60 protein-coding genes, 3 pseudogenes and 1 riboswitch (1 of these 64 running past the window's edge) are annotated in these 54,248 nt (G+C 73.3%); of the genes and pseudogenes, 22 read left to right on the forward strand and 41 right to left on the reverse strand.

The features are described from left to right. A pseudogene (locus AB0F68_RS22135) lies at positions 1–94 on the forward strand (phytochelatin synthase); the annotation flags it as partial. A gap of 65 nt (positions 95–159) precedes the next feature. On the opposite strand, the gene dusB reads toward AB0F68_RS22135, so the two are convergent. The 4 genes from dusB to AB0F68_RS22155 form a co-directional block, all read right to left on the reverse strand. Further along, entirely contained in the window at positions 160–1,332 is a 1,173-nt protein-coding gene (gene dusB / locus AB0F68_RS22140) for a tRNA dihydrouridine synthase DusB (protein WP_357341446.1), read from the reverse strand. A 51-nt stretch (positions 1,333–1,383) separates the two neighbouring features. After that, positions 1,384–2,763, reverse strand: coding sequence for a glycine--tRNA ligase (locus tag AB0F68_RS22145; protein ID WP_357341447.1), 1,380 nt, complete (start codon positions 2,761–2,763; stop codon positions 1,384–1,386). A 115-nt stretch (positions 2,764–2,878) separates the two neighbouring features. Then, entirely contained in the window at positions 2,879–3,373 is a 495-nt protein-coding gene (locus AB0F68_RS22150; RefSeq protein WP_357341546.1) for a hypothetical protein, read from the reverse strand. Between the two features lie 142 nt (positions 3,374–3,515). Further along, complete coding sequence (locus AB0F68_RS22155) at positions 3,516–3,857, reverse strand: antibiotic biosynthesis monooxygenase family protein (protein ID WP_357341448.1); 342 nt, start codon at positions 3,855–3,857, stop codon at positions 3,516–3,518. Between the two features lie 27 nt (positions 3,858–3,884). Between AB0F68_RS22155 and AB0F68_RS22160 the strand changes: the two genes are divergently transcribed. The 8 genes from AB0F68_RS22160 to AB0F68_RS22195 all read left to right on the forward strand — a co-directional run bounded on the left by AB0F68_RS22160 (position 3,885) and on the right by AB0F68_RS22195 (position 8,351). Beyond that, complete coding sequence (locus AB0F68_RS22160) at positions 3,885–4,142, forward strand: DUF6703 family protein (RefSeq protein ID WP_357341449.1); 258 nt, start codon at positions 3,885–3,887, stop codon at positions 4,140–4,142. 71 nt (positions 4,143–4,213) lie between these two features. Further along, entirely contained in the window at positions 4,214–5,155 is a 942-nt protein-coding gene (locus AB0F68_RS22165) for a metal ABC transporter substrate-binding protein (RefSeq protein WP_357341450.1), read from the forward strand. Then, on the forward strand, positions 5,152–5,913 hold the full coding sequence (locus AB0F68_RS22170) for a metal ABC transporter ATP-binding protein (RefSeq protein WP_357341451.1): 762 nt from the start codon (positions 5,152–5,154) through the stop codon (positions 5,911–5,913). Before AB0F68_RS22165 ends, AB0F68_RS22170 begins: the two co-directional genes overlap by 4 nt. Then, positions 5,913–6,785 carry a metal ABC transporter permease gene (locus AB0F68_RS22175; RefSeq protein ID WP_357341452.1) on the forward strand — a complete coding sequence of 291 codons (873 nt, stop codon included), beginning with the start codon at positions 5,913–5,915 and terminating at the stop codon, positions 6,783–6,785. Before AB0F68_RS22170 ends, AB0F68_RS22175 begins: the two co-directional genes overlap by 1 nt. Before the next feature lie 43 nt (positions 6,786–6,828). Next, entirely contained in the window at positions 6,829–7,131 is a 303-nt protein-coding gene (locus AB0F68_RS22180) for a metalloregulator ArsR/SmtB family transcription factor (RefSeq protein ID WP_357341453.1), read from the forward strand. After that, on the forward strand, positions 7,128–7,520 hold the full coding sequence (locus AB0F68_RS22185; RefSeq protein WP_357341454.1) for a Fur family transcriptional regulator: 393 nt from the start codon (positions 7,128–7,130) through the stop codon (positions 7,518–7,520). The genes AB0F68_RS22180 and AB0F68_RS22185 overlap by 4 nt, the downstream gene beginning before the upstream one ends. A gap of 48 nt (positions 7,521–7,568) precedes the next feature. Beyond that, positions 7,569–8,174: a hypothetical protein gene (locus AB0F68_RS22190; protein WP_357341455.1), complete on the forward strand. Its 606-nt coding sequence runs from the start codon at positions 7,569–7,571 to the stop codon at positions 8,172–8,174. Between the two features lie 9 nt (positions 8,175–8,183). Continuing rightward, positions 8,184–8,351: a hypothetical protein gene (locus AB0F68_RS22195; protein WP_357341456.1), complete on the forward strand. Its 168-nt coding sequence runs from the start codon at positions 8,184–8,186 to the stop codon at positions 8,349–8,351. 39 nt (positions 8,352–8,390) lie between these two features. On the opposite strand, the gene AB0F68_RS22200 is transcribed toward AB0F68_RS22195, so the two are convergent. The 5 genes from AB0F68_RS22200 to AB0F68_RS22220 all read right to left on the reverse strand — a co-directional run bounded on the left by AB0F68_RS22200 (position 8,391) and on the right by AB0F68_RS22220 (position 13,593). Next, the gene (locus tag AB0F68_RS22200) at positions 8,391–10,313 is read right to left on the reverse strand and encodes an acyl-CoA dehydrogenase family protein (protein WP_357341547.1); all 1,923 of its coding nucleotides are present in this window, start codon (positions 10,311–10,313) and stop codon (positions 8,391–8,393) included. A 253-nt stretch (positions 10,314–10,566) separates the two neighbouring features. Then, positions 10,567–11,070 carry a DUF6328 family protein gene (locus tag AB0F68_RS22205; protein ID WP_357341457.1) on the reverse strand — a complete coding sequence of 168 codons (504 nt, stop codon included), beginning with the start codon at positions 11,068–11,070 and terminating at the stop codon, positions 10,567–10,569. A gap of 149 nt (positions 11,071–11,219) precedes the next feature. After that, on the reverse strand, positions 11,220–11,969 hold the full coding sequence (locus AB0F68_RS22210) for an SIS domain-containing protein (protein WP_357341458.1): 750 nt from the start codon (positions 11,967–11,969) through the stop codon (positions 11,220–11,222). Continuing rightward, positions 11,966–12,772, reverse strand: coding sequence for an AAC(3) family N-acetyltransferase (locus AB0F68_RS22215; protein ID WP_357341459.1), 807 nt, complete (start codon positions 12,770–12,772; stop codon positions 11,966–11,968). The genes AB0F68_RS22210 and AB0F68_RS22215 overlap by 4 nt, the downstream gene beginning before the upstream one ends. Further along, a complete protein-coding gene (locus AB0F68_RS22220) occupies positions 12,769–13,593 on the reverse strand; it encodes an alpha/beta hydrolase (protein ID WP_357341460.1) in 825 nt (274 codons plus the stop codon). The genes AB0F68_RS22215 and AB0F68_RS22220 overlap by 4 nt, the downstream gene beginning before the upstream one ends. A gap of 77 nt (positions 13,594–13,670) precedes the next feature. Next, positions 13,671–13,777: riboswitch (TPP riboswitch) on the forward strand. Between the two features lie 74 nt (positions 13,778–13,851). Here AB0F68_RS22220 and AB0F68_RS22225 point away from each other — a divergent pair. From AB0F68_RS22225 to AB0F68_RS22235, 3 genes are all read left to right on the forward strand, one after another. Continuing rightward, entirely contained in the window at positions 13,852–14,430 is a 579-nt protein-coding gene (locus tag AB0F68_RS22225; RefSeq protein WP_357341461.1) for an ECF transporter S component, read from the forward strand. A 129-nt stretch (positions 14,431–14,559) separates the two neighbouring features. Further along, positions 14,560–15,993, forward strand: a complete 1,434-nt coding sequence (locus AB0F68_RS22230) for an ABC transporter ATP-binding protein (protein WP_357341462.1) — start codon at positions 14,560–14,562, stop codon at positions 15,991–15,993. Continuing rightward, positions 15,990–16,790, forward strand: coding sequence for an energy-coupling factor transporter transmembrane component T (locus AB0F68_RS22235; protein WP_357341463.1), 801 nt, complete (start codon positions 15,990–15,992; stop codon positions 16,788–16,790). Before AB0F68_RS22230 ends, AB0F68_RS22235 begins: the two co-directional genes overlap by 4 nt. Before the next feature lie 12 nt (positions 16,791–16,802). On the opposite strand, the gene AB0F68_RS22240 is transcribed toward AB0F68_RS22235, so the two are convergent. Both AB0F68_RS22240 and AB0F68_RS22245 read right to left on the reverse strand, forming a co-directional pair. Then, the gene (locus tag AB0F68_RS22240; RefSeq protein ID WP_357341464.1) at positions 16,803–17,453 is read right to left on the reverse strand and encodes a response regulator transcription factor; all 651 of its coding nucleotides are present in this window, start codon (positions 17,451–17,453) and stop codon (positions 16,803–16,805) included. Next, a complete protein-coding gene (locus tag AB0F68_RS22245) occupies positions 17,450–18,649 on the reverse strand; it encodes a sensor histidine kinase (protein WP_357341465.1) in 1,200 nt (399 codons plus the stop codon). Before AB0F68_RS22245 ends, AB0F68_RS22240 begins: the two co-directional genes overlap by 4 nt. 155 nt (positions 18,650–18,804) lie before the next feature. On the opposite strand from AB0F68_RS22245, the gene AB0F68_RS22250 reads away from it, so the two are divergent. Continuing rightward, positions 18,805–19,500: a hypothetical protein gene (locus AB0F68_RS22250; protein ID WP_357341466.1), complete on the forward strand. Its 696-nt coding sequence runs from the start codon at positions 18,805–18,807 to the stop codon at positions 19,498–19,500. A 76-nt stretch (positions 19,501–19,576) separates the two neighbouring features. Here the strand turns inward: AB0F68_RS22250 and AB0F68_RS22255 are convergent, their stop codons facing one another. Next, positions 19,577–19,825 (reverse strand): hypothetical protein, encoded by a 249-nt coding sequence (locus AB0F68_RS22255; RefSeq protein WP_357341467.1) that lies wholly within the window; start codon positions 19,823–19,825, stop codon positions 19,577–19,579. 240 nt (positions 19,826–20,065) lie between these two features. On the opposite strand from AB0F68_RS22255, the gene AB0F68_RS22260 reads away from it, so the two are divergent. Further along, positions 20,066–20,362 carry an MTH1187 family thiamine-binding protein gene (locus AB0F68_RS22260; RefSeq protein ID WP_357341468.1) on the forward strand — a complete coding sequence of 99 codons (297 nt, stop codon included), beginning with the start codon at positions 20,066–20,068 and terminating at the stop codon, positions 20,360–20,362. Positions 20,363–20,468: 106 nt separating this feature from the next. Next, positions 20,469–21,911 carry an NADP-dependent phosphogluconate dehydrogenase gene (gene gndA / locus AB0F68_RS22265; RefSeq protein ID WP_357341469.1) on the forward strand — a complete coding sequence of 481 codons (1,443 nt, stop codon included), beginning with the start codon at positions 20,469–20,471 and terminating at the stop codon, positions 21,909–21,911. A 6-nt stretch (positions 21,912–21,917) separates the two neighbouring features. Here the strand turns inward: gndA and AB0F68_RS22270 are convergent, their stop codons facing one another. From AB0F68_RS22270 to recO, 5 genes are all read right to left on the reverse strand, one after another. After that, on the reverse strand, positions 21,918–22,685 hold the full coding sequence (locus AB0F68_RS22270; protein ID WP_357341470.1) for a pirin family protein: 768 nt from the start codon (positions 22,683–22,685) through the stop codon (positions 21,918–21,920). Then, positions 22,682–22,903, reverse strand: a complete 222-nt coding sequence (locus AB0F68_RS22275; RefSeq protein ID WP_357341471.1) for a thioredoxin reductase — start codon at positions 22,901–22,903, stop codon at positions 22,682–22,684. The genes AB0F68_RS22270 and AB0F68_RS22275 overlap by 4 nt, the downstream gene beginning before the upstream one ends. 139 nt (positions 22,904–23,042) lie before the next feature. Then, positions 23,043–23,228 (reverse strand): hypothetical protein, encoded by a 186-nt coding sequence (locus AB0F68_RS22280; protein WP_254337650.1) that lies wholly within the window; start codon positions 23,226–23,228, stop codon positions 23,043–23,045. 70 nt (positions 23,229–23,298) lie between these two features. Further along, positions 23,299–24,099, reverse strand: coding sequence for an isoprenyl transferase (locus AB0F68_RS22285; RefSeq protein WP_357341548.1), 801 nt, complete (start codon positions 24,097–24,099; stop codon positions 23,299–23,301). An 8-nt stretch (positions 24,100–24,107) separates the two neighbouring features. Continuing rightward, a complete protein-coding gene (recO, locus tag AB0F68_RS22290) occupies positions 24,108–24,983 on the reverse strand; it encodes a DNA repair protein RecO (protein WP_357341472.1) in 876 nt (291 codons plus the stop codon). Between the two features lie 102 nt (positions 24,984–25,085). On the opposite strand from recO, the gene AB0F68_RS22295 reads away from it, so the two are divergent. Beyond that, positions 25,086–25,865 (forward strand): DUF4097 family beta strand repeat-containing protein, encoded by a 780-nt coding sequence (locus tag AB0F68_RS22295; RefSeq protein ID WP_357341473.1) that lies wholly within the window; start codon positions 25,086–25,088, stop codon positions 25,863–25,865. 6 nt (positions 25,866–25,871) lie between these two features. Here AB0F68_RS22295 and AB0F68_RS22300 read toward each other — a convergent pair whose 3' ends face one another. From AB0F68_RS22300 to AB0F68_RS22335, 8 genes are all read right to left on the reverse strand, one after another. Beyond that, positions 25,872–27,011: an acyltransferase gene (locus tag AB0F68_RS22300; RefSeq protein WP_357341474.1), complete on the reverse strand. Its 1,140-nt coding sequence runs from the start codon at positions 27,009–27,011 to the stop codon at positions 25,872–25,874. 191 nt (positions 27,012–27,202) lie between these two features. Next, complete coding sequence (gene era, locus AB0F68_RS22305) at positions 27,203–28,099, reverse strand: GTPase Era (RefSeq protein WP_357341475.1); 897 nt, start codon at positions 28,097–28,099, stop codon at positions 27,203–27,205. Beyond that, on the reverse strand, positions 28,096–28,482 hold the full coding sequence (locus AB0F68_RS22310) for a cytidine deaminase (RefSeq protein ID WP_357341476.1): 387 nt from the start codon (positions 28,480–28,482) through the stop codon (positions 28,096–28,098). The genes era and AB0F68_RS22310 overlap by 4 nt, the downstream gene beginning before the upstream one ends. Continuing rightward, positions 28,475–29,884, reverse strand: coding sequence for a hemolysin family protein (locus AB0F68_RS22315; protein ID WP_357341549.1), 1,410 nt, complete (start codon positions 29,882–29,884; stop codon positions 28,475–28,477). Before AB0F68_RS22315 ends, AB0F68_RS22310 begins: the two co-directional genes overlap by 8 nt. Further along, positions 29,860–30,333, reverse strand: a complete 474-nt coding sequence (gene ybeY, locus AB0F68_RS22320; RefSeq protein ID WP_148431472.1) for an rRNA maturation RNase YbeY — start codon at positions 30,331–30,333, stop codon at positions 29,860–29,862. The genes AB0F68_RS22315 and ybeY overlap by 25 nt, the downstream gene beginning before the upstream one ends. Positions 30,334–30,351: 18 nt before the next feature. Continuing rightward, a complete protein-coding gene (locus AB0F68_RS22325; protein ID WP_357341477.1) occupies positions 30,352–31,410 on the reverse strand; it encodes a PhoH family protein in 1,059 nt (352 codons plus the stop codon). Positions 31,411–31,574: 164 nt separating this feature from the next. Then, positions 31,575–32,951 carry a serine hydrolase domain-containing protein gene (locus tag AB0F68_RS22330; RefSeq protein WP_357341478.1) on the reverse strand — a complete coding sequence of 459 codons (1,377 nt, stop codon included), beginning with the start codon at positions 32,949–32,951 and terminating at the stop codon, positions 31,575–31,577. A 21-nt stretch (positions 32,952–32,972) separates the two neighbouring features. Then, positions 32,973–33,323, reverse strand: coding sequence for a histidine triad nucleotide-binding protein (locus AB0F68_RS22335; RefSeq protein WP_357341479.1), 351 nt, complete (start codon positions 33,321–33,323; stop codon positions 32,973–32,975). A gap of 47 nt (positions 33,324–33,370) precedes the next feature. Between AB0F68_RS22335 and AB0F68_RS22340 the strand changes: the two genes are divergently transcribed. Next, positions 33,371–34,132: an SDR family oxidoreductase gene (locus tag AB0F68_RS22340; RefSeq protein WP_357341480.1), complete on the forward strand. Its 762-nt coding sequence runs from the start codon at positions 33,371–33,373 to the stop codon at positions 34,130–34,132. 162 nt (positions 34,133–34,294) lie between these two features. Here the strand turns inward: AB0F68_RS22340 and AB0F68_RS22345 are convergent, their stop codons facing one another. The 3 genes from AB0F68_RS22345 to hrcA form a co-directional block, all read right to left on the reverse strand. Continuing rightward, complete coding sequence (locus tag AB0F68_RS22345; RefSeq protein ID WP_357341481.1) at positions 34,295–35,029, reverse strand: 16S rRNA (uracil(1498)-N(3))-methyltransferase; 735 nt, start codon at positions 35,027–35,029, stop codon at positions 34,295–34,297. A gap of 1 nt (position 35,030) precedes the next feature. Beyond that, on the reverse strand, positions 35,031–36,176 hold the full coding sequence (dnaJ, locus tag AB0F68_RS22350) for a molecular chaperone DnaJ (protein WP_357341550.1): 1,146 nt from the start codon (positions 36,174–36,176) through the stop codon (positions 35,031–35,033). Positions 36,177–36,250: 74 nt separating this feature from the next. Next, on the reverse strand, positions 36,251–37,273 hold the full coding sequence (gene hrcA / locus AB0F68_RS22355; RefSeq protein ID WP_357341482.1) for a heat-inducible transcriptional repressor HrcA: 1,023 nt from the start codon (positions 37,271–37,273) through the stop codon (positions 36,251–36,253). A 231-nt stretch (positions 37,274–37,504) separates the two neighbouring features. Here hrcA and AB0F68_RS22360 point away from each other — a divergent pair, with 231 nt between their 5' ends. Continuing rightward, on the forward strand, positions 37,505–38,086 hold the full coding sequence (locus AB0F68_RS22360) for a DUF4870 domain-containing protein (protein WP_357341483.1): 582 nt from the start codon (positions 37,505–37,507) through the stop codon (positions 38,084–38,086). 44 nt (positions 38,087–38,130) lie between these two features. On the opposite strand, the gene hemW is transcribed toward AB0F68_RS22360, so the two are convergent. Next, positions 38,131–39,354 (reverse strand): radical SAM family heme chaperone HemW, encoded by a 1,224-nt coding sequence (gene hemW, locus AB0F68_RS22365; RefSeq protein WP_357341484.1) that lies wholly within the window; start codon positions 39,352–39,354, stop codon positions 38,131–38,133. 19 nt (positions 39,355–39,373) lie between these two features. Between hemW and AB0F68_RS22370 the strand changes: the two genes are divergently transcribed. Continuing rightward, the gene (locus AB0F68_RS22370) at positions 39,374–40,159 is read left to right on the forward strand and encodes an enoyl-CoA hydratase-related protein (protein WP_357341485.1); all 786 of its coding nucleotides are present in this window, start codon (positions 39,374–39,376) and stop codon (positions 40,157–40,159) included. 119 nt (positions 40,160–40,278) lie between these two features. Continuing rightward, entirely contained in the window at positions 40,279–41,139 is an 861-nt protein-coding gene (locus AB0F68_RS22375) for a hypothetical protein (RefSeq protein ID WP_357341486.1), read from the forward strand. A 29-nt stretch (positions 41,140–41,168) separates the two neighbouring features. Here AB0F68_RS22375 and AB0F68_RS22380 read toward each other — a convergent pair whose 3' ends face one another. From AB0F68_RS22380 to AB0F68_RS22415, 8 genes are all read right to left on the reverse strand, one after another. Beyond that, the gene (locus tag AB0F68_RS22380) at positions 41,169–41,813 is read right to left on the reverse strand and encodes an MOSC domain-containing protein (RefSeq protein ID WP_357341487.1); all 645 of its coding nucleotides are present in this window, start codon (positions 41,811–41,813) and stop codon (positions 41,169–41,171) included. Positions 41,814–41,870: 57 nt separating this feature from the next. Then, positions 41,871–42,701: a carbohydrate ABC transporter permease gene (locus AB0F68_RS22385; RefSeq protein WP_357341488.1), complete on the reverse strand. Its 831-nt coding sequence runs from the start codon at positions 42,699–42,701 to the stop codon at positions 41,871–41,873. Further along, positions 42,698–43,684, reverse strand: a complete 987-nt coding sequence (locus tag AB0F68_RS22390) for a sugar ABC transporter permease (protein WP_357341489.1) — start codon at positions 43,682–43,684, stop codon at positions 42,698–42,700. Before AB0F68_RS22390 ends, AB0F68_RS22385 begins: the two co-directional genes overlap by 4 nt. Further along, positions 43,681–44,973, reverse strand: coding sequence for a sugar ABC transporter substrate-binding protein (locus AB0F68_RS22395; RefSeq protein WP_357341490.1), 1,293 nt, complete (start codon positions 44,971–44,973; stop codon positions 43,681–43,683). The genes AB0F68_RS22390 and AB0F68_RS22395 overlap by 4 nt, the downstream gene beginning before the upstream one ends. Positions 44,974–45,196: 223 nt before the next feature. After that, complete coding sequence (locus tag AB0F68_RS22400; protein WP_357341491.1) at positions 45,197–45,481, reverse strand: GlsB/YeaQ/YmgE family stress response membrane protein; 285 nt, start codon at positions 45,479–45,481, stop codon at positions 45,197–45,199. A gap of 274 nt (positions 45,482–45,755) precedes the next feature. Next, entirely contained in the window at positions 45,756–46,043 is a 288-nt protein-coding gene (locus AB0F68_RS22405) for a GlsB/YeaQ/YmgE family stress response membrane protein (protein WP_357341551.1), read from the reverse strand. A 230-nt stretch (positions 46,044–46,273) separates the two neighbouring features. Continuing rightward, positions 46,274–48,151, reverse strand: coding sequence for a translation elongation factor 4 (gene lepA / locus AB0F68_RS22410; RefSeq protein WP_357341492.1), 1,878 nt, complete (start codon positions 48,149–48,151; stop codon positions 46,274–46,276). Between the two features lie 109 nt (positions 48,152–48,260). Further along, positions 48,261–48,797: a DUF4240 domain-containing protein gene (locus AB0F68_RS22415; protein WP_357341493.1), complete on the reverse strand. Its 537-nt coding sequence runs from the start codon at positions 48,795–48,797 to the stop codon at positions 48,261–48,263. Positions 48,798–48,869: 72 nt separating this feature from the next. On the opposite strand from AB0F68_RS22415, the gene AB0F68_RS22420 reads away from it, so the two are divergent. Together AB0F68_RS22420 and rpsT are read left to right on the forward strand one after the other, a co-directional pair. Then, positions 48,870–49,850: a phosphotransferase gene (locus AB0F68_RS22420; RefSeq protein WP_357341494.1), complete on the forward strand. Its 981-nt coding sequence runs from the start codon at positions 48,870–48,872 to the stop codon at positions 49,848–49,850. Between the two features lie 138 nt (positions 49,851–49,988). Continuing rightward, the gene (gene rpsT, locus AB0F68_RS22425; protein WP_357341495.1) at positions 49,989–50,255 is read left to right on the forward strand and encodes a 30S ribosomal protein S20; all 267 of its coding nucleotides are present in this window, start codon (positions 49,989–49,991) and stop codon (positions 50,253–50,255) included. Between the two features lie 135 nt (positions 50,256–50,390). Here rpsT and AB0F68_RS22430 read toward each other — a convergent pair whose 3' ends face one another. From AB0F68_RS22430 to AB0F68_RS22445, 4 genes and pseudogenes are all read right to left on the reverse strand, one after another. Then, a complete protein-coding gene (locus AB0F68_RS22430; protein WP_357341496.1) occupies positions 50,391–50,849 on the reverse strand; it encodes a hypothetical protein in 459 nt (152 codons plus the stop codon). After that, complete coding sequence (gene holA / locus AB0F68_RS22435) at positions 50,846–51,826, reverse strand: DNA polymerase III subunit delta (protein WP_357341497.1); 981 nt, start codon at positions 51,824–51,826, stop codon at positions 50,846–50,848. Before holA ends, AB0F68_RS22430 begins: the two co-directional genes overlap by 4 nt. A gap of 147 nt (positions 51,827–51,973) precedes the next feature. Next, a pseudogene (locus AB0F68_RS22440) lies at positions 51,974–52,716 on the reverse strand (MBL fold metallo-hydrolase); the annotation flags it as partial. 1,324 nt (positions 52,717–54,040) lie between these two features. Beyond that, positions 54,041–54,248: pseudogene (locus AB0F68_RS22445) on the reverse strand (ComEC/Rec2 family competence protein) (its annotated part continues 646 nt past the right edge of the window); the annotation flags it as partial.

Raw genomic sequence — 54,248 nt, forward strand, 5'->3', positions numbered from 1 at the left:
CGCCGACTCCGCCGACCCGAACATGGCCTCCTACCGGATGAGCGTGGACAACCTCGCCGACTGGATCGCCACCCGCGGCTACAGCACCTCCTGACGAACCGACCGGCAGCACCATGCAGAAGGGCCCGACCCCATGAGGGGTCGGGCCCTTTTCGCGCGTCAGCCGCCGGAGTCGTCCAGCTCGGCGCCGTCCGGTGGGGTGTCGTCGTCCCGGCTGGCCAGCCAGCCGTCGGGCAGGAAGACCTTGCCCAGGGAGTTGGTCCGGCCGCGCGGCTGGCCCAGGGTCTCCACCGGGAACGGCACGGCCGGGTCGAGCTTGCCGAGCAGGTCGTCGAGCTGGGCCAGGCTGTCGATCATCGCGAGCGAGCGGCGCAGTTCGCTGCCGATCGGGAAGCCCTTGAGGTACCAGGCGACGTGCTTGCGGAAGTCGGTGCAGCCGTCGCGCTCGCCCCGGGCCGGGTTGCGGGCGCCGGCCACGAACTGGTCGACCAGCAGCTCTGCGTGCCGCCGCATGGTCGCCGCCACCTCGCCGAGGTTGGGCAGCCGCCGCTCGTCACGGCCGTTGAAGGCGGCCTCCAGGTCGGCGAAGAGCCACGGTCGGCCCAGGCAGCCCCGGCCGACCACCACGCCGTCGACGCCGGTGTGGGCGACCATCCGCAGCGCGTCGTCGGCCTCCCAGATGTCGCCGTTGCCGAGCACCGGCACGTCGAGCGCCTGCTTGAGGGTGGCGATGGCGTCCCAGTCGGCGGTGCCCGAATAGCGCTGCGCGGCCGTACGCCCGTGCAGGGCGACCGCGGCGACGCCGGCGTCCTGGGCGGCGAGACCGGCCTCGACGTACGTCAGGTGGTCGTCGTCGATGCCCTTGCGCATCTTGACGGTGACCGGCACCCCGGCGGGGGACGCGGCGTCCACCGCGGCCCGGACCAGCCGGGCGAAGAGCCGGCGCCGCCACGGCAGGGCCGACCCGCCGCCGCGCCGGGTGACCTTGGGGACCGGGCAGCCGAAGTTGAGGTCGATGTGGTCGGCGAGGTTCTTCTCGACCACGATCCGCACGGCGGCGGCGGTGATCTCCGGGTCGGTGCCGTAGAGCTGGAGGCTGCGCGGCTGCTCGTCCGCGCCAAAGGCGATCATGCGCAGCGTCTTCGGGTTCCGCTCGACCAGCGCCCGGGTGGTGATCATCTCGCAGACGTAGATGCCGCCGCCCTGCTCGCGGCAGAGCCGGCGGAAGCCGACGTTGGTGATCCCGGCCATCGGCGCGAGCACCACCGGCGGCCACACCTCGTGCGGGCCGAGGGTCAGCGGGCGCAGCGCGGGCAGGGTCGGGGCGGTCACCGGACAAGTGTACGGGGCCCCGACCGACCGGTCGGGGCCCCGTGACCAGCGTCAGCAGCCGGGCAGGCGCTCGATCAGGTAGCGCTCCACCTGGTCCAGCGAGATGCGCTCCTGGGTCATGGTGTCCCGGTTCCGCACGGTCACCGCGTTGTCGTCGAGGGTGTCGAAGTCGACGGTGACGCAGAACGGGGTGCCGATCTCGTCCTGCCGCCGGTAGCGGCGGCCGATGGCCTGCGAGTCGTCGAACTCGACCACCCAGCGCTTACGCAGGTCGGCGGCGAGCTGCTTGGCCTTGGGCGAGAGCGCCTCGTTGCGGGACAGCGGGAGCACCGCCACCTTGACCGGGGCCAGCCGCGGGTCGAAGCGCATGACGGTGCGCTTGTCCACGCCGCCCTTGGTGTTCGGGGCCTCGTCCTCGTCGTACGCCTCGAGCAGGAAGGCCAGCACCGCGCGGGTGAGGCCGGCGGCCGGCTCGATCACGTACGGCATCCAGCGCTCGCCCTTGGTCTGGTCGAAGTACGACAGGTCGACGCCGGAGTGCTTGCTGTGCGTGGACAGGTCGAAGTCGGTCCGGTTGGCGATGCCCTCCAGCTCGGCGAACTCGGTGCCGCCGAACTGGAACCGGTACTCGATGTCGACGGTGCGCTTCGAGTAGTGGGAGAGCTTCTCCTTGGGGTGCTCGTAGAAGCGCAGGTTGTCCTCGGAGAGGCCCAGGTCGAGGTACCAGTTCCAGCGCTCGGAGAGCCAGTACTCGTGCCACTTCTCGTCGGTGCCCGGCTCGACGAAGAACTCCATCTCCATCTGCTCGAACTCGCGGGTGCGGAAGATGAAGTTGCCCGGGGTGATCTCATTGCGGAACGACTTGCCGGTCTGCGCGATGCCGAACGGCGGCTTCTTGCGGGCGACCGTCTCCACGTTCTTGTAGTTGACGAAGATGCCCTGGGCGGTCTCCGGCCGCAGGTAGTGCAGGCCCTCGTCGCTCTCCACCGGGCCCAGGTAGGTCTTCATCAGGCCGTTGAACATCTTCGGCTCGGTGAAGGTGCCCTTGTTGCCGCAGTTCGGGCAGTTCAGCTCCTGCAGGGAGGTCAGCGGCTTGCCGTGCTTCTCGGCGTACGCCTCCTCCAAGTGGTCGGCGCGGAACCGCTTGTGGCAGAACTGGCACTCGGTGAGCGGGTCGACGAACTCGGCGATGTGGCCGCTGGCCTCCCAGACCTTGCGGGCCAGGATGACCGCGGAGTCCAGGCCGACGACGTCGTCGCGCTGCTGGACCATGGTCTTCCACCACTGCCGGCGGACGTTCTCCTTGAGCTCGACGCCGAGCGGACCGTAGTCCCAGGCCGACCGGGTGCCCCCGTAGATCTCGCTGGAGGGGAAGACGAAGCCTCGGCGCTTGGCGAGGCTGACGACGGCGTCGATACGGTCGGCTGGCATGTTTTTCCTCCTACGCCGGCTGGCGGTCGGCGGGGGCGATGTGAGTGGAACCGGACGGTTCGGGACAACGGTACGACCACCGCGGTCCCGAGCCCAGTAGAATACCGGGGCCCGGTCAGCTCACCCCGCACACCTCCATGCCGCCGGTCTGCTGGTCCGGCGCGAGCGTGACGGTCTGCGCCTCCCGCTTACCGCCGGCCAGGGTCACGTCCACCGGCACGGTCAGCGTGGCGGTGTCGACCTCGCCCACGCGGTAGCCGGAGACCCGCGGCTCGGTGGCCACCCGCTGCTCGAACTCGGACCGGGACTCGCGCCGCCGGAGGTCGTCGCAGAGCTGGTCGTACGCCTTGGACCAGTCCTTGGCGACGAGCGCCTGGTAGTAGTCGTCGGTGACCGCCCGGCCCTGCTCCTCGACGGCCTGCACGTTGCTCACCGCCAGCCCGACCACGGCCGCGCCCCCCCCGCCGCAGCAGAGCAGCAGGGCGAGCCCGCCGACGCCGAGGCCGAGCCAGAGCCGGGCCCGGCCGCCCTCGGTGGGCGGGGCGGCGAACGGCGGGGCGACCCCGGGACCGGGCGGCGGGGCGGGGACGCCCGGCTCGCCCGGCGACACCGGCGGCACGCCGGGCGGCGACGCGGGGATGCCCGGCTCGGACGGCGGTCCCGGCACCGACGGCACGCCGGACGGCACGGGCGGGGGTGGTGGGGCGGCCGGCCCGGGAGCGGTCATACGCGCCAGGGTAGTGCCCCCGGCCTCAGCGGTAAGGGCCTGCGGCCCGATCACTGGCCACCACGACGATCTCGCCGTCCGGCGCGGCACTGGCCAGTGTCTCGTACGCCGAGGGCTCGTCCACCGACCGGGCGAGCAGCGGCACCGCGGTGACCTTGACGTCGAAGCCGCCGAGCGCCCGGCGGTACGCCCCGACCGACTCCCACTCGGTGAGCAGGCACCAGTGGGCGGGGTCGTCGAGCGCGCGGAGCAGGTCGCCCCGCAGGTAGCCCGGGCGGGCGGCGAGCGCGGCGAGGGCGGCGTGCGCCTCCCGGGTGAACTCGTCCGCCGTGTCGGCGTCCACCACGAACCGGTTGGTGACCAGCACCGGGTTCCTCCTCGTAGAGTCTGTGGCATGCAGCGTACGCAGAGTCCCGTGCTGGCCCGGTTGGTCCGGCTCAACCCGACGACGGTGTTCCTGGCCGCGCTGGTCCTGGTGCTGGTCGGGCTCTTCGCGCCCGGCGCGGTGGGCGGCGTCGTGCTGCTGGCGCTGGCCGCGGGGCCGGTGTGGCTGATGACGGTCACCTGGCCGGTGCAGGCGCCGGCGACCCGGGTGCTGCGGCTGCTGCTGCTGACCCTGCTGATCGCGGTCGCGCTGGCGAAGCTGCTCTGACCGTTGACCTGCGCAGACATGCAATCATGCGTTTTTGACAATCAATTTCGTTATCGCGGACAGTTGGAGACATGACCGTCCGCTCAGCTCCGCGTGCCCTCGCCGTCGCCACCGCCGCCCTGCTCACCCTGGGCGGCGTCGCCGCCTGCTCGGACGGTGGGGGCGGCGGGAGCGACCCGGACCAGGTCGACGTGGTGGCCGCCTTCTACCCCCTCCAGTTCCTCGCCGAGAAGATCGGCGGCGACGCGGTCGCCGTCACCAACCTGGCCAAGCCCGGCGCCGAGCCGCACGACCTGGAGCTCAACCCCCGGCAGGTGGGCCAGGTGGCCGACGCCGAGCTGATCGTCTACCTCGCCGGCTTCCAGCCGGCCGTGGATGAGGCGGTCGAGCAGAACGGCGGCGACCGGGCGTTCGACGTCGCCGGCGTGCAGCCGCTGCTCGACGCCACCGCCGGCGGCCACGAGCACGAGGGTGAGGCCGGCCACGAGGAGGAGACCGGCGGCAAGGACCCGCACCTCTGGCTGGACCCGACCCGGCTGGCCACCGTCGGCGACCGGCTCGCCGAGCGGCTCGGCAAGGTCGACCCGGGCCGGGCCGCCGACTTCACCGCCCGGGCGGCGGCGCTGCGCGCCGAGCTGACCGGGCTGGACGCCGACTACACCCGGGGCCTGGCCACCTGCCAGCGCCGGGAGATCGTGACCAGCCACACCGCCTTCGGCTACCTGGCCGAGCACTACCGGCTCGAACAGGTCGGCATCACCGGCCTGAGCCCGGACGCCGAGCCCTCCCCGCAGCGCCTCGCCGCGGTGGCGAAGGAGGCCCGGGAGCACGGGGCCACCACCATCTTCTTCGAGACGCTGGTCAGCCCGAAGGTCGCCGAGACCGTGGCCCGGGAGGTCGGGGCGCGGACCGCGATGCTCGACCCGATCGAGGGCCCACCCGCCGACGGCGACTACCTGTCGGCGATGCGCGCCAACCTCCAGACCCTGCGGACCGCCTTGGACTGCTCATGACCGAACCCGTGATCCAGGTCGCGCACGCCGCCGTCGGCTACGACGGCCGGGCGGTGCTGCGGGACGTCTCGCTGACCGTCACCGCCGGAGAGGTGGTCGCCGTGCTCGGCGCCAACGGCTCCGGCAAGTCGACGCTGATCCGCGCCGTGCTCGGCCTGGTGCCGCTGGGCGCCGGGTCGGTCACCCTCTTCGGCACGCCGCAGCGCCGCTTCCGGCAGTGGCACCGCATCGGGTACGTCCCGCAGCGGCTCGGCGCGGGCAGCGGCGTACCCGCCACCGTGGGCGAGGTGGTGGCGTCCGGGCGGCTGGCCCGCCGGGGCGTGCTGCGTCTGCCCGGGCGGGCCGACCGGGAGGCGGTCGCCGCGGCGCTGCGCGCGGTCGGGCTCGCCGACCGGGCCGGCGACCCGGTCGCCACCCTCTCCGGCGGTCAGCAGCAGCGCACCCTGATCGCCCGGGCGCTGGCCGGCCGGCCGGAGCTGCTGGTGCTCGACGAGCCGACCGCCGGGGTGGACGCGGCCAGCCAGGAGGCGTTCGCCACGGCGCTGCGCGACTTCCGGGACGGCGGCGGCACCGTGCTGCTGGTCGCCCACGAGCTGGGGCCGCTGCGCCCGCTCATCCGCCGGGCCGTCGTCGTCCACCAGGGCGGCATCTGCCACGACGGCGCGGTCCCGGAACCGGCCGGGCACCACGCCGAGCCGGGCCACGACCACGTGCACCCGCACTGCGACGAAGAGCCCGCCGGGCTGTGGAGCATGTGATGGACCTCTTCCAGTACGACTTCATGCTGCGCGCCCTGGTCGGCGCGCTGGTCATCGGGCTGGCCGCCCCGGCGCTCGGCATCTACCTGGTGCAGCGCCGGCTGGCCCTGATCGGCGACGGCATCGGCCACGTGGCGCTCACCGGCGTCGGCGCCGGGCTGCTGCTCAACCGCTCCCCCGTGCTGGTCGCGGTGGTCGCGGCCACGCTGGGCGCGATCGTCATCGAACTGGTCCGCTCGCGGGGGCGCACCTCCGGGGACCTCGCCCTGGCGCTGCTGTTCTACGGCGGCATCGCCGGCGGCGTGATGCTGGTCGGGCTCTCCGACGCCAGCAGCGGGTCGCTCAACGCGTACCTCTTCGGGTCGCTGACCACGACGTCGCCGGCCGACCTGGTCACCATCGGGGTGCTCGGCGTGGCGATCCTGGTGACCATGCTGGTGCTGCGCCCGGCGCTCTTCGCGGTCTGTCACGACGAGGAGTACGCCCGGGTCTCCGGCCTGCCGGTGCGGGCGCTCAACATGCTGCTCGCGGTCGGCACCGCGGTCACCGTGACCATCGCCATGCGGGCGGTCGGGGTGCTGCTGATCAGCGCGCTGATGGTGGTGCCGGTGGCCACCGCCCAGCAGGTGACCCGGGGCTTCCGGAGCACCATGGCGGCGGCCATGGCGCTGGGGCTGTTCGCGGCCGGCGCCGGGGTCTGGGTGGCCGCCACCGCCGACACCGCGCCCGGCGCCTCGGTGGTGCTGCTGGCGATCGGCTCGTTCCTGGTGGTGGCGCTGCTGGCGGCCGGCCGCCGGGCGCTGCGCCGGCGGACCCGCCCGGCCGCCGTGCCGGTGGCCGAGCCGACGGAGCACGAGGTGGTCCTGCGGTGAGGCCGTCCCGGCCGGCGCTGCTGGCATTGGTTACCGTTACGGGGTGACGGTCACGAACGGGTACGACGCCTTCGAGGGCGCGGGTGACCTGCTGCGCGCGCTGTCGGCGCCGATCCGGCTGGCGATCGTGAGCGAGCTGGCCCGGGGTGAGCGCTGCGTGCACGAGCTGGTGGAGAAGCTCGGCGCCCCACAGCCGCTGGTCTCTCAGCACCTGCGGGTGCTGCGCGGCGCCGGCGTGGTGCGCGGCTCGCGGCGCGGCCGGGAGATCGCGTACGCCCTGGTGGACGAGCACGTCGCGCACATCGTGGCGGACGCGGTCAGCCACGCCGGGGAGGGACCGTCGTGACCGAGGGGGCACTGCGCAACACCCGGCAGCGGAGCGCGGTGAGCGCCCTGCTGGCCCAGGTCGAGGGCTTCCACAGCGCCCAGGAGCTGCACGCCATGCTGCGCCAGCGCGGCGAGCGGGTCGGCCTCACCACCGTCTACCGGACCCTCCAGAACCTCGCCGACGCGGGCGAGATCGACGTGATGCGCCCGCCCGGCGGCGAGCACCTCTACCGGCGGTGCAGCGAGGGCCACCACCACCACCTGGTCTGCCGGGCCTGCGGCCGGACCGTGGAGGTGGCCGGCCCGGCGGTGGAGAGCTGGGCCGAGCGGGTCGCCGCCGAACACGGTTACGCCGAGGTCAGCCACACCCTGGAGATCTTCGGCACCTGCCCGGCCTGCGCCGGCTGAGAAAACCGACCCGTGCCCGGACGGCCGGGCCGTGGCACGCTGTCCGGCGTGAAGATCTACGCCGACCGTTTTCCGACCGCCCTCCGCCAGCTCCTCACCGATCTGCTCGTGGTCGTCTGGGTGTACACGGCGATCCGCTTCGCGCTCTGGCTGCACGACCTCGTCGAGAAGCTCGCCGTACCCGGACGGAAGCTGGAGGGGGCCGGCGGCGGGCTCGCCGACAACCTGGCCGACGCCGGCGGCAAGGTCGGCCGGGTGCCGATCGTCGGCGACGAGCTGACCGCCCCCTTCACCAAGGCCGCCGAGGCCGCTCGCGCGGTCGCCGAGGCCGGCCGCGACCAGCAGGAACTGGTCGGCCAACTGGCCCTGGCGCTGACCATCGCGGTGCTGGTCTTCCCCCTCGGGCTGGTGCTGTTCGGCTGGCTGCCGCTGCGGGTGCGCTGGATGCGCCGGGCCGGCGCCGCGAAGGCCCTCGCGAGCGCCCCGGCCGGGCGGGACCTGCTGGCGCTGCGCGCGCTCGCCGGGCAGCCCCTCGCGAAGTTGAACCGGATCGCACCGGACGTCGCCGAGGCGTGGCGCCGCGGCGACGACGCGACGGTCGACGCGCTCGCCGCACTGGAGCTGCGCGGACTCGGGCTGCGCACCGGCCGGTAGGGTGTGCCGGTGCTGTACTTCCTGATCGTCGTCGCGGTCCTGCTGCTGATCTACGCGGGCGTGCTGGTGAGCTACGTCCGCAAGGGCCGCCGGATCCCGCCGGCCGCGTACCTGGTGCTGGCCGGGCTGAACGGGCTCATCCTGGCCGGGGTGATCGCCTGGGCGGTCGCCCGCTGACCGGCGGGCCCCCGCCCGTTCGGCGGGGGCCCCGAACCGTCACTCGGCGGGCGGGATGCGGCGGCGGACGTCCTGCGCCGTGGACGGACCCGGCTGCCAGCGAGCCACCCAGGGTTGGTCGGCGGGCGGGGTGACCACCCCCTCCTCCACGGACGCGTACCGGCCGGCGATGATCCGCTTGGCGGCGGCCACGTCCAACGCGTCGGTGTTGGACCACAGCCCGGTGAACAGCTCGTCGACGCGCAGCCGGGCCTGCCGGCAGAACAGGTCGGCCAGCTCCAGGTTCTCCGGGTGCTCGGCGCGCTCGGCGACCGCCCGGACACAGACCGCCGACATCGCGAACAGCTCCGCGCCGATGTCCACGACCCGGCCGAGGAACGCCTGCTTGCGCTCCATCTTCCCCTGCCAGCGGGACATCGCGTAGAAGGTGGACCGGGCCAGCTTGCGGGAGGTCCGCTCGACGTGCCGCAGGTGGCCGGCGAGCGGGCCGAACTCGTGGTAGGCCCCCGGCGCCTGACCCCTGCCGACGGCGAGGGTGGGCAGCCACTTGGCGTAGAAGACGCCGGCCCGCGCGCCGGCCTTCGCCTTGCGGCCCAGCCCGGCGTCCGGGTCGATGATGTCGCCGGCCACGGAGAGGTGCGCGTCGACCGCCTCGCGGGCGATCAGCAGGTGCATGATCTCGGTGGAGCCCTCGAAGATCCGGTTGATCCGCAGGTCGCGCAGGAGCTGCTCGACCGCGGCCGGGCGCTCGCCCCGGGCGGCCAGGGAATCGGCCGTCTCGTAGCCGCGTCCGCCCCGGATCTGGATCAGCTCGTCGGCGATCTTCCAGGCCATCTCGCTGGCGTAGAGCTTCACCAGCGCGGCCTCGATCCGGATGTCGTTGCGGTCGTCGTCGGCGAGCAGGCAGCAGAGGTCGAGCATCGACTCCATGCCGTACGTGGTGGCGGCGATGAAGGCCAGCTTCTTGGCGACCGCCTCGTGCTCGCCGACCGGCCGGCCCCACTGGACCCGGTCGGCGGCCCACTCCCGGGCCACGTTCAACGCCCACTTGCCGGCGCCCACGCACATGGCCGGCAGCGAGAGGCGACCGGTGTTCAACGTGGTCAGTGCGATCTTCAAGCCCTTGCCCTCGCCGCCGATCACGTTCTCCTTCGGCACGAAGACGTCGTGGAACCGGGTGACGCTGTTCTCCAGGCCGCGCAGCCCGATGAAGGCGTTGCGTCGCTCGACGGTGATGCCCTCGCTGTCGCCCTCCACCACGAAGGCGGTGATGCCGCCGCGCCGCCCCTCCGCGGCCGGCACCCGGGCCATCACCACCAGCAGGGTGGCGACCGTGCCGTTGGTGGCCCAGAGCTTCACCCCGTTGAGGCGGTAGCCGGTGCCGTCCTCGGTCGGCTCGGCGGTGGTGGCCAGCCGGGCCGGGTCGGAACCGACGTCCGGCTCGGTGAGCAGGAAGGCCGAGACCTCGCCGGCCGCCAGCCGGGGCAGGAAGAGCTGCTTCTGCTCGGGCGTGCCGAACATCTTGAGCGGCTGCGGCACGCCGATCGACTGGTGCGCGGAGAGCAGCGCGCCGATCGACGGGTTCACCGAGCCGGCCCGCATCAGCGCCCGGCAGTAGTGCAGGTTGCTCAGCCCAAGGCCGCCGTACTTCCGGTCGATCTTCATGCCGAAGGCGCCGAGCCGGGCCAGCCCCTGGAACACCTCGTCGGGGATGCGCGCGTCGCGCTCGATGGCCGCACCGTCCACCTCGGAGTCCAGGTACGCCCCGAACGCGCCCAGGAACTCCTCGGCCCGGGCCACCTCCGCCGGGTCGGTGCGCGGCCAGGGGTTGATCAGGTCGAGCTGGAAGCGGCCGAGGAAGAGTTCCTTGCCGAAGCTGGGCCGGTCCCAGGCCGACTCGCGGGCCGCCTCGGCGACCTGCCGGGCCTCCTTCTCGGAGACCTGGCCGGCCTCGCTGGGCAGCGGCCCGGCGCCGCCGGCCGTGTCGACCGCGGCGGGCGTGCCGGCCGGCGGCTTGGGGTCGTCGATCGGCGCCACCCGCCCGGTCGGGCCGCCGTGGCCGGCGGGGTCGGGTCGGCTGTTCTGTGTCGTGGTCACGGCTGCCTCCTGGAGACCTCGGTCCGGCTGCGTCGACGTGCGACGAAAACGACGCTACCCCCGGGTGTTACCCAGGGGTAGCCTCGCGCGCACGTCCGATTTGGCGGGACCCGAGCGGTCAGTCGCCGGCCGGCGCCCGTGGATCGTCGTCCTCATCGTCGATGTCGTCGTCGCCCCAGTTGCGGCGGGCGAACGGCAGGATCACCCAGAAGACCAGGAACCAGACCCCGGTGACCGCGCTGAGCAGGAAGGCGATCGGGCGGCTCAGCACGAAGTCGGTGATCAGCAGGACCGCGCTGACCATCGAGATCAGCATGAAGCCGAGGCCGCCGGTGGCCATCCGGTGCGCGAAGCGGACCAGCTCCGGCTTGCGGCCCTGGCGGAACAGCGCCCGGTGGAAGGCGACCGGCGAGATGATCATCGCGGTGGCGGCCGCGGCGGAGAGCAGCGCGACGATGTAGACGTCCTTCTGGAAGCCGGTGGTCCGGGTGAAACCGTTGCTGAACGGCAGGGTGAGCAGGAAGGCGAAGAGGATCTGCACCCCGGTCTGCGCCACCCGCAGCTCCTGGAGCAGGTCGGCGAAGTTGCGCTGCCAGCGCTGCTTCTCGGTTTCCTTGGACACGCGCTACCTCCAGGGAAGACGGTACTGCCGGTGGGGGCCTCCCACCGGCAGCACAGCCTGTGCCCCGCCCACGCGAGCGTGAAACCGGTTCACTGTGCTGCCCTTCGTTCGCGACTGCGGGGCTCGCAGACCCGGCTCACTCCTCGCGCTCACGCCCCACGGCGGATGCGGCCGGCGTACCGGGCCTCCAGCTCGGCATTGTGCTCGTCGCCGCCGGTGATGTTGGCGGACAGGTAGACCGGGGGCCGCTCCCCCGCCGCCAGCAGCCGGGCGACCACCTCGGCGACGATCTGCTGGGCCAGCAGCGCGGCGGTGATCGAGGAGACCGCGCCGACCCCGCCGCCGCCGGGCAGCGGCAGGGTGGCGTCGCCGTACGGGGCCCCGTTGTCGAGCACCACGTCGGCGAAGTCGGCGAGCTTGCGGCCGGACGGGTGGCGCGAGGTCATCCGGGCCGAGTGCTGCGCCGAGGTGATCGCCACCAGCGCGTGCCCGCGCTCCTTGACGACGGCGGCGAACTCGACCATCGCCCCGTTCACCCCGGAGTTGGAGGCGAGCACGAACACGTCCTGCGGCCGGACCGGCGCCAGCTCGTAGAGGCGGTGCGCCACGGCCGGCTCCCGTTCCAGCTTCGGGCCGAGCACGTCGGCCGGCTCGCCGCCGTGCAGGACCAGGTCGCGCAGGGCGATCCGGTTGGTCGGGACCAGCCCGCCGGCCCGGCCGGCGATCTCCATGGCGAGCGCCTCCGAATGGCCGGTGCCGAACGCGTGCACCACCCCGTCGGCGCGCAGCGACGTGGCGATCAAGTCCGCCGCCCGCCCCACGTTCTCCCGCTGGTCGGCCGCGACCCGGCCGATCGTCTCGGTCACCACCGCCAGGTACGCCTCGGCACTCACCGTCATGCTTCCTCCGTCCGTCGCGGTCGGGCCAGCCACTCGACCGCGAAGTCGACCGCCGCCCGCTGACTCATCAACCGGCCCGTCCCGTCACCGACCGGCCCGAGCCGCACCGCGCCCGTGGCCTCCAGGTCGGCACCGAGGCGGGCGAAACACTCCTCGTCCAGGCGCACGTCGTCCCACCACACCCACTCCCGGCCGCCGTCGGCGGTCAGCACCGCCGCGCCGCAGCGCTGCCGGGGCGGCGCGGGCTGCCGGTACTCGGCCAGGTGCAGCGAGGTGTTGCTGCCGTGGTCGACGCCGAGCAGCAGCACGTCGGCGTCGCACTCGTAGAGGCGGGCCAGCGGCGAGGCCTCGCCCAGCATGTCGGCCCGCGCGTGGCCGGCGACGATCCGCGCGGCGGCCGGCCCGAGGGCGGCGAACGAGACGTACGGGTGGTCGCTGCGGAGCGCCCCCGGCCAGGTGCGGACCAGCTCGGCCAGCGCGCCCATGAACCGGCTCGGGGTGACCGCCGGGTCGAAGCCGGGCAGCTCGTCGCGGATCACCGGCCACCAGTCCGGCGGCACCGGCGGGTTGTTCCACTCCGCCGGGTCGCTGTTGTCCGGCGTGTGGGTGGGCACCACCACCGTGCCGGCCGGGCCGAGCACGTCGCGCAGCGCGAGCAGCATCGCCTCGGGGCCGCCGCAGAGGAAGCCCAGCGGGCGCAGGGAGGCGTGCACCAGCACGGTGCCGCCGGGGCGTACCCCGAGGTCGCGGAGCTGGGCGGCGAGTGACGCGCGGGTGTGCGGCCGGGCCGGGGTTGGGGTCATCGGCCGACGCGGGCGAGGATCGCCGCGGCCAGCGGGCCGGGCGCCTCGTCCGGGATCCAGTGGGTGACGCCGGGCAGCACCACGAAACGGTAGTCGCCGGTGACGTGGGCGGCGCACGCGTCGGCGGCGGTCCGCCCGATCGCCACGTCCTTGTCGCTCCAGACGAACGTGGTCGGCACGTCCACCGGCCCGACGGCCTTCATGTCCGTTCCGGTCATCGCCCGGTACCAGTTCAGGGCCGCGGTCAGCGCGCCCGGCTCGCGCATCGGGTCGGCGTAGCGGGCCACCCGGGCGGCGTCGCCCACCCCGGCGAGCATGCGGCGCAGGGTCGCGGCGCGGAACGCCAGCAGCACCTTCTCCGCCTTGCCGGGCTTGCGGAACAGGGCGATGTAGGAGGAGCGGGCCTTCTGCCGCGGGTCCGTGGCGAGCGCGTGCCCCATGGCCGCCGGGTGCGGCACCGAGACGGCGGTCAGCGTGCGGACCCGCTCCGGGTGCGCCGCCGCCAGGCCCCACGCCACGATCGCGCCCCAGTCGTGGCCGACCACGTGGGCGGTGGTCACTCCGAGCGCGTCGAGCACGCCGGCCGCGTCGGCCACCAGCTCCGGGATCCGGTACGCCCCGACGTCCGCCGGCCGCGCGCCGGGCGAGTAGCCGCGCTGGTCGAGCGCGTACGTGCGCAGCCCGGCGTCGTGCAGCTCGGGGATCACCTCGTCCCACTCGCCGGCGTGCTGCGGGAAGCCGTGCAGCAGCAGGACGGGTTCGCCGCCCTCGGGGCCGCCGGTGCGTACCTCGAACGTCAGACCTCGCGCCTCGACCCGCATGATCGCCACCCTAACGGGCGATCGCCCTGCTGGGCCGGGGGCCGGGGTCGGTGCTAGCGTCTGCGACGAGACAACTTCACATCCGACAGGGGAGCGCACAGCGCTGAGAGTGCGGGCCGGTGCCCGCAGACCCTCGAACCTGATCTGGGTAATGCCAGCGCAGGGAGTTCGGTCGACCTCCAGCCGCGCCGCCGTCCGGTGACCACCGGGCGCGGCGTGCGTCTTCTCCTGGTTCGCCTCACAGAACTGGGAGCAACCATGGACAGCACCAACCGGTGGCGCACCATCGACATCGTCGTGGCCTCCGTGCTCGCGGTGGCCTTCGGCATCATCTTCTGGGCCTGGGGCCTGCTCTGGAACGGGCCGGCCGACGCCATCCCGCTGCCCGGCCGCGCCGTCCTGTACGGCGTCTGGCTGGTGCCGGCGGTGCTGGGCGCCCTCGTCGTCCGGAAGCCGGGCGCGGCGCTCTTCACCCTCACCCTGGCCGCACTGGTCTCGGTGGCGCTGGGCACGAGCTGGGGCTGGACGATCGTCGTGCAGGGTCCGCTGGAGGCGGCCGCCGCCGAGCTGGCTTTCGCGCTCTTCGCGTACCGCAACTACCGGCTGCCCGTGGCGCTGCTCGCCGCGACGCTGGCCGGTCTCGCGGCGGCGATCTACGACGTCTTCGTCTGGTACCCGGGCACCGCGTGGGGCAGCTTCCGCCTCCCCTACATCCTGCTGACCGCCGCCAGCTCGCTGGTGGTGGCCGGCCTGGGCAGCGTCGCCCTCACCCGATCCCTGGCCAACACGGGCGTCCTCGACCGCTTCCCCGCCGGCCGCGAACGCGCCGCCGTCTGACCGCCCCCCGTCGACCGCGTTGATCAAGGAGTTTGCGTCGGCCGAGGCGGTTTTCCAGACGCAAACTTCTTGATCAACCAAGCTGGGCCGGAGGGCCGGAGGGCCGGAGGGCCGGAGGGGGGTGGTGTGGTGGGGGCCGTGAGCCTGCGGGGGTTCGGGTGGCGGCACGCCGGGCGCAAGGGCTGGGCCGTGCGCGGGGTGGACCTGCGCATCGAGGCTGGCGAGCGGGTGCTGCTGCTCGGAGCGTCGGGGGCGGGCAAGAGCACGCTGCTCGCCGCGCTGGCCGGTCTGCTGCCGGAGGACTCGGGCGAGCAGGAGGGCATCGTCGAGATCGACGGGCTCGACCCGCGCAAGGCCCGGGAACGGGTCGGCATCGTCTTCCAGGACCCGGAGAGCCAGTTGGTGATGGCCCGCTGCGGCGACGACGTGGCGTTCGGGTTGGAGAACCGCGGGGTGCCCGCCGACGAGATCTGGCCCCGGGTGGACGAGGCGCTGCGCCGGGTCGGCTTTCCGTACCACCGGGACCGGCCCACGGCCGCGCTCTCCGGGGGTGAACAGCAGCGGCTCGCCCTGGCCGGGGCGCTCGCCCTGCGGCCGGGGCTGCTGCTGCTCGACGAGCCCACCGCCAACCTCGACCCGGCCGGCGCCACTCTGGTCCGGCGGGCCGTCGCGGACGCCGTCGACGCCGACACCACGCTGATCCTGGTCGAGCACCGGGTCGCCGAGGCGCTGCCGCTGATCGACCGGGTGGTCGTGCTGGAGCCCGGCGGTGGCGTGCGGGCCGACGGGCGGCCCGACGCGGTCTTCGCCGCGCACGGCGACGCGCTGGCCGACGCCGGGGTCTGGGTGCCCGGCCACACCGTGCCCCCGCGGCATGCCGGCACGCCGCCCGGCGAGGTGCTGCTCACCGCCGACCGGCTCGGCCTGCCGCCCCGGCTGGCCCCCACCGACCTTCGGGTACGCGCCGGCGAAGCCCTCGCCGTCCTCGGCCCCAACGGCGCCGGGAAGTCCACCCTGGCCCTACTGCTCGGCGGGCTGCTCCGCCCCCGCACCGGTACGGCCACCGCCACCGAGGCGCTGGCCGGTGGGGACACCCGCACTCCCCCGCACCGCTGGCGGGCGCCCGCCCTAGCCCGGCGGATCGGCTCGGTCTTCCAGGACCCGGAGCACCAGTTCGTCACCGGCACCGTCCGCGACGAGCTGGCGCTCGGGCCCCGCCGCACCGGCCAGCCCGAGCCGGCCGTGACGGCGACCGTGGACGCCCTGCTGGCGCGGCTGCGCCTGGACCGGCTGGCCGGGGCGAACCCGTACACCCTCTCGGGTGGCGAGGCGCGGCGGCTGAGCGTGGCGACCGCCCTGGCCACCGCGCCCCGCCTGCTGATCTGCGACGAGCCCACCTTCGGCCAGGACCGGCGGACGTGGCGGGAGCTGATCGACCTCTTCGGCGAGCTGCGCGACGCCGGCCACGGTGTCGTCGCGGTCACCCACGATCCCGACTTCGTGGCCGCGCTCGCGGACCGGACCGTCACGCTGGAGCGGCGGACGCCCGGAGGTCGGCCGTGATCGGCGTCGAACCCGTCGCGGCGGCCGGCGCGCCGCTGGCCCGGCGCAACCCGGTGGCGAAGCTGGCCGCCGCGTTGCTCTTCTCGGTCATCCTGATCGCCACCCTGGACCCGGTCGCCCCGGCGATCGCCATCGCGGTCGAGTTGGCCGTGCTACCGCTGTTCGGCATCCGCTACCGGGTGCTGGCCCGGCGGGCCTGGCCGTTGCTCGCCGGCGCCGGCGGCATCCTGGTCACCCTGGTGCTCTTCGCCGCCGATCGCTCCGGCCCGGTGCTGGTCGAGGCGGGTCCGCTGCTGGTCACCCAGGGAGTGCTGGTCACCGCGCTGGGCCTGGTGCTGCGCATGCTCGCGGTGGCGCTGCCGGGGATCATCGTGTTCGCCACCACCGACCCCACCGACCTGGCCGACGCGCTGATCCAGAACGCGAAGGCGCCCGCCCGGTTCGCCATCGGCGCGCTGGCCGCGTTCCGGCTGGTGCCGCTCCTGGAGGAGGAGTGGCGGATGATCAGCATGGCCCGGCGGGCCCGGGGCGTGGACGCCGGCCGCAACCCGGTGGCCAAGCTGCGGCTGTTCGCGTCGACGGCGTTCGCGCTGCTGGTCGGGGCGATCCGGCGCGGCACCCGGCTGGCCGTGGCGATGGACGCCCGCGGCTTCGACGCCGGCACCCCGCGTACGGTCGCCCGGCGGCAGCGCTTCACCCGGGCCGACGCCCTGCTGGTCGCCGTCGCGGCGGCGGTGGCCGGGGCGGCGCTGGCGGTCAGCATCGCGCTCGGCACCTTCCGCCCGCTGATCGGCTGAGGCGGCGCCCCGTCAACCCCGCGGCTGAGCCAGCCCGCTCCGATACGCCAGCACGACCGCCTGCACCCGGTCCCGTACCCCGAGCTTGGCGAAGATGCGGTTCACGTGCGTCTTCACGGTCGCCTCGCTCACGAAGAGCTGGCCGGCGATCTCACGGTTGGACAGGCCGAGCGCCATCATCCGCAACACCTCGGTCTCCCGCGCGGTCAGCTCCGCCAGGCCGGGGTGGCCGACCACCGAGGCCGTCGCGGTGTAGTGGTCGATCAGGCGACGGGTGATCGACGGGGAGAGCAGGGCGTCACCCCGGGACACGGTCCGCACCGCCTCGGCCAGCTCCCTGGGCGGGGTGGTCTTGAGCATGAACCCGGAGGCGCCGGCCCGCAGCGCCCGGTAGACGTACTCGTCGAGGTCGAAGGTGGTCAGCATGATGACGCGGGTCTCACTCCGGGCGGCCAGGATCCGCTCGGTCGCGGCGATCCCGTCCGTGGGTGCCATGTGGATGTCCATGAGCACCACGTCGGGCTCGTGCCGGATCGCCAGCTGCACTGCTTCCTCGCCGTCGGCGGCGTCTGCGACGACCTCGAGGTCGGACTGCGCCGTGAGAATCATGCGGAGGCCGCCGCGGACCAGCGCCTCGTCGTCGGCGATGAGGACCCGGGTCATCCGGTGATCCCCGCCGGGGGTAGCACGGCGGCAGACGCCTCGGCGTCGAAGGGCAGCTCCACCCGCACCTCGAAGCCGCCCTGCGCGCGCGGAACAGCGCTGAACGTTCCGCCGAACAGCTCCACCCGTTCCCGGATGCCGGTCAGGCCGTGCCCGGTGCCGGCGCTCCGCCGGGCCGGGCCTGCCCCGTCGTCGACGACATCCAGCCGGAGGGTATCGCCGGCCACCTCGATCGAGACGCGGACCGTCGAGCCCGGGGCGTGCCGGGCGGCGTTGGTCAGCGCCTCCTGGAGAATCCGGTACCCGCTTACATCGGCAGCCGCGGGAATCGTGCCGAGGTCACCCGTGACGGCCACGTCGACCTGCCCGCCGGCAAGGCGCACCCCGGCGGTCAACGGATCGATCCGCCGCAGCGACGGCAACCCTTCCGGGACCGCCTCCGCGCCGCGGAGGATCACGAGCAGCCGGCGCAGCTCGGTGACCACCTCGCGTCCGACGTCCTGGACCACGTCGAGGGACGCGCGGGCCTGATCCGGGTCCCCGTCGAGCACGGCCTGCGCCGCTCCGGCCTGCAGCACCATCACCGAGACACCGTGCGACACGATGTCGTGCAACTCCCGGGCCACCCGCAGCCGCTCATCGGTCCGGGCGGCGGCCTCCCGCTCGGCGGCCAGCGCGACGAGCCGGGCCGCCTGTGCCCGCCGCATCCGCACCGCGTACCCGGGACCGAACACGGCGAGCCCGACGAACAGGATGAACACCCAGTCGGAGTCGCCGGCCATCGCGTTCTCGATCCCCAGTGAAACGAAGTAGCTGAGCGCGGCGACCGCCGGGGCGGCGCGGCCGCCTACGGCGACGCAGCCGAAGCACGCGGCAAGCAGCGCCAGCAGCGGCACGACCGGCCACTCCGGCAGCACGGGCGTGAAACTCTGCGCGGCGAAGCAGGCGCCGGCGAGGACGGCGGCCGCCCTGGGATACGCCGTACAACCGGCCACCGCCAGGCCGTAGCCCACCAGCAGCACGGTGAGCACGGCGAGCCAGCCGTCGGGAAGCGCCGCCAGGTCCGGCCCCGCGCCCTCGACGTAGCCGGCCAGCGGAACGTAGAGCTCGGCCAGGCCGAATGCGAACAGCGCGACACCGGCGAGGGTGGTCGTCAACTCCCGCCACCGGGCGCGGACGTTGAGGGCGGCTGACATGCGGGAAGGGTATCGACGGCGAGCGGAGTTCCGCGTCCACCCAGGGGTGTAGCGGCGGCGGCCGACGCTCCACCCGCGAATCCACTTCGCGGCCGACGATCTGGCCGGGTCCGGCTCCTAGCGTCCCTCCTACGGCTGAAGAAAGGGAGATTCTGATGGATGACAGGACCGGACGGCGGACGGGCCGGCGTCTCACGGCGGGTGCCCTGCTCGCGGGCGGCGTGCTCTACGGCGTCGCGAACGCCTTCTACTGGGTGATGTTCCCGGACGACGTGTCGGAGAGCGCCGGCAACGTGACGGTGGCCGCGGGAAATCTGGGCGCGTGGCGGGTGGAGACCGTCCTGTTCGCCCTGGCCCATCTGCTGCTGGTGCCGGCGACGCTCGGGCTGGCCGCCACCCTGGGCGGGCGCAAGCCGGTGGCGGCCGCGGTCGGCGGCGCCACCGCCCTGCTCGGGCTCTACTTCTCCACCGTCCACCTGTGGCAGTACAACGCGTTGTTCGGGGCGCTGGCCGGCGGCGGCGTGGACGCCGACGCCGCCCGGCCGGTGACCAACGCCATCGACGGGGATCCGTTCGTGATGGCCTCGTTCGCCGTGTGGCTGCTCGGCTGGCTGGTCGGCCTCCTCGTACTCGCCTTCGGCGCCTGGCGGGCCCGGCTGGTGGCGCTCTGGGTGCCGCTGGTCCTCACCGCCGGGCAGGTGCTGGACCTGCTCACCGAGGGCGTTCCGGTCAAGGTCGCGGTGAGCGTGCTGATGGTGGCCGGCTTCGCCGGCCTGGCCCTCGGCGTCGAGCGGTCGCGGCCGGTCGACGCGGCGGCCGAGCCCGCGACGCCGGCCACCGCCCACGCCTGACCAGGCGGACGGCTCGCAGCCCCGATTCGGATGCGGTTGTGGTCGCCGGGGCGACCGCAACCGCACCCGAATCTCCTCAGCTGCGGCGGAAGGCGTACCGGCGGGTCTGGCCGGCACGCTGGGAGCGGCCGGCGAGTCGCGGGTCGCGGCCGGGCGGCGGGCCGGCCTTCGGCGGCGACGGCGTGTCGGCCGCGGGCAGCACCGGTACGTCGACCGGCACGGCCGGGGCCACCGTGAGGGCATCGACGTCCGGCGGGGTCACGTCCATCAGGGACGGCTTGGACGAGGGCTTGCGGGACTTCTTCGGACTGCGTTTGGCGGGCATACGCTGCCTCCTGACTGTCGGGGCGCGGCGCACGGGGCGCGGGCGAGCGGGCAGGCTCCGGCGGGTCCGACCAGGAGACACCGCGATGACGGCGGCGGAGGATGCGGACGCCCGGAGCGGACAGGTCCGCGGCGCGAAGGCGGCGGGCCGGGGCTCGGAATGAGGGCGTCAGTTACGCATGTCGGCAGCCTAACCGAACGCTGCGGGGACCGCAGCCGATTTCCTGGCACCATCGGCGACATGCTGATCGCGTTCTCCATCACCCCGCTCGGCGTGGGTGAGTCCGTGGGCGACCTGGTGGCCGACGCCGTCCGGGTGGTCCGCGAGTCCGGGCTGCCCAACCGGACCGACGCCATGTTCACCACCGTCGAGGGCGAGTGGGACGAGGTGATGGCGGTGGTGAAGCGGGCCGTCGACACCGTCGCCGCGCAGGCGCCCCGGGTCAGCCTGGTGCTCAAGGCCGACCTGCGGCCGGGGGTCACCGACGCGATGACCGCCAAGGTGGCCCACGTCGAGGCCCGCCTCGCGGAGGGCTGAGGACGGAGTGTCACCGCGACCTCACCCGGCGTCGACGTCCCGGCCCGCCCCCGCGGCCACCGCGATACGGTCGCAGCACGGGCAGAGACGAAGGGTGGCGGTACGCATGGCACAGCAGGCGACGGCGCAGATCGGGGTCACCGGCCTGGCGGTGATGGGCCGTAACCTGGCCCGGAACCTGGCCCGGAACGGTTTCACCGTGGCCGTGCACAACCGCTCGCCCGAGCGCACCCGCAGCCTCATCGCCGAGCACGGCGGCGAGGGCACGTTCGTGCCCTCGGAGTCGATGGCCGATTTCGTCGCCTCGCTGGAGCGCCCCCGCGCGGTGATCGTCATGGTGAAGGCCGGCGCCCCCACCGACGCGGTGATCGACGAGCTGGTCCCGCTGCTGGAGGAGGGGGACATCGTCGTCGACTGCGGCAACGCGCACTTCGCCGACTCCCGCCGCCGGGAGGAGGCGCTGCGCGGGCACGGGCTGCACTTCGTCGGCACCGGCGTCTCCGGCGGCGAGGAGGGCGCGCTGCGCGGGCCGAGCATCATGCCGGGCGGCTCGGACGAGTCCTACCGCAAGCTCGGCCCGATCTTCGAACGGATCGCCGCCCAGGTGGAAGGCGTCCCATGCTGCCGGCACATCGGGCCGGACGGCGCCGGCCACTTCGTGAAGATGGTCCACAACGGCATCGAGTACGCCGACATGCAGCTCATCGCCGAGGCGTACGACCTGCTGCGGGCCGGCCTGTCGGCGAGCCCGGCGGAGATCGCGGAGATCTTCCGGGAGTGGAACGGCGGCGAGCTGGAGTCCTTCCTCATCGAGATCACCGCCGACGTGCTCGGGCACACCGACGCGGCGACCGGCCGGCCCTTCGTCGACGTGGTGCTCGACCAGGCCGAACAGAAGGGCACCGGCCGGTGGACCGTGCAGAGCGCGCTGGACCTCGGCATCCCGATCACCGGCATCGCCGAGGCCACCTTCGCCCGATCGCTGTCCGGGCACGCCGACCAGCGCGCCGCCGCCCGCCGCGCGTTTGCCGACGCGGGCGAGAAGTGGCAGGTGGACGACCGGGACACCTTCGTCGAGGACGTCCGGCGCGCGCTGCTGGCCAGCAAGATCGTCGCGTACGCGCAGGGCTTCGACCACATCCGCGCGGGCAGCCGGGAGTACGACTGGGACATCGACCTGGGGGGCACCGCCACCATCTGGCGGGGCGGCTGCATCATCCGGGCCCGCTTCCTGGACCGGATCCGGGAGGCGTACGACACCGAGCGGGAACTGCCCACGCTGCTGGTCGCCCCCTGGTTCGCCGAGCAGGTCGGCGCCGGGGTCCCGGCGTGGCGGCGGGTGGTAGCCGACGCGGCCCGGGCGGGCGTGCCCACCCCGGCCTTCTCGTCGTCGCTGGCCTACTTCGACGCGCTGCGCGCCGAGCGGCTACCGGCCGCGCTGATCCAGGGGCTGCGGGACAACTTCGGCGCGCACACCTACCACCGGGTGGACCGGGAGGGGTCGTTCCACACGCTCTGGGCGGGCGACCGCTCCGAAGTGGAGGCGTGAGCGCGCTCAGGCGAGCGTGGCGTGCATCTCCCAGACCAGGATCTCCGCCGGCTGGGCGGCGGTCACCCGTTGGCCCCCGGCCATGGTGATCCGGGCCGCGTCGCCCTCGTCGAGCTGTCCGGCCGCTTCCAGGGTCACGGCGCCGCTGGGCACGTAGAGGTGCAGGAAGGGCGCGTCGGGCAGGTTCACCGAGTCGCCGGGACCGAGCCGGGCGGCGTGCAGGGTGGCGTACCGGTTGCGGATCCGGATGGCGGAGGCGCCGTCGTACCGGTCCATGCCGGAGGCGACCGGCACCAGGCCGCCCCGCAGCAGCTCGTCGCCGATCTCGAGCTGCTCGTAGCCCGGGTCGATCCCCTCCTCGTCGGGGAGCACCCACATCTGCACGAAGTGGACCGGGTCGCGGTGCGGGGCGGTGCCCTCGAGCCGCCAGGAGTCGTTCTTCTCCGAGTGCAGGATGCCGGTGCCGGCGCTCATCCGCTGGGCCAGGCCGGGATAGATGACGCCCGAGTGGCCGGTGGAGTCCTGGTGGACCAGCGAGCCGCGCAGCACCCAGGTGACGATCTCCATGTCCTGGTGCGGATGGGTCTCGAAGCCGCTGCCCGGGCGCACCACGTCGTCGTTGTTGACCAGCAGCAGCCCGTGATGGGTGTTGGCCGCGTCGTAGTGCCGGGAGAACGAGAAGGAGTGCTTGGAGTCGAGCCACGACAACCGGGTGAAGAAGCGGTCCCCGGCCCGGCGGACGTCCACCGCCGGAGCGGGCGTCGTCGCCGTCACCAGGCACGCTGCCCGGTGTCGGCCGGCGCCCAGGTGAGCGCCGGTTCGCCGGTGCTCAGCTCGCCGATCTCCCCGGCGCGTACGGCGGGTGTGTGGCCGAGTTCGGCGCAGTGCTGCTCGGCGATCTCCGCGCAGATGTCGGCGACCTGCTCGCAGATCGGGCTGCCCAGGTCCGCCGCGTTCAACGCCATGATCATTTTGAACCGGAGATCGTGCATCGTCCACCCCCGTGGCGGGCGCGTCCCGGCGGCGCGCCCTGCGCCGATCGTACGCGCGGGCGCCCCGCTCCCGGCCGGAAAGCCGGATGCGGGGCGCCCGCGGCCCGGTCCGCCGCGACGCTGCGGCGGACCGTCGAGATCACCAGAACCGACGGCGCTTGGCCTTCTGCGGCCGCAGCATGTCGGCGCCCTTGGTGAGCAGTCGGCTCACCCCGGTCGGGCCACGACGGGCCTCCAGGGAGTGGCTGAGCCGGCGCGCGCCGGCCGCCGCCAGCGGCACGGCGACCGCCATGACCGCCCACTGGGCAATCCGCTTCTGAATCATGTGGGTTCACCTCCGCAATCTGCCTGCTGTCCGGATTGATACCCAGCAAACGGCGTCGGTAAGCGCGACCTCAGGCGCCGGGGGCCACCGGGTTGGGCAGCGCGCCGCCGAAGCGGCGGTCCCGCCGGGCGTAGAGCTCGCAGGCGTACCAGAGGTGGCGGCGGTCGAAGTCCGGCCAGAGGGTGTCGAGGAAGACCAGCTCCGCGTAGGCGCTCTGCCAGAGCAGGAAGTTGGAGGTGCGCTGCTCCCCGGACGGGCGGAGGAAGAGGTCCACCTCGGGGACCTCCGGGTGGTAGAGGTACTTCGCGATGGTCTTCTCGCTGACCTTGCCCGGGTCGATCCGGCCGGCGGCCGCGTCGCGGGCGATCGCGGCGGCGGCGTCGGCGATCTCCGCCTGACCGCCGTAGTTGACGCAGAACTGGAGGGTCAGTTTCGAGTTGCCCCGGGACATCTCCTCGGCGGTCTGCAGCTCGGAGATGACGCTCTTCCAGAGCCGCCCGGCCCGGCCGGACCAGACCACCCGGACGCCCAGGTCGACGAGCTGGTCGCGGCGGCGCCGGATGACGTCCCGGTTGAAGCCCATCAGGAAGCGGACCTCCTCCGGCGAGCGCCGCCAGTTCTCGGTGGAGAAGGCGTACGCCGACAGGTAGGGGACGCCCAGCTCGATCGCGCCCTCGATGGTGTCGAAGAGGCTGTGCTCGCCCTGCTCGTGACCCTTGGTCCGGGGCAGCCCGCGCTCCTTGGCCCAGCGGCCGTTGCCGTCCATCACCACGGCCACGTGCTTCGGCAACGCGTCGGCCGGCAGCGCCGGCGGCCGGGCGCCGGAGGGGTGCGGAGTCGGTGGCACCGGCTCACGCCGGCCGGCCCTCATCGATCGGATCACTCGGTAATCTCCCTGTTCACACCAGCGGCGGCGGGCCCGTCGCCGGTGCGCGGCGGGACCACACCCGGCCCCGCGCCGCCGGGCGGCGGGACCGCGCCGGACGCCGGGGCACCCCGGTCGACCAGCGGCAGCGAGCGTAGCGCGCGTTCCAGGTGCCACTGGAGGTGCGCCGCGACCAGGCCGCTGCACTCGCGGCGCACACCGGTCTCGGTGGCGTCGGCGTACGCCCAGTCGCCGGTGGTCAGCGCGGACATCAGCTCGATGGTGGCCGGGGCGGGGTGGGCGGCGCCCGGGGGACGGCAGTCCGGGCAGACCGCGCCCCCGGCCGGCACCGAGAAGGCCCGGTGCCGCCCCGGGGTGCCGCAGACCGCGCAGGCGATCAGCGCCGGCGCCCACCCGGCGAAGGCCATGCCGCGCAGCAGGTAGGCGTCGAGCACCAGGGTGGTGGCGTGCTCGCCGACGGCCAGCGAGCGCAGCGCGCCGAGGGTGAGCTGGAACAGCCGCAGCGAGGGCTCCCGCTCGATCGGGGTGAGCCGCTCGGCGGTCTCGGCGATCGCGCTGGCCGCCGTGTAGCGGGGATAGTCGCCGAGGAACCGCTTGCCGTAGAGGTCGATCCCCTCGACCTGGCTGACGGTGTGCAGCGAGCTGCCGTGGTTGCCCTTGGGGTCGCCGGCGAGCTGGAGGTCGACGTGCCCGAACGGCTCCAGCCGGGCGCCGAACTTGCTGGTGGTCCGCCGTACGCCCCGGGCGACCGCGCGCAGCCGGCCGTGCCGGCGGGTGAGCAGGGTGATGATCCGGTCGGACTCCCCCAGCTTCTGCACGCGCAGCACCACCGCGTCGTCGCGGTAGAGCTGTCGGCGGTATCCGGCCATCGGGCCATTCTCCCTCGGGGTGCGATCTCAGGGTCTCCTCGGGGTGGATCCGCGGTCGAACCCGGATGTGCCGCCCGCAGGGTCGGCCGTAGCGTCCTGGCCATGGCTCTGCACCGGACCGCCGTCGCCGCCGCCGCGGCCGCCACCCTGATCGTCCTCGCCGGGTGCGACACCCTCTCGTTCCGCCGCCTCGACTACGACCAGACCGAGCGCGTGAAGATCACCCGGATCACCGTGCCGGCCGGCGGCGCGGGCGACGTGACGATCCGGGCCACCGGTTCGGCGGACCAGGTGCGGATCAAGCGAGTCGTCCGCTACGAGGGCGGGGAGCCGGACACCCGGTACGAGATCAAGGGCGACGAGCTGGTGCTGCCGAGCGACTGCGGCCCCCGCTGCACGGTGTCCTGGGAGGTGACCGCCCCGGAGGGGGTGACGGTGCGCGGCGAGGCCAGCTCCGGGAACGTCACCCTGCACCGGGTCGGCCCGGTGGACTTCACCCTGCGCTCCGGCGACATCAACGTGACCGAGGCCCGGGGCGAGGTTCGCGCCACCACCACCTCGGGCAACATCGAGGTGGTCGACGCCACCGGCCCGGTCCGGCTGCGCGCCTCCTCCGGCGACATCACCGCGCGGCGGCTCGCCGCCGGGGTGGATGCGGAGGCCACTTCGGGCAACCTCGTCGTCGAGCTGGACCAGCCGGCCGCGGCCCGCCTGCACGCGACGAGCGGCGACGTCGACCTGACCGTGCCCGAGGGCCGCTACCGGGTGCGGGCGGACGCCAAGTCCGGCGACACCGACCTCGCCGTGCCGAACGACCCCGGCGCCTCCATGCTGCTCGACGTCTCCGCCAGCAGCGGCAACGTCACGGTCAACAGCCGCTGAGGCCGGTCAGCGCGGGGTGAGGTCGGACCGCTCGGGCGCGCGGCGCGGGGCCGGGACCCGGGCGCCGACGGTCGCCAGTTCGGTCCCCGCGCCGGCGGGCGCCGGGCTGGCCGGTGCGGCCGCCGCCCGCTCGGCCGCGGTCCGCCGGGGTCGGCCGGGCACCAGTTCCGGGGTACGCCGGGCGGCCAGGTCCTCGACCCAGCCGACGAGCAGGGCGACCACGCCGACCAGCACGAACACCAGCGCCACCCGGACCGCCAACCCGAGCGGGTCCTGGTGCGACCAGCCGACCACGTCCACCAGCGGGGTGAGCGCCACCACGAACGGCATGTGCCAGAGGTAGACGGTCAGCGCACGACGGTTCAGCAGGGTGACCACCCCGCCCAGCGCCCGATGGCGGTCGACCCAGGGCGCCGCGGCCGGCGCGCGGCCGATCGCCACCAGGATGAACGCCGCCGACCAGAGCGCGTTGCCCAGGTGGATGTCGTTCAGGTCGTGCCCGCGCGGGCCGGGGTGGGTGAAGATCCAGCCCAGCCCGGCCGCGCCGAGGGCCACCGCGACCGGGACGAGCACCCGGTTGGCCGTGCGGCGCAGCAGGCCGTCGTGGTGGGCGAAGCCGAGCAACCAGGCACCGAAGTAGAGGCCGAACTCGCGCAGCACGACCGGCGGGTTCGCCAGCACGCCGAACTCGATCGCCGCGAGCAGCGCGTACGGGGCCAGCAGGGTGGGCAGCGGGGCCCGGCGGAACAGCCACAACGCCACCGGCGAGGCGAGCACGAACCAGAGGTAGTCCCGCAGGTACCAGATCGGGCTCAGCGCGAGGGCGCCCCAGTGGTTGGCCGGAGGGTCGCTGACCGGGAAGAGCCAGACCAGCACCTTCGGGGTGAGCGGCAGCCCGGTGAGCAGCATGGCCGGCACGAAGACGGCGGCGAGCACCCAGAGCGACGGCAGCAGCCGGCGCAGCCGGCGCCCCACGGCCGGTACGCCGCTCCGGTCCAGCGACGCGGCCATCAGCGAGCCGGCGAGCGCGAACATCACCGACATCGCCGGGAAGATCAGGGTCAGGGTCGCCCATCCGGTGACGTGATAGACGACGACGCGCACGATGGCCAGGAAGCGGAGCAGGTCGAGGTATCGGTTTCGCATCAGCTCGCGGGGGCGTCGGGGGCAGGAGGCAACGCCTCCCTACCCTCCGACGCGACCGCGACAAACGGCGCGCGGGCCGGGGTCAAAAGTGAAACATCCCATAAAGCCGACCGATCCGGACCGGCCCGGCAACAGCCGCAACGCGGACCGCCGGCCCCGGGAGTCCGGAACCGGCGGTCCGGCGTACGGGGTCAGAAGCCGAGCTTGCGCAGCTGCTTCGGGTCGCGCTGCCAGTCCTTGGCGACCCGGACGTGCAGGTCCAGGTAGACCCGGGTGCCGAGCAACTCCTCGATCTGCCGGCGGGCGTTGATGCCGACCTGCTTGAGCCGGCTGCCCCGGTGACCGATCACGATCGCCTTCTGGCTCGGTCGCTCCACGTACACGTCCGCGTAGATCTTGGTGACGTTGCCCTCGGGGATCATCTCCTCGACCACCACGGCGATGGAGTGCGGCAGCTCGTCGCGGACCCCCTCCAGGGCGGCCTCGCGGACCAGCTCGGCGACGAGCACCTGCTCGGGGTCGTCGGTGAGCATGTCGTCCGGGTAGAGCTGCGGCGACTCGGGCAGGTAGCCGGTCATCACGTCGACCAGGGTGTCCACCTGATGCCCGGAGACCGCGCTCACCGGCACCACGTCGGAGAACTCGCCCATCTCGCTCACCGCGAGCAGCTGCTCGGCCAGCCGCTTCTTGTCCACCAGGTCGGTCTTGGTGACCACGGCCAGCACGGTGGCCCGCAGGCTGGCCAGCTCGCCGGTGATGAACCGGTCGCCCCGCCCGATCGGCTCGTTCGCCGGGATGCAGAGGCCGATCACGTCGACCTCGCTCCAGGTCTCCCGGACCAGGTCGTTCAGCCGCTCGCCGAGCAGCGTGCGGGGGCGGTGCAGGCCCGGGGTGTCGACCAGCACGAGCTGCGACTCCGGGCGGTGCAGCACGGCCCGGATGATGTGCCGGGTGGTCTGCGGCTTGTTCGAGGTGATTGCGATCTTGGTGCCGACGATCGCGTTGGTGAGCGTCGACTTGCCGGCGTTCGGCCGCCCGACGAAGCAGCCGAAACCGGCCCGGTAGGGACGCTGCTGGACCTCGGTCACTCGACCACCGTGCCGAGGACGGTGCCGTCCGGCGCGGCCACGTGGATCGGCGCGTCGGCGGAGAGGTCGCGGACCGCGGTGTGCCCCGCGCCGTCCAGCGTCGAGGCCTCGGTCACCACCACGGCCGCCTCCAGCCGGCTCGCGCCGGCGGCAACCGCCGAGGCGACCGCGAGCTGGAGCGCGGTCAGGGTCAGCGACGGCAGCGCCACGCTGGCCGCCGCGTACGTCCGGCCGTCCTGGTCGCGGACCGCCGCGCCCTCCACGGCGCCGATTCGGCCCCGCGCCCCCCGGGCCAGGACGACCAGCTTGCCGTCCTCGGCGCTCAGCTCGGCCGGGTCGGACGGGGTGGGCCGGGCGGCCGGCACGGCGGGTGACTCAGGCATCGGCGGGTTGCCTCTCCTCGGAACGGTTGTGGTTGCCACGGGGATCGGCCTGCTCGCCGCGCCCCGCGCTGTCCGGCGCGTCGCCCGGCTCGGCCCGGCTGACCAGCACGGTGTCGATCCGGTTGCGCCGCCCGGTGGTGCCCTCGGCGATCAGCCGGAGCCCGGCCACCGCGGCCTCGGCGCCCGGGAGCGGCACCCGGCCGAGCGCCTGGGCGAGCAGGCCACCGACCGTCTCCACCTCGTCGGTGGGCAGTTCGGTGTCGAACAGCTCGCCCAGATTCTCCACCGGCAGCCGGGCGGTCACCCGCACGGCCCCGTCCGCCAGGCGCTCGACCGGCGGGCGCTCGACATCGTACTCGTCGGTGATCTCGCCGACGATCTCCTCCAGGATGTCCTCGATGGTGACCAGGCCACCGGTGCCGCCGTACTCGTCGACGACGATGACCAGGTGGTTGCGGGCCGCCTGCATCTCGGAGAGCAGGTCGTCGACCGGCTTGGACTCGGGCACGAAGGTCGCCGGGCGCATCAGCTCGGCCACCGGCATCTGCCGGGCCTCCGGGGCGCCCTGGATTCGCCGGATCAGGTCCTTGAGATAGAGCACGCCGAGCACGTCGTCGACGTTCTCGCCGATCACCGGGATCCGGGAGAAGCCGGACCGCAGGAAGAGCGCCAGCGCCTGGGCGAGGGTCTTGCGATCCTCTATCCACACCATCTCGGTCCGGGGCACCATCACCTCGCGGGCGATGGTGTCGCCGAGCGCGAAGACGGAGTGGATCATCTGCCGCTCGCCGTGCTCGACCACGCCCCGCTGCTCGGCCAGGTCGACCAGCTCACGCAGCTCGACCTGGGTGGCGAACGGGCCCTCCCGGAAGCCGCGCCCCGGGGTGACCGCGTTGCCGATCAGGATCAGCAGCGAGGCCAGCGGGTTGAGCGCCCGGCCCAGCCAGCGCACCAGCGGCGCGACCGCGCGGCCCACCGCGTAGGCGTGCTGCCGGCCGAGGGTGCGCGGCGCGACGCCGACCACCACGAAGCTGACCACGGTCATCGCGCCTGCGGTGACCAGGGCGGCCCGCCAGCCGGCGCCGAAGGTGTCCACCGCGACCAGCGCGACCAGCGTGGTGGCGGTCAGCTCGGCCAGCAGCCGGAGCAGGAGCAACAGGTTGAGGTGGCGGACCACGTCGCCGGCGACCGCCTGGAGGGTACGCGCGCCGCGCGCGCCGTCCCGGGCCAGCTCGGCGGCCCGGGCCGGGGAGACGGCGGCCAGCGCGGCCTCGGTCATCGCGATCAGCCCGGCGAGCACCACCAGCCCCGCCGCGACGGCGAGGAGTGGGAGATCGGGCAGACCGGCGGGCGCGCCGCCGGCCGCCAGGGTGGCTGTCACTGTGATCGGGTCGACCGCCAGCTGGCCAGCAGTCGGGCCTGGAGACCGAACATCTCCCGCTCCTCCTCCGGCTCGGCGTGGTCGTAGCCGAGCAGGTGCAGCACGCCGTGCACGGTGAGCAGGTGCAGCTCGTCGGCGGTGGAGTGCCCGGCGGTGGCCGCCTGCTTGGCCGCCACCTCCGGGCAGAGCACGATGTCGCCGAGCAGGGCCGGTTCGCCGCCGGCCGGGGCGCTCTCCCCCGGGCCGTGGTCGACGCTGCCCTCGTCCATGGGGAAGGCGAGCACGTCGGTCGGGCCGTCGCCACCCATCCAGCGGTGGTTCAGCTCCGACATGTATTCGATGTCGACCAGCAGCACGGAGAGCTCGGCGAGGGGGTTGACCCCCATCTCGTCGAGGGCGTGCCGGGCGACGGCGAGCACGGCGTCGGTGTCGACGTCGACACCGGACTCGTTGGCGATCTCGATGGACAACTGTCTTCCTCTGGTGGGTTAGCGGCGCCGGCCGGCCCGGCCGCCCTGGGCGGTCCGCCCGGGCACGGCGTGCACGCTCTGCGCCTGCTGGTTCTCCCGCTCGGCGTCCCAGCGGGCGTACGCGTCGACGATGTCGCCCACCAGCTTGTGGCGGACCACGTCGGAGCTGGAGAGCTGGGCGAAGTGCACGTCCTCGACGTTGCTCAGGATGTCGCGGACCACCCGCAGGCCGCTGGTCGTCCCGCCGGGCAGGTCGACCTGCGTGACGTCACCGGTGACCACGATCTTGGAGCCGAAGCCGAGCCGGGTGAGGAACATCTTCATCTGCTCGGGCGTGGTGTTCTGCGCCTCGTCGAGGATGATGAACGCGTCGTTGAGGGTCCGGCCCCGCATGTACGCCAGCGGCGCCACCTCGATCGTGCCGGCGGCCATCAGCTTGGGGATGGACTCCGGGTCGAGCATGTCGTGCAGCGCGTCGTAGAGCGGGCGCAGGTAGGGGTCGATCTTCTCGTTCAGGGTGCCGGGCAGGAAGCCCAGCCGCTCCCCCGCCTCGACCGCCGGCCGGGTCAGAATGATCCGGTTGACCTGCTTGGCCTGGAGCGCCTGGACGGCCTTCGCCATGGCCAGGTAGGTCTTGCCCGTGCCGGCCGGGCCGATGCCGAAGACGATGGTGTGCGCGTCGATGGCGTCGACGTAGCGCTTCTGCCCCAGGGTCTTGGGACGGATGGTGCGGCCGCGCCGGGAGAGGATGTTGAGCGTCAGGACCTCGGCGGGCCGCTCGGCGCTGCCCTGCTCGAGCATGCCGACGGTACGCCGGACGGCGTCAGTGGTCAGGGTCTCGCCTTTCTCGATCAGTTCGAGCAGCTCGCTGAAGAGACGCTCGGCGAGGGCGTTGTCGGCGGGCGCGCCGGTGATGGTGATCTCGTTGCCCCGCACGTGGACGTCACTGTTGACCGAGCGTTCGACGAGCCGCAGGATCTCGTCGCCCGCGCCGAGCAGATTCACCATGATCTTCTGGTCGGGGACCGTGATCCTGGTCTGCACCCGGGGCGGGTCGGGAGGTGGGGTGCCGGTCATAGGTCGGGCCGTCGGGCCCTACGCCACCTGCTCTCGAACTCGGCGCCGGGCCCTGCTGGCGCGGCGGTCGTGACTCCCATCGTATCGGGTCAACACCCGCGGCACCGTGCCCATTTCCGCCGGGCTCAGCCCGGCGGAAATGACCTGTCGTCGCTGGCGGGAGATCAATTGCCGGCGCGGAAGTCGTACCCCTCGAACGTCTCCTGGTGCCGGGTGAAGCGGTAGGTGGCCCAGTGCATCCGGACCACCGCGCCGCGCTCGTCCCGGGTGAGCCGGAGCAGCTCACCGACCTCCCGGCCGGAAACCGTGCGGAACACGTCCGGACGGTCCGGCAGCGGGGCGAACACCGCGGGCGGCCGGCCGGCCGGATCGTCCGCGCCCCGAGCCCGCAGCGTCCCGTCGTGCCAGGAGAAGACGTACTCGAAACCCTCACCCCACCAGCGGCCCAGCACGCCGCGCAGGTGCTCCGGGGCGGGCGCGCCGGGCCGCCACGGCTCGATGTCGGCCGGGTCGTGCTCGGCGGCCGCGGCCAGCAGCCGGTGCGGCAGCTCGAAGACCGGCACGCCGGTGCCGGAGGAGCCGAGCACCGCGCAGCCCATGGCGCCGGCCGTGCCGTCCCCGCCGCGCCGGCCGTAGACGGCGGCCAGGAAACCGGGCATGGCCCCGTCGTGCCCCACGTGCATCACCCGCCCCGGTTGCGGCACCAGGATCAGCCCGAGGCCGAAGCCGCCGGCCCAGAGCGTCTCGTCGGTGGTCGTCAGCGGCCAGCGCATCTCGTCGAGGGTGGCCGGCGCGAGCACCGCGCCGGCCGGGTCCAGCGCGGCCGGGTCGGCCAGGAAGGCCGCCCAGCGCGCCATGTCCGGCGCCGTGCTCCACAGCTGCGCGGCCGGGGCCACCGCGCCGAAGTCGGTGTTCGGCTCCGGCCGGGCCTCGTCGGAGTACGCGTCGACCAGGAACCCGGTCGCCGCCCGGTCGCCCGGCGTCGGCCCGGTGCCGGTCAGCCCGAGAGGGGCGAGCACCCGCTCGGCCAGCACCTCGGCCCAGGTGCCGCCGCGCAGCCGGGCGACCAGCTCGCCGAGCAGGGCCATGCCGAGGTTGGAGTAGTGGTAGCGCCGCCCGGTGGGCAGCACTCGCTCAACCCGGGCCAGGTCGGCGAGCAGCTCGGTGACGTCGGGCGCGCGCAGGCTGTCCCAGACGTCGCCGTGCGGCTCGCGCTGCAGGCCCGCGGTGTGCGACAGCAGCCGGCGTACGGTCAGCTCGCCGTGCGCCGGCAGGTCGAGGTGCCGCCCGATCGGGTCGTCGAGGTCGAGCAGCCCCTCGTCCCGGCACTGCATGACCAGCACCGCGGTGAAGGTCTTGGTGACCGAGCCGATCCGGAAGACCGTCTCCGGCCCGAGCGGGGTGTCGTTGCCGGTCCCGCCGACCGCGCAGGTCCAGAGCGGCCGGTCGGCCCGGTGCAGGGCCACCGAGACCGCCGGGATCCGCCCGTCAACCTGCGCCTGCCGCACCATCCGGCCGAGCCGGTCATGCACCGTGATCATGAGGGCAGTCTAGGCAGCGGCTCAGCGGCAGAGCATCGGGCCGAGCGGCGCGCCGCCGAGCAGGTGCGCGTGCACGTGGAAGACCTCCTGGCCGCCGTACGGGCCGGTGTTGAACATCAGCCGGAAGCCGTCCACGGTCAGCCCCTCCTCCTCGGCCACCACGGCGGCGGTGCCCAGCAGCTCACCGGCCAGCCCCGGGTCGCCCTGGGCCAGGGTGGCCACGTCCGCGTAGTGCTCCTTCGTGATCACCAGCACGTGGGTGGGCGCCTTCGGGCCGATGTCCCGGAAGGCCAGGGTGGTGGCGGTCTCGCGGACGATGGTGGCCGGGATCTCCCCGGCGACGATCCGGCAGAACAGGCAGTCGGTTCCCATCGAGGCATGGTAAGTCGTCCCGCACCGGCTCAGGCATGATGTGCCGCGTGACTTCTCGGGCGGTACTGGTGACGGGGGCCTCGCGCGGCATCGGCCGCGCGGTGGCGCGGGCGTTCGCGGCGGGCGGGGACCGGGTGGCGATCCACCACCGGGACTCCGCCGAGCTGGCCGAGGCGCTGCGGGCGGACCTGCCCGGCGACGGGCACGTGGTGGTCCGCGCCGACCTGGCCGACCCGGACGCGGTCCGGGCCGTGGTGGACGAGGCGGCGCAGCGGCTGGGCGGCCTCGACGTCCTGGTCAACAACGCCGGGGTGTTCGGCCCGGCCGATCCGCCGCACCCGGTCTTCGAGAGCAGCTACGAGCAGTGGCGGCAGCGCTGGCGCGAGGTGCTGGACACCAACCTGTTCGGCGCGGCAAACGCCGCCTGGTGCGCCGCCCAGCACATGCGCGAGCGGGGCGGGCGGATCATCAACGTCTCCTCCCGGGGCGCGTTCCGGGGCGAGCCGGCCAACCCGGCGTACGGAGCCAGCAAGGCGGGGATGAACGCGATGGCCCAGTCCCTCGCGGTGGCCCTGGCGCCCTACGGCATCGCGGTGGCGAGCGTGGCCCCCGGCTTCGTCGAGACCGACATGACCAACGAGCACCTCAAGAGCACGCGGGGCGACGCGGTCCGCGCCCAGTCCCCGTTCCAGCGGGTGGCCCGCCCCGAGGAGATCGCCGCCGCGGTGCACTGGCTGGCCAGCCCCGAGGCCGAATGGGCCTCCGGCACCATCATCGACCTCAACGGCGCCTCCTACCTGCGCACCTGACGGCCGCTCGACGGGTGCCACCGGCACCCGTCGCGCCCGCTTGCAGCCGTCCACGCAGCACCGACCGCCCGGTCGGTGCTGCGTCCGTGGCTGCAGAGCAGAGGCGGATGCGGGAGGTGCCCGGGGTGCCGCGACCCGCGCGGCGGCGGAGGACCGGCCGGTCTACCAGCGACGCAGGCGGGCGGACAACACGCTGAGCGCGGCCACCCCGGCCGTCGACGTGCGCAGCACCGCGGGGCCGAGCCGCACGGTACGGGCGCCGGCCTCGGTGAAGGCGGCCAGCTCGGTGGGTGCGATGCCGCCCTCCGGGCCGACCACCAGAACGATCTCGCCGGCGTCGGGCAGGGCGGCGGTGGTCAACCGCTCCTCGGCCTCCTCGTGCAGGACGAACGCGGCGGCCGCGCCGGCGATCCGCCGGGTCACCGTGGTGGTGGACTCGTCGGGCGAGCCGGCCACCACCGGCAGCCACGGGCGGCGGGCCTGCTTGGCGGCCTCCCGGGCGGTGGCCGCCCACTTCTCCCGGGCCCGTACGCCCCGCTCCCCGCGCCACTGGCTCACCGAGCGGGACGCCGCCCAGGGGACGATCTCGTCCACCCCGACCTCGGTCATCGCCTGCACGGCCAGCTCGCCCCGGTCGCCCTTGGCGATGCCCTGCACCACGACCAGCCGGGGGACGGACGCGTCCACGTACCCCCGGGAGGTGACCCGGAGGTCGAGCGTGCCCCTGCCGACGGCGCTGACCACCGCGGCGGCCGTGCCGCCCCGCCCGTCGGCGAGCAGCAGTTCCTCGCCGACGCGCAGCCGCTGCACAGTGGCCGCGTGGTGCCCCTCCGGGCCGTCCAGCGTCAGCGTGTCACCGGCCGGCAGCGCCTCGACCAGGAACAGCGGCGCGGACACCTCAGGCGTGCCCGTTGAAGGCGTCGCGCATCCGGGAGAAGAAGCCGCCCTGCTTGCTCAGCTCGGCGACCTCCTCGCCGCGGGTCTTGGCGAAGTCGCGCAGCATCCGCTCCTGGTCGGCGTCGAGCTTGGTCGGGGTCCGCACGTCGAGGTGGACGTAGAGGTCGCCCCGGCCGGTGCCGCGCAGGTGCGGCACGCCCCGGGCGCGCAGCCGCAGCGTGCTGCCCGGCTGGGTGCCCGACTTGACGTCGACCGTCTCCTCGCTGTCGAGGGTCTTGATGGTCAGCCGGGTGCCGAGCGCGGCGGCGGTCATCGGCACGGTGACCCGGCAGTGCAGGTCGTCGCCCTTGCGCGAGTAGACGTCGTGCGGCCGCTCGTGGATCTCCACGTAGAGGTCGCCGGCGGTGCCGCCGCCCGGACCCACCTCGCCCTGCTGGGCCAGCCGGATCCGCATGCCGTCCTCGACGCCCGCCGGGATCTTGACGGTGAGCGAGCGGCGGGTGCGCACCCGGCCGTCGCCCGCGCAGGTCGGGCAGGGGTGCGGGATGGTGGTGCCGTAGCCCTGGCAGACCGTGCACGGCCGGGCGGAGACCACCTGGCCGAGGAAGGTCCGCTGCACCGACTGCACCTCGCCCCGGCCGCCGCACGCCTCGCAGGTGGCCAGGTGGGTGCCGGCCGCGGTGCCGGCGCCGGAGCAGGTGGTGCAGAGCACGGCGGTGTCGACGGTGATCGGCGCCTCGACGCCGAACGCCGTCTCGTTCAGGTCCAGCTCCAGCCGCAGGATCGCGTCGGCGCCCGGCCGGGTACGCGGCCGCGGGCCCCGGCTGCCGCCCGCGGCGCCGCCGAAGAACGCGTCCATGATGTCCTGGAAGCCGACGAACGGGCCGGTGCCGCCCGGACCACCCGGGCCTCCCGCGCCCCCGCCGCCCGGGGCGAGCGGGTCGCCGCCCAGGTCGACGATCTGCCGTTTCCGATCGTCCGAGAGGACCTCGTACGCGGCGTTGATGTCCTTGAACTTCTCCTGTGCCTCCGGGTCCGGATTCACGTCCGGGTGGAACTGCCGCGCCAGCTTGCGGTAGGCGCGCTTGATCTCGTCGTCGGAGGCGTCCCGGCTCACGCCGAGAATGCCGTAGTAGTCCCTGGCCACTGCGTTCGGTGTCCTCATGTTCGTCTCGCGTTTGCGCCGGTCGTCGGCCGGAGCCGGCCGACGGCCCTGACTGGTCAGTTCTGGGCCAGCAGTTCGCCCACGTAGCGTGCCACGGCCCTCACCGTGGCGATGGTGCCGGGGTAGTCCATCCGGGTCGGGCCGAGCACGCCGAGACCACCCACGATCGTGCTGCCCGGGCCGTAGCCGGTGCTGACGATCGAGGCCGCGCGCAGGTTGTCGATCTCGTTCTCGTCGCCGATGAGCACTCGGGTGGTGCTCGGCTCGGCCTCCCCGATCAGCTTGAGCAGCACGACTTCCTCCTCGAGCGCCTCGAGGATCGGGCGCAGCGAACCCTGGAAGTCGAGCAGGCCGCCGCGGGTGAGGTTGGCCGTGCCGGCCAGCGCGATGCGCTCCTCGTGCCGCTCGACCAGCGTCTCCAGCAGCACGCTGGAGAGCGTGGCCATGGCCGGGCGCAGCTGCGGGGTGGACTCGTCGACCAGGGCCTGCACCAGCGGCGGGGTGTCGGAGAGCCGACTGCCGACCAGCTTCTCGTTGACCAGCCGGCGCAGGTCGGTCACGTCCTCGACGGCGACCGGCCCGGGCAGCTCGACCAGCCGCTGCTCGACCCGGCCGGTGTCGGCGATCATGACGACCATCAGCCGGGTGGTGGAGATCGGCACCAGCTCCAGGTGGCGTACCTTGGAGCGGGCCAGGCTGGGGTACTGCACCACGGCGACCTGCCGGGTGAGCTGGGCCAGCAGCCGGACGGTGCGGTGCACCACGTCGTCCAGGTCGACCGCGCCGACCAGGAAACGCTCGATGGCCCGGCGCTCGGCCGGGCTGAGCGGCTTGACCCGGGAGAGCCGGTCGACGAAGAGCCGATAGCCGCGGTCGGTGGGCACCCGGCCGGCGCTGGTGTGCGGCTGCCGGATGTAGCCCTCCTCCTCCAGCACCGCCATGTCGTTGCGGACGGTCGCCGGGGAGACGCCCAGCTGGTGGCGCTCGACCAGGGCCTTGCTGCCGACCGGCTCCTGCGTGGCGACGTAGTCCTCGACGATCGCGCGCAGCACGGCGAGCTTACGGTCGTCGAGACCCATCTCCCCACCTCCTGACGCACGTCGTCCGCACCGGCGGGCGGCGTCCGCCGGGCATCTGGCACTCGACTGTAGCGAGTGCCAGTCTACGTCGGCGTGCCCGCCGACGCGATGATCAGCGACGCACCTCCGGTGCGGCTCGCCGCACATCCGACCCGCCAGGGTCGAACAGCCGGACATCCCGGGCGATCCCGCTCTGGTCTGCCCTTGCCTGCGGGACCTACCGTGACGTCCATGACTGAACCTCCTCGCCCTCCAGGAGCGGGGGACTCCGGCGCCCCGCCGCCGGAGGCGACCCCGCCGTCGGCACCGTACGGCTCGTCGTCGGCGGACGAGCCTCCCACCGCACCACTGTCCGGGGCACCGGCGCCGGGCGGCTATCCCCCGCCCGGTGGCTATCCGCCGGGCGGCTACCCCCCGCCGGGCGCCGGCTACCCGGGCGGCGGCGCGTACGGGGCGCCCGCCGGCTACGCCAACAACGACGACAAGACCTGGGCCCTGGTCGCGCACTTCGGCGGGGCGGCCGGGATGTTCGTCGGCGGCGGCGTGCTGGGCTGGGTGGCCCCGCTGATCGCCCTGCTCGCCCGCGGCAACCAGTCGCCGACCGTCCGCGCGCACGCGATCGCCGCGCTCAACTTCCAGCTCATCTGGTCGATCATCGCGCTGGTCGGCTGGATCCTCGCCTGCATCCTGATCGGCTTCGTGATCGGATTCGGCGCGATGATCATCGGCATCATCTTCGGCATCCTGGCCGGGGTGAAGGCCAACGAGGGGCAGCTCTACCGCTACCCGATGTCGGCCAGCCTGATCAAGTGACCCCGTCCCGGCCGGCTCCCCCTCCGGGAGCCGGCCGGGCCCGGTCAGGGCAACAGGTCGCGGACGACCGCGTCGGCGAGCAGCCGGCCGCGCAGGGTGAGCACGGCCCGCCCGGCCGCGTACGCGCCGGCGTCCAGCAGGCCGTCGGCCCGCGCCCGCTCGGCGCCCGCCCGGCCCGCCTCGTCCAGCCCGGACAGGGGCAGCCCGGCGGAGAGCCGCAGCCGCAGCATCACGTCCTCCATGTGCGCCTCGTCGGCGGTGAGCAGCTCCCGGGCCAGGCCGGGTGACTCCCCGGCGGCCAGCCGCTGCGCGTACGCCGTCGGGTGCTTGACGTTCCACCAGCGCACCCCGCCGACGTGGCTGTGCGCCCCCGGGCCGAGGCCCCACCAGTCGGCGCCGGTCCAGTAGAGCAGGTTGTGCCGGCACCGGGCCGCCGCCGAGCGGGCCCAGTTGGAGACCTCGTACCAGGAGAAGCCGGCCGCGGTGAGGGCCGCCTCCGCGGCCAGGTAGCGGTCCGCCGCCACGTCGTCGCTGGGGTACGGCAGCTCGCCGCGGCGCATCCGCGCGGCCAGCCGGGTGCCGTCCTCCACGATCAGGGCGTACGCGCTGACGTGGTCCACCCCCGCCGCGACCACCTGGTCCAGCGAGGCGGCGAAGTCCTCGGCGCTCTCCCCCGGCGTGCCATAGATCAGGTCCAGGTTCACGTGGTCGAACCCGGCGTCCCGTGCCTCCAGCGCGGCGGCGGTGGCCCGACCGGCGCTGTGCTGCCGGTCGAGGATCGCCAGCACCCCCGGGGCCGCGGACTGCATGCCCAGCGAGATCCGGGTGTAGCCGGCGGCCCGCAGCGTCTTGAGCGATTCCGGGGTGACCGTCTCGGGATTGGCCTCGGTGGTCACCTCGGCGTCGGCGGCCAGCCCCCAGGTGCGGTCGATGCCGTCGAGGATCCGGGCCAGGTCGTCGGCGGGGAGCAGGGTGGGCGTGCCGCCGCCGACGAAGACGGTGTCCACCCGGGGCGGCGGGGTGTCGCCCAGCACCCGGCCGGCGAGGGCCAGCTCGGCCAGCACGGTGTCGGCGTACGTCTCCCGGCCGGCCCCGCCGCCCAGCTCGGCCGCCGTGTAGGTGTTGAAGTCGCAGTAGCCGCACCGGCTGGCGCAGAACGGGACGTGCACGTACACCCCGAAGCCACGCGCGCCGACGGCGCGGCGGGCGGCAGCGGGCAGCGCCCCGTCGCGCGGGACGGGTTCGCCTTCTGGAAGGACGCCGGGCATGGCCACTAGTGTGCCCGGCATGACCTCTCCGGACGCTCTCGTGCGGGTCGCCACGGCCCGTGGGGTGACCACCCTCACCCTGGACAGCCCGCACAACCGCAACGCGCTCTCCACCCCGCTGATGACCCAGCTGCTGGCCGGGCTGGCCGCGGCGGTCGCCGACGACGCGGTCCGGGCGATCGTGCTGGACCACACCGGCCCGGTGTTCTGCTCCGGGGCGGACCTGAAGGAGACCGCCGCCGCGTACGCCAGCGGGACGGTGCCGGCCGGGATGCTGGGCGACGTGCTGGTCGCGGTCCGGGAGTGCCCGAAGCCGGTGCTGGCGAGGGTGGCCGGGCCGGCGCGGGCCGGCGGGCTGGGCCTGATCGCTGCCGCGGACCTTGCGGTCTGCGCCGAGGAGGCCACGTTCGCCTTCACCGAGGTCCGGCTCGGGGTGATCCCCGCGGTGATCTCGGCGACCGTGCTGCCCCGGCTGCACCCCCGGGCCGCCGCCGAGCTGTACCTGACCGGCGATACCTTCGACGGCCGGCGGGCCGCCGAGATCGGCCTGGTCACCGCCGCCGTGCCGGCCGACGCGCTGGACGCCGCGGTGGACCGCTACCGCGCCTCGCTGGTGAAGGGCGCCCCGAAGGCCCTGGCCGGGACCAAGGACCTGCTGCGCCGCCCGGCCGCCACCGACCTGCGGGCCGAGATCGCCGAGTTGGCCGCCCTCTCGACCGGCTACTTCCTGTCCGAGGAGGGCCGGGAAGGCGTCCTCGCGTTCCGCGAGAAGCGGCCCGCGGCCTGGGTGCCCGCCGGAGACTGACGTGGGGAACGCCCCGGACGCGGGGCGTGCCGGGTCGGTCACGCAGCGGGAGACGACCGGTCGGCCGACCCGGATACCGCAGTGAGCGACGTACGCTGGGCGGGCTGTCGGGACAGGAGGTGCGGGTGCGAACGCGAGCGGCGATCGTGGCATCGGGTGTGGTGGTGGCGGTCCTGGCTCTGCTCGGCGTGTGGTTCGTCGCGAAGCAGTTCGGGCACCAGCTGCAGCTGCCGATGGCCAGCCGGACCTGCACCGTCAAGGCCGACGGCGAGGTCGTGCTCAGCGCCGACCAGATGGCCAACGCGGCCACCATCGCGGCGATCGGCGTGCAGCGGCAGATGCCCGAGCGGGCCGTGGTGGTGGCGCTGGCGACGGCGTACCAGGAGTCGCACCTGCGCAACATCGCGCACGGCGACCGGGACTCGCTCGGCCTGTTCCAGCAGCGCCCGAGCCAGGGCTGGGGCACCCCGGACGAGATCCGCGACCCGCGCTACGCGGCGAAGAAGTTCTACGCCGCGCTGAAGAAGGTCAAGGGCTGGGAGAAGCTGCGGGTCACCGAGGCCGCCCAGCGGGTGCAGCGGTCGGCCTACCCCGAGGCGTACGAGAAGTGGGCGGACGAGTCGCAGGTGCTCACCCGCGCCCTGCTCGGGCAGGCGACCGGAGCGGTGGCCTGCACGGTCGGTCCGACGCCGACGATGCGCGGCCCGGCCGCCGCCACCGCCCTGATGCAGAGCCTGGCCCTGGACTGGGGCCTGCCGGAGCTGGCCTCGGCCACCGACCTGACCGGGCTGACCGTGCCGGCCGCCAACAGCCGCAACGGCTGGCGGTACGCCCACTGGCTGGTCTCGCACGCCGACGACCACGGGGTGAAACGGGTCCGCTTCGGCGGCCTGGAGTGGACGGCCGAGCAGGGCACCTGGGCCAGGGTGAAGGGCGACCCGGCGACGCAGGTGCTGGCCGAGGTCTTCGCCGCGACCTGAGCCGGCCGGTCCCGGTCCGGGCGCGACCGTCAGCCGGCGACGGCGCCGAGCCGGCGGCGGACCTTCTCCCGCACGGAGTCGGGCAGCTCCGGCACGTCAAGCAGGCGGGGCAGCAACTCCGGCTCCAGGGTGGTCGCCCGGAACACCTCGCCGATGGTCACCCCGTGCGCCGGGCGATCGACCACCTCGACCGGGTCGCCGGCGCCCACCTCACCCTCGCGCAGCACCCGGAGGTACGCCCCGGGCACACCCCGGACGGTGAACCGCTTGATCAGGTCACGCATGCCCCAGAAGCCGGCGAAGGTGGCGCACGGAGTGCGCGGCTTGGTCACCTGCAGCACGGCGGAGCCGACCGCCCAGCGCTCGCCGATCACCGCCCCGGTGACGTCGACCGCCCAGGTGGTGAGGTTCTCGCCGAAGGCGCCCGGCCGCAGCTCCCGGCCCAGCTCGCCGGCCCACCAGCCGGCGTCCTCCTCGGCGTACGCGTAGACCGCCTGCTCCGGGCCGCCGTGGTGGGCCCGCTCGCCGATGAAGTCGCCGGTGACGCCGGCGAACCGGATCGCCACCCGACCGTCGACGGGCCGCTTGTCGATGCCGCTGCGACCGCTCTCGTCGCCCGCCCACTCCGCCTCGGTCACCACGCCGAGGTTCACCGCCGCCAGCCTGCCCGTCATGGCGGTCAGCCTAGGGGGCGCCGCCGGACGCCCGGAAACGGGTTCGTCCGCCGCGGCTCAGCCCTTGACCGCGCCCGAGACCAGGCCGGAGACCATCCGGCGCTGGACCAGCAGGAAGAAGACGATCACCGGCAGGGTGAACAGCGTCGAGGCGGCCATCACCGAGCCCCACGCGGTGTCGTCCCGCCCGAAGAAGAACGTCATGGCCACCGGCAGCGTGTACCTGTGCTGGTCGTTGACGAACGTCAACGCGAAGATCAGCTCGTTCCAGGCGGTGATGAAGGAGAAGATGCTGGTGGCCACCAGGCCGGGGGCGACCAGCGGGAAGAGGACCTTCCGGAAGGTCTGGGCCCGGCTGGCCCCGTCGATCGCCGCCGCCTCCTCCAGCTCCTTGGGCACCGCGGCCACGAAGCCGCGCAGCATCCAGACCGCGAACGGCAGGGAGAAGCCGAGGTAGGTCAGGATCAGGCTGGGCAGGGTGTTGTAGAGCCCGAGCCGCTGGATCATCAGGAACAGCGGGATGACCAGCGCCTCCAGCGGGATCATCTGCACCACCAGCAGCAGGATCAGGAAGGTGGTGCGCAGCTTGAAGCGGAACCGGGCCACCGCGGTCGCCGCGAGCAGCGCGACCAGTCCGCTCAGCACCACGGTGGCCACCGCCACCAGCGCGCTGTTGAGGAAGAAGTCCGTGAAGGTCACGCCCGGAATCAGGTTGCCCGTGAGGATCTCCCGGTAGTGCTCCAGGGTGGGCTCCGCCGGCACCGGGCGTGGCGTGGCCGAGAAGATCTCCCGGTTGGGCTTCAGCGAGGTGGCGACCATCCAGTAGACCGGGAAGGCCGCGAAGAGCGCGACCAGCAGGCCGGCGCCGTTGAGGGCGATCTTCTTCACGACTCGTCCTCCTGCCGGAGCACCATACGGACGTACACGCCGGTCACCACCAGCAGGATCAGGGTGAGGATGACGGCGATCGCGGAGCCCAGGCCGTACTTGGGCGGCGGTGAGAACGCCTCCGCGTAGGAGTAGATCGACAGCATGAACGTCGACCGGTCCTGGGTGCCGCCGGCCAGCACGAACTGCTGGGTGAAGACCTTGAAGTCCCAGATCGTGGAGAGCACCACGAGGATGCCGAAGACCGGCCGCAGCATCGGGAAGGTGACCGACCAGAAGACCTTCCACGGCCCGGCCCCGTCCACCCTGGCGGCCTCCTGGAGCTCGCTCGGCACACTCTTGAGGCCGGCCAGCACGCTGACCGCGATGAACGGGAACGAGTGCCAGACCACCACCAGGGTCAGGATGCCGAAGAAGAGCAGCGGGTCGTTGAACCACCCGTAGCCGCTCCAGTCACTGCGCCCGAACAGCGCCGTGGAGAGCCCGTCCGGGAGCTTGTTGAACAGCCAGGTGACCAGGCCGCTGGTGTCGTCGAAGATCCACTTCCAGACGATGGTGCCGGTCAGCGCGGGGGTGGCCCAGGCCAGCATCACGCAGCTCGCCACGAAGGTGGCCATCTTCTTCCCGAGCCGGTTGAGCAGCAGCCCGACCAGGGTGCCGAGGATCATGGTGAGCACCACGTTGGCCACGGCGAAGAGCACGGTGTTGCGCAGCACCGTACGGAAGAACGGGTCACCGAGGATCTGCGCGTAGTTGGCCAGGCCCACCCACGGCCACTCGCGGTCGCCCCGTAGCTGCCGGACGCTGTCCAGCTTGTAGAAGGACATCATCACGACCTGGCCGAGCGGCCAGAGCAGCAGCACTCCGATGATGGCCAGGCAGGGCAGGAGCAACAGGTACGGGAGGCGGTCCACGCGGCGGCGCCGCCGCGCGGGGATCTCCCGCGCGGCGGCTTCGCCGGTGGCCTCGGTCAGCGTGGTCACTTGGCGTTGAGGATGCTTTCCATCTCGGTGGCCGCGTCGGCGGTGGCCTTCTCGACCGTCTTCTGGCCCTTGATGACCGAGCTGTTCATGGCCTGGGTCACCGTCTTGGTCCGGCTGACCTCGACCCACTTCGGGGTGAGCGGGGTCAGCTTGGTGTTCTGCATGGCGGTGGCGAACGCCGCCATCACCTTGTCGTTGGCGTAGTTGCCGCCGCCGACCAGGTCCTTGTACACCGGGAAGAAGCCGAGGCTGCTGGCGAACTCCTGGTCCTTCTGCTTGCTGAGCAGCACGGTCATGTAGTCCCAGGCCAGGTCCTGCCGCTTGCTGTCCTTCCAGAGGGCGATGTCGGAACCACCGGCGAAGGCCGGGGCGGCCTTGCCGTCCGGACCGGGGATGGGGAACGTGCCCCACACCTTCTCGATGTCCGGGTTGTCCTTCTTCATCGCGCCGCCCTGCCAGCTACCGGCGAACGCCATGGCGGCCTTGCCGGTGGCGAACTGGGTACGGGCGTCGACCTCGTTCCAGGCGGCGGCGGCCGGCGGGGCCACCTTGTGCACGGTCACCAGGTCGGTCCAGAACTTGACCGCCCGCTGCGCCTCCGGCGTGTTGTAGCCGGACTTCCAGCTGTCGCCGTCCTTGGTGGCGATCTCTCCGCCGGCGGCCCAGAGGAAGGAGTAGAACGGCAGCTCGGAGTTGCCGGGCAGGGCGATGCCGTAGGTGCCCGGCTTCTTGGCCTGGACCGCCTTGGCGGTGGTGACCAGCTCGTCCCAGGTCGTCGGCGGCTTCACGCCCGCCTCGGCGAACCAGTCGGTCCGGTAGTAGATGGCCCGCACGCCGGCGTACCACGGGACGCCGTACTGCTTGCCGTCGAGCTGAGCGTTCTTCACCAGGTCGGGGAGGATGTCCTTCCCCTCGGACCAGCCGTTGAACTTCTCCGTGACGTCGGCGAGGGCCTCCTGCGCCGCCCAGCCCTGGGTCTCGGTGTTGCCCAGCTCGGTGACGTCCGGCCCCTCGCCGCCGGCGAGCGCGGCCTGGAACTTCTTCGGCGCTTCGAGCCAGGGGATGTACTGCACCACGACGTCGGTCTCGGGGTGCTTCTTCTTGAACTCCGCCTCGACGCCGTCGAGGAACTTGGTCTGGGCGTCGCCGCCCTCACCCATCATCCAGACCGTCAGCTTGCTGTTGTCTGCGGCCTTGTCGTCGTCGCCGGAGCCACCGCACCCGGAGAGCACCATCGCGGCCGAGGCCACGATGGCGGTGACCGGGGCCAGCCGCTTCCACCTGTTCACGCCATATCTCCCTCGGGGCCGTTTGGCACTAACCTTCTCCGCCGCACCTTAGTAGGAAAATTTCCTTTACAACAGGGGGTACTCGCGGCGGGTGGCCGTGGCGACGGTATCGCAGCCGCACGCCCGGGCGGCAGGGGTGCTGTCCGGGCAGCTCAGGGCGAGACGAGAGCGGGCGCCCGACCTGTCGGTCGGGCGCCCGCTGGAGCGCTTCAGGGGATGGGGGTCAGTAGCGCGAGACGCCACGGCGGCGACCCAGGCCGGCCACCAGGGCCACGCCGATGGCGGCGAACAGGACCTGCAGCAGCAGCTCCCGCCAGTCGATGCCGGCAGTGTCGGCGAAGCCCGAGGCCCGGGCGACGATCGTGCCCAGCAGCGCGGCGCCGACGCCGATCAGCATGTGCAGCCACATCGGCATGTTCTGTCGGCCCGGGACGATCAGGCGGCCCAGAGCGCCGACGATCAGACCAACGATGAGCGCGGTGATGATGCCCCAAACGGTGAGCTCCACGGTCGCCCTCCTTCTTCAGAATGAGTCACACGTTGTCGTGTGTTCCGGTCGTGGCCGGTAAGTTCCCGACCCGCCGAAAATCCAAACCGACTCCGGTGACGAATTGCCCCGCACGACTCTGACCTGGGACTTCAGGGTCAGATTCGGGCTCGGGGAAAGGCGGGCGACCGGCCATTGCCGGCTGACCGCGTTCAATGCCCATTCGCCGGCGCGTACGCCAGCGGGCGCCCGACCGGCCGGTCGGGCGCCCGCTGAGGCGCTTGGGGGAAGTGCGTCAGTAGCGCGAGACGCTGCGCCGACGACCGACGCCGGCCACCAGGGCCACGGCGATGGCGGCCAGCACGACCTGCACGAGCAGCTCCATCCAGTCGATGCCGGAGGTCTCGGTCGCGATGCCCAGCGCGCGGGCCAGGACGGTGCCCAGCAGCGCGGCGCCGACGCCGATCAGCATGTGCAGCCACATCGGCATGTTCTGTCGGCCCGGAACGATCAGGCGGCCCAGAGCGCCGACGATCAGACCAACGACGAGCGCGGTGATGATGCCCCAGACGGTCACGGTCAGCTCCTTCTAAGAAGTTTCACACGGTCTGTGTGGTTCCTGTCGTGACCGGTAAGTTCCCGACCCGCTCGAAACCCAAACCGACTCACTCCCCGCACCGCCCGCCGGGACCCCGCGCGTCGGTTCCGGAGTCGCAGGTTGGGGGCGGTGCCGCCCGGGAGGAAAAAATCTCCGGGGTACGCCAGAACGGCCGGCCCCCGCGGTGCGCGGGTGCCGGCCGTGGGCGCGGTGGGCTACTTCTTGCCGGCGGGCTTGCCGTCGCCGGAGTCGGAGGAGAGCGCGGCGATGAAGGCCTCCTGGGGGACCTCGACCCGGCCCACCATCTTCATCCGCTTCTTGCCCTCCTTCTGCTTCTCCAGCAGCTTGCGCTTACGGCTGATGTCACCGCCGTAGCACTTGGCGAGCACGTCCTTGCGGATGGCGCGGATGGTCTCCCGGGCGATCACCCGGCTGCCGATGGCGGCCTGGATCGGCACCTCGAACTGCTGGCGCGGGATCAGCGTGCGCAGCTTCGCCGCGATCGTCGTGCCGTAGTTGTACGCCTTGTCCTTGTGCACGATCGCGCTGAACGCGTCCACCGGCTCGCCGTGCAGCAGGATGTCGACCTTGACCAGGTCGGACGCCTGCTCGCCGGAGGGCTCGTAGTCCAGCGAGGCGTAGCCCTTGGTCCGGCTCTTGAGCTGGTCGAAGAAGTCGAAGATGATCTCGGCCAGCGGGAGGGTGTAGCGCAGCTCCACCCGGTCGGCGGAGAGGTAGTCCATGCCGAGCAGGCTGCCCCGGCGGCCCTGGCACAGCTCCATCACCGCGCCGACGTAGTCGTTCGGGGTGAGCACGGTGGCCCGCACCGTCGGCTCGTACACCTCGGCGATCTTGCCGGTCGGGTACTCGCTCGGATTGGTGACCACGATCTCCAGCCCGTCCTCCTGCATGGCCCGGTAGACCACGTTCGGCGCGGTGGAGATGAGGTCGAGGTTGAACTCCCGCTCCAGCCGCTCCCGGATGATCTCCAGGTGCAGCAGGCCGAGGAAGCCGCAGCGGAAGCCGAAGCCCAGCGCACCCGAGGTCTCCGGCTCGTAGACCAGGGCGGCGTCGTTGAGCTTGAGCTTGTCCAGCGCCTCACGGAGGTTGGGGTAGTCGGACCCGTCGATCGGGTAGAGGCCGGAGTAGACCATCGGCTTCGGGTCCTTGTAGCCGCCGAGCGCCTCGGTCGCCGGTCGCGCGTTGATGGTGACGGTGTCACCCACCCGGGACTGGCGGACGTCCTTCACGCCGGTGATCAGGTAGCCCACCTCGCCGACGCCGAGCGCGTCGGCCTTCACCATCTCCGGGGAGATGACGCCGATCTCCAGCAGCTCGTGGACGGCGCCGGTGGACATCATCTTGATCCGGTCCCGGGCGCTGATCAGCCCGTCGATCACCCGGACGTAGGTGACCACGCCCCGGTAGACGTCGTAGACCGAGTCGAAGATCATGGCGCGGGCCGGGGCGTCGGCCTGGCCGACCGGCGGCACGAACTGCCGGACGATCTCGTCGAGCAGGTGCGACACGCCCTCGCCGGTCTTGCCGGAGACCCGGATGCAGTCCGCCGGGTCGCCGCCGATCAGGTGGGCCAGCTCCTCGGCGTACTTCTCGGGCTGGGCGGCCGGCAGGTCGATCTTGTTGAGCACCGGGATGATGTGCAGGTCGTTCTCGAGGGCCAGGTAGAGGTTGGCCAGGGTCTGCGCCTCGATGCCCTGGGCGGCGTCGACCAGCAGGATGGCGCCCTCACAGGCCGCCAGGGAGCGGGAGACCTCGTAGGTGAAGTCCACGTGCCCCGGGGTGTCGATCATGTTGAGCACGGCGGTCTCGCCGGCCCGGTCACCCTCGCGGATGGTCCACGGCATCCGGACGGCCTGGCTCTTGATCGTGATGCCGCGCTCGCGCTCGATGTCCATCCGGTCGAGGTACTGGGCGCGCATCTGCCGGGGGTCGACCACGCCGGTGAGCTGCAGCATCCGGTCGGCCAGGGTCGACTTCCCGTGGTCGATGTGGGCGATGATGCAGAAGTTCCTGATGCGCGCCGGGTCGGTGGCACCAGGAGCGTTCGCGCCGGGATCGAGCGTCGGTGGCACAGCTGTCCGTTCTGGTCGGCTGACGTGAGCGGGCCGGCGCGCCGCCGGCCCCCTCTATGCTCCCACGTCGCCCGGGGCGCGCCGGGGCTCCCCCGTCACTCCTCCGGCGTCACTCCTCGGGCGGCTCGACGAAGAGGGCGGCGAGCTTCGGCAGGTGCCGGCGCGCCTCGTCCTCGTCGTCGAAGTCCCAGAAGTCGTTCAGGTCGGGCGTCCGGACCGGGTCCCGGTCGGCCGGCAACTCCGCCGCGGTGGCCTTCCGGTAGGCCGCCCAGGGCACCGTCAGCATGTCCTCGCACGCGAACTCCTCGCCGCTGAGCGCGGCGGCGCGGACCTGCGGCAGCTCGGCCAGCGAGTCCGGGTCGGCGACCGCCCGGGCGAACACCGCCCGGCCCTGGGTCATCAGCCAGCCCCGGAAGTGCTCGAAGCCGTCGGCCGAGGCGCCCCCGTTGATCAGGTAGGCCGCGCCCCAGAGGTCGACCTTGTACGACGCCGCGAGCACCCGCTGCTGGTGGCGGGCGTAGCCGACGATCTCCTCCGGGTCCCGCTCGGCGAGCAGGGCGACCGCACGGGCCGCGACCGCCGCGGGCTCTCCCCCGCCCCCGGCCCGGGCGCTGTCGATCAACTGCCAGAACTCGTCGGTCCTCATGGTCGGCCAGTCTGGCAGAGCACACCGACGTCCCGGTCCCGCCGGGCCGCCCCGGTGGGGCAGCATGGGCCGGTGCGCGCGATCTCGCTGCCCCCGGTCCCGTACGACGCGACGGCCCTCCGCCCCGACTGGGCCGAGCTGCCGCCCGGGCTGCGCGACGCGCTGGCCGCCCGGCTGGGCGGGCACCCGGTGGCGGTCCGCCCGGCCGGGGCGGGCTTCACCCGCGGCTTCGCCGCCGTGCTCACCGGCCCCACCGGCGAGCCGGTCTTCGTCAAGGCGGCGGCGCTGGCGGAGCAGCGGCACCTGGTCGACTGGTACGCCCACGAGGCCGCCGTCCTGGCCCGGCTCCCCGCCGGCCTGCCGGTCCCCCGCCCGCGCTGGGCGCTCACCGAGGCCGGCTGGTACGCGCTCGCCCTGACCGCGGTCGACGGGCACACGCCCCGGCTGCCCTGGGACCCGGCCGAGCTGGACGCCGCCCTCACCGCGTACGCCGAGGTGGCCGCCGCGCTCGCCGCGCCGCCCGCGGACCTCGTGGCGCTCGGGTTGCCGCGCCTCGCCGGCCTGGCCCGCGACGACATCCTCTGGTGGGGCGAGGTGGCCGCCGGCCGCGAACCGGCGCCGGCGCTGCCGCCCTGGGCCCCGCTGCCCGGGCTGGCCGCGCTGGAGTCCCGCCTCCCCGGCTACGCCGACGCCGCCCCCGGCCTGGCCCACTGCGATTTGCGGGTGGACAACGTCCTGCTGGACGCGGCCGGCCGGGCCTGGATCTGCGACTGGAACTGGCTCTGCCACGGGCCGGCCTGGTTCGACCTGGTCACCCTGCTGATCACCGGGTACGCCAGCGGCCTCGACGCGGACGCCGCCTTCGCCGGCCACCCGGCCGCCGCCGGCGCCCCCGCCGACGCGCTCGACGTGACCCTCGCCGCACTCTCCGGCTACTTCCTGACCAGCGCCGCCGCCGGCCCGTCCACCGCGTCCCCGCACCTCCGGGCCCACCAACGCTGGAGCGGCGAGCAGGCCCTGTCCTGGCTCGCCGCCCGCCAGGGCTGGACCTGAGCGCGCCCGACCCGGGGCACCGGAGGCGTTTTGGCTCGCCGCCGGGCGACCTGGTAACCTGGCTTTTCGCGCGGCGATGACGCATGTCCGTCGTGCGCGAAAGCAGACCAACCCGAGCTATCAAGACGAGGCTGTCGCGTGGCGAACATCAAGTCCCAGATCAAGCGCAACCGGCAGAACGAGAAGCGCCGGCTGCGTAACAAGTCGGTCAAGTCGTCGCTGAAGACCGCCATCCGGAAGTTCAACGAGGCTGCCGAGGCGGGCGACGCCGAGAAGGCCACCACCCTGATGCGTGAGGCCACCCGCAAGCTGGACAAGGCTGCCAGCAAGGGTGTCATCCACGCCAACCAGGCGGCCAACCGGAAGTCGGCGATCGCCAAGCGCATCGCCTCGTTCTCGGCCTGACGAGCGCCTGAGACCTGACCGGAAGCCCCGGGGTTACCGCCCCGGGGCTTCCGGCCGTCTGCGTTTCCGCATCCGGTCAGCGGTACGAGTCTCGTCTGGCCTCGGCCAGCGGTACGAGCCGTGCGCGCGCCTCGGTCAGCGGTGCGGGTCGTGCCGGGCCGGGTCCGGCCAGCGCTCACCCTCGCCGGGCGGGTCGGCGGGGCGGGCCGCCCGTAACGTCGGCTCGCCGGCCAGCGCCACGCCGGGCAGCGCCCGGGCCGTGGACGGCACGCTGGCCCGGCCGATCACCGGTTCCATCTGCCGGCGGAAGCGGTCCCGCTCCTGCTCCGGCACCTGCGCCGCGGTGCGGATCACCATTGCGGCGACCATGTCGTTGAGCTTCACCATGGCCGCCACCGCCGCCGGCAGCACCAGTACCGCCCACCAGGTCACCAGCTCGGCGAGGGCGAGCAGCACGGCCAGCGCCACGGCGCCCTCGAAGAAGAGGAAGCAGAGCACCCCGCCCGGGTTGACGAACCGCAGCCCGAGGACCCGGGCGTAGAGCGGCCGGTACCGCTCCTCGTCCCTCGGGACCGTCGACCACGTTCGGGTCACCGGCCGCCACCCTGCCGCGCCGCGGCCACGGAGAACACGGCCCGCTCCAGCGCGTACGCCCGGTCGTCGGCGCCGCCCTTGACCGCGGCGTTGCACTCAGCGGCCGCCCGCATGGCCTCCACGAGGCCCTCCGGCGTCCAACCCCGGGCTCGTTGCTGAGCTTTCTCAATCTTCCAGGCCGGCATGCCCAGGCTCTTGGCCAGCTGAAACGGGGCGCCCCGCCCAGCGGCGGCGACCCGGGCCACCGTGCGTACCCCATCAGCGAGCGCGTCAGCGATCGGAACCGGGTCGACACCGATGTGCAGCGCCCAGCGCAGCGCCTCCAGGGCGGCCGGGACGTCGCCGACCATGGTCGCGTCGGCCACGGTGAAGCCGGTCACCTCGGCCCGACCTCGGTAGTAACGGGCCACCGTGTCCGCCCCGATCCGTCCGTCGGTGTCCGCGAGGAGCTGCGAGCATGCGGCGGCCAGCTCGCGCATGTCGTTACCGACGGCGGCGACCAGGGCTTCGGCCGCATCCGCGGTGCACTTTCCTCCGCTGCGGCGGATTTCGTCCCGAACGAAGGCCGCCCGCTCCCGGTCCCCCTTGAGCTTCGCCGCCGGCACCACGGTCGCGCCGGCGGCCCGCAGCCCGTCGGCGAACGCCTTACCCTTGGCGCCGCCCAGGTGCAGCACCACGAGCTGTACGTCCGGGTCCGGGTTCTTCGCGTATCCGAGCAGGGCGGTGACCAGGTCCTTGCGGGCGTCCTGGCCGGCACGGAGCACGAGCACCCGGCGGCCGCCGAACAGCGACGGGCTGAGCATCTCGGCGATCTCCCCCACCGCCAGCGAGCCGGCCTGGTACTCCCGGACGTCCACATTTGGGTCGACGCTGCGGGCCCGGGCGACGGCTTCGGAGACGGCTCGCGTGGCGAGCAGTTCCTCGTCGCCGAGAACGAGCAGAATAGGGGGCAGGCTGGCGGGGGTCACGTCGCCCATATTCGCACGGCCCCCGACCGGATCGTGCCTGGTCATCGGGGACTGTGACGGCACAGCCCGCACTCAGCGCGAATCCAGACATTTGCGTCGATCTACCAGCTATCCCGATAAGCCGCCTCGATTCTCGGGGTACTTCCCGGACCGGTCTCACCGCCGCCGCCCCGGGCCGGTCCCGCGGGCCACCACCGCCAGGCCGTTGTCGGCGCGCACCGCGGCCACGTCGCCGTCGGTGTCGGTGCGCAGCACCCGGGCGCCCGCCCGGGTCAGCCGGTCCAGCAGGCCCGGGTTGGGATGCCCGTAGTCGTTGCCGACGCCCACGCAGACCAGCGCGACCGCCGGGCGGACCGCCGCGAGGAACTCCGGATCCTGGTACGCGGAGCCGTGGTGGGCCACCTTGAGCACGTCGGCCCGGAACGCGCCGGGCGGAGCGGCCTCCAGCAGCGCCCGCTGCTTCTCCGTCTCGGCGTCGCCGGCCAGCAGGATCCGCACCCCCGCGACGGTCGCCGCCAGCACCAGCGAGTTGTTGTTCGGGTCCGACCGGCTGCCGCGCAACGGGTGGGGTGGACCGAGGGCGGCCAGTTCCACTCCCCCGGCCCGCCAGCGCCAGCCCACGGGCGCGGTGCGCAGGGCGGCGGCACCGCCGCGCGCGGCTTCGCGTACCTGGGCGACGCCGTAGGGCGGCTCGGCCCACGCCGGGGTCACCACCTCGGCCACCCGCCGGCCCGGAACACCCCGGCGATCCCGCCCACATGGTTGGCGTGGAAGTGACTGACCACGAGCAATGGCACCTCCCGTACGCCGAGCCGGCGCAGGCAGCCGTCCACGCCGGACGGCCCCGGGCCGGCGTCGACCACCACCGCCCGGCCAGCGGTGACCGGCAGCACGACGGCGCCGGTGTCGTATTCGAGGACGAACGGCACTGACCGGTCCTGCTCGGTCCACACCCGGCGCCGTTCGGGCGGGGGAAGCCGCTCGGTCCCTGGACCATGATCTGCGTGTCCCCGCCTTTGCGGTAGAACAGGCCCGGGTCGTGGAAAGCGGACGCGGGCTGCCAGCGGTCCAGACGGCTGACGGGGTGGGTGCAGGCGTGGGCGGCAAGGGGCCGCGGAGGCGGTCGTAACAGGCGGTGATGCTGGTTTGCAGGCGCAGCAGCGGATCCGGCGCCGGTAGTAATTTACGCATGGGCGGCCCTTGGGGGACACCCCACACATGGGTGTGTCTGGAACCGATCGGCGCCGCTGAGAGCGGGCCTGACCTGGGCTGTAAGCGAGTCCGAGGGGTCGGTTTGGGGGTCAGCATCAAGGCGGACGGTGAAACGGACATCGACACCGACACCTACACGGCCGGTCACATCAGATCTGACGGTGCCGTGAGAGGCTGTGTGAGTCGAGTGCCGGCGGCGCTGATGGTGGTCACTGTATGGGCCATCATCATTGTTGCTCCTCGGCCAGAGGTGCGGGTAGGCGTCAGACGCGCAGCCGCTGCGGCGGGCGGGACCGCGTTGACAGGTTTGGTCAGGTTCTGTCAGCTCGCGGCCTACCTCAGAGACGCGCATGCTGGTCGGACACCAGCGGCTCGGTCTGACAGACGTCGCGGGTCGGGTTCTGTCACGCGGCCTCCCATAGTGACAGGTCCGATGCGGGCGGGGTGGTCACGGCGCGTAGGACGCGCACGAACGCGGAGGCGCTGGCGTTGGACAGTTGGTGCCTGTCTGCGCGCAACTGTCAGGCGAGGGCTTTGCAGGACAGCGGGATTCCCTAGGCGGTGAGGGTGCGGGCGGCGGTCCGGGCGGCCGGGACCAGCGCAGCGACCTCCGGGCCTCGGTCCCGGCCCGGCGGGCCGCCGCGCGGCTGTCCAGGACCGTCGGGTCTTGGTCCGGGGCGGCGGGGACCGTGGTGGGGAAGTCCCGGACCGCGGCAGTGTCCGCGGAGGCCCGCAGCGGCGGTCCGGGGACCGGCGCTCTGGTGTCCGGGACCGGCGCGTCAATGGTCAGCGGCGGTCCTGGCTCGGTCCGCATCGGCCGGGCGTTGCGTTCGGCTGGGGCGGCCCTCGGCACGCCGAGAGCGATCTTCACCATCGCCAGGAAGCCGAGCGCTGGCAGCGCGACGGCAACCCAGCCGATCACGGATGCGTCCGCCTTTGCAGGGTCGGCGATAGGCGGTGTCCGGGATGTGCCGGCTCCATTCGTCGCGGCTAATGGACTCCCCAATGCCGGCGCAGACCCAGGCGGCGACACGCTCTGGTCAGGGTCGGGTCAGGGCCCCAGAGCCGCATGGTGGTGTCGGCGCTTGTGCCGGCGATGGCGGTCGCCCTGCCCGACGGCGCAGGCCCCCACCACCAGCCGGGCGGCGGCCAGCCGCGGCGAGCAACCGGACCGGTAACGTGCCGAGCACCACCGCGACGGCACCGAGCCGGCGCAGCA

It is taken from the genome of Micromonospora sp. NPDC023966, assembly GCF_040639095.1.
Taxonomy (GTDB): Bacteria; Actinomycetota; Actinomycetes; order Mycobacteriales; family Micromonosporaceae; genus Micromonospora.

Excerpts from the sequence above, each read along its gene's own strand:
- AB0F68_RS22360 (WP_357341483.1), top strand. The coding sequence starts at position 37,505 with ATGACTGAACCTCCTCGCCCTCCAGGAGCGGGGGACTCCGGCGCCCCG.
- holA (WP_357341497.1), bottom strand. The coding sequence starts at position 51,826 with ATGGGCGACGTGACCCCCGCCAGCCTGCCCCCTATTCTGCTCGTTCTC.
- AB0F68_RS22210 (WP_357341458.1), bottom strand. The coding sequence starts at position 11,969 with ATGACGGTGAGTGCCGAGGCGTACCTGGCGGTGGTGACCGAGACGATC.
- AB0F68_RS22415 (WP_357341493.1), bottom strand. The coding sequence starts at position 48,797 with ATGAGGACCGACGAGTTCTGGCAGTTGATCGACAGCGCCCGGGCCGGG.
- AB0F68_RS22165 (WP_357341450.1), top strand. The coding sequence starts at position 4,214 with ATGACCGTCCGCTCAGCTCCGCGTGCCCTCGCCGTCGCCACCGCCGCC.
- AB0F68_RS22160 (WP_357341449.1), top strand. The coding sequence starts at position 3,885 with ATGCAGCGTACGCAGAGTCCCGTGCTGGCCCGGTTGGTCCGGCTCAAC.
- AB0F68_RS22325 (WP_357341477.1), bottom strand. The coding sequence starts at position 31,410 with ATGACCGGCACCCCACCTCCCGACCCGCCCCGGGTGCAGACCAGGATC.
- recO (WP_357341472.1), bottom strand. The coding sequence starts at position 24,983 with ATGGCCGGATACCGCCGACAGCTCTACCGCGACGACGCGGTGGTGCTG.
- AB0F68_RS22170 (WP_357341451.1), top strand. The coding sequence starts at position 5,152 with ATGACCGAACCCGTGATCCAGGTCGCGCACGCCGCCGTCGGCTACGAC.
- AB0F68_RS22225 (WP_357341461.1), top strand. The coding sequence starts at position 13,852 with ATGGACAGCACCAACCGGTGGCGCACCATCGACATCGTCGTGGCCTCC.
- hrcA (WP_357341482.1), bottom strand. The coding sequence starts at position 37,273 with ATGGGTCTCGACGACCGTAAGCTCGCCGTGCTGCGCGCGATCGTCGAG.
- AB0F68_RS22240 (WP_357341464.1), bottom strand. The coding sequence starts at position 17,453 with ATGACCCGGGTCCTCATCGCCGACGACGAGGCGCTGGTCCGCGGCGGC.
- AB0F68_RS22220 (WP_357341460.1), bottom strand. The coding sequence starts at position 13,593 with ATGCGGGTCGAGGCGCGAGGTCTGACGTTCGAGGTACGCACCGGCGGC.
- AB0F68_RS22145 (WP_357341447.1), bottom strand. The coding sequence starts at position 2,763 with ATGCCAGCCGACCGTATCGACGCCGTCGTCAGCCTCGCCAAGCGCCGA.
- AB0F68_RS22310 (WP_357341476.1), bottom strand. The coding sequence starts at position 28,482 with ATGCCTGAGTCACCCGCCGTGCCGGCCGCCCGGCCCACCCCGTCCGAC.
- AB0F68_RS22285 (WP_357341548.1), bottom strand. The coding sequence starts at position 24,099 with ATGAGGGCCGGCCGGCGTGAGCCGGTGCCACCGACTCCGCACCCCTCC.
- AB0F68_RS22260 (WP_357341468.1), top strand. The coding sequence starts at position 20,066 with ATGCTGATCGCGTTCTCCATCACCCCGCTCGGCGTGGGTGAGTCCGTG.
- AB0F68_RS22370 (WP_357341485.1), top strand. The coding sequence starts at position 39,374 with ATGACCTCTCCGGACGCTCTCGTGCGGGTCGCCACGGCCCGTGGGGTG.
- hemW (WP_357341484.1), bottom strand. The coding sequence starts at position 39,354 with ATGCCCGGCGTCCTTCCAGAAGGCGAACCCGTCCCGCGCGACGGGGCG.
- AB0F68_RS22215 (WP_357341459.1), bottom strand. The coding sequence starts at position 12,772 with ATGACCCCAACCCCGGCCCGGCCGCACACCCGCGCGTCACTCGCCGCC.
- AB0F68_RS22330 (WP_357341478.1), bottom strand. The coding sequence starts at position 32,951 with ATGATCACGGTGCATGACCGGCTCGGCCGGATGGTGCGGCAGGCGCAG.
- AB0F68_RS22335 (WP_357341479.1), bottom strand. The coding sequence starts at position 33,323 with ATGGGAACCGACTGCCTGTTCTGCCGGATCGTCGCCGGGGAGATCCCG.
- AB0F68_RS22280 (WP_254337650.1), bottom strand. The coding sequence starts at position 23,228 with ATGATTCAGAAGCGGATTGCCCAGTGGGCGGTCATGGCGGTCGCCGTG.
- AB0F68_RS22175 (WP_357341452.1), top strand. The coding sequence starts at position 5,913 with ATGGACCTCTTCCAGTACGACTTCATGCTGCGCGCCCTGGTCGGCGCG.
- AB0F68_RS22300 (WP_357341474.1), bottom strand. The coding sequence starts at position 27,011 with ATGCGAAACCGATACCTCGACCTGCTCCGCTTCCTGGCCATCGTGCGC.
- AB0F68_RS22275 (WP_357341471.1), bottom strand. The coding sequence starts at position 22,903 with ATGCACGATCTCCGGTTCAAAATGATCATGGCGTTGAACGCGGCGGAC.
- AB0F68_RS22380 (WP_357341487.1), bottom strand. The coding sequence starts at position 41,813 with ATGACGGGCAGGCTGGCGGCGGTGAACCTCGGCGTGGTGACCGAGGCG.
- AB0F68_RS22245 (WP_357341465.1), bottom strand. The coding sequence starts at position 18,649 with ATGTCAGCCGCCCTCAACGTCCGCGCCCGGTGGCGGGAGTTGACGACC.
- AB0F68_RS22255 (WP_357341467.1), bottom strand. The coding sequence starts at position 19,825 with ATGCCCGCCAAACGCAGTCCGAAGAAGTCCCGCAAGCCCTCGTCCAAG.
- AB0F68_RS22250 (WP_357341466.1), top strand. The coding sequence starts at position 18,805 with ATGGATGACAGGACCGGACGGCGGACGGGCCGGCGTCTCACGGCGGGT.
- gndA (WP_357341469.1), top strand. The coding sequence starts at position 20,469 with ATGGCACAGCAGGCGACGGCGCAGATCGGGGTCACCGGCCTGGCGGTG.
- AB0F68_RS22295 (WP_357341473.1), top strand. The coding sequence starts at position 25,086 with ATGGCTCTGCACCGGACCGCCGTCGCCGCCGCCGCGGCCGCCACCCTG.